The following is a 57,671-nucleotide window of genomic DNA, read 5'->3' on the forward strand; positions in this document are numbered from 1 at the left end:
ATGCTTCCTTTTCCGATAAAAGAAGCATGACATCACTGATCGAAAGTAGCTCCGGTAAGTCGTCCCGCTTCCCTGTAAAGATGACGTCTTCCAGAAGCCCGTGCTCTTTAACCAAGTCAAATATTGGTTTCCATTCAGGTCCTTCACCGACTAACAGGAGCTTTGCGTTTTCCTGTCGGCGTATCAACCGGAAGCTTTCAACAATATCTGGGATTCGCTTTACTTCTCTGAAGTTCGAAATATGGATAAGCACCTTGTCCTCTTTACCGATTCCAAGTTCCTCTTTTAGTCCAGGTGCATCTACCTGCTTGTATTTCTCTTCATCTATGAAATTATAAATTGTGATTATTTCACTCGTTGGCTGAATCAGTTCCAGCGTCTCCTGCCGCAATGACGCGGATACGGCTGTTGTCACATTGGATTTGTCGATGCCGTAGCGCACCGTATTACGCAGAGCAGGATCATGGCCAAGTACAGTTACGTCTGTGCCATGCAATGTTGTAATGACGCCGATATCCGAATTCGCCATATCCTTTGCTAGTGCAGCTGAAATCGCATGAGGCACCGCATAGTGCACGTGTAAAAGGTCCAGCTGTTCCGACTCGATTACTTGCGCAATCCGATTGGCAAGGGCAATGTCGTATGGTGGATACTTGAATACGGCGTAACCATCTATTTTTACTTCATGGAACTGGATATTCGGATGAATATCAAGCAATCTGAATGGCTTGCTCGAAGTAATATAATGCAATTCATGGCCTCGTTCCGCCATTTTCAAACCTAGCTCTGTTGCTACGACACCCGATCCACCAAGTGATGGATAACAGATGACTCCCACTTTTAATTTTCTCAAATGACAACACCCCTCTCAAAAGCAGCTGGAACGCTTGCTTTAGTCTAAAATCTCTTCTAAGCCATAAATTAAGCCGGTACTGCCGGCCACATGCCGGATGGCCATAATAATTCCCGGCATGAAACTATTCCGGTCAAATGAATCATGTCGAATGGTAAGCAATTCGCCTTCACCGCCAAGTAAAACTTGCTGATGAGCAAGCAGTCCAGGCAGCCGAACGCTATGGATTTTCATGCCTTCCACATCTCCGCCTCTTGCACCTGCCAAGTGCTCCTGTTCTTCCGGATGTCCCTGGATATGGCTTGGTCTGATGCTTTTTATCATGTTCGCTGTTTTTACCGCAGTTCCGGATGGCGCGTCCAATTTACGGTCATGATGCATTTCAATGATCTCAATATCACCTAAGTATCGCGCCGCTTGTGCGGCAAATTTCATCATCAAGACCGCGCCGATTGAAAAGTTAGGAGCGATGATGGCGCCAACGCCAGTTTCATTAACCAGCTCAGAAATGGAGTGAAGTTCCTCCTCACTTAAACCAGAGGTTCCAACTACGGGATGGATGCCAAGTGAAATAGCTTCTTTGACATTAGTAAAGACGGCGTCAGGATCCGTTACATCTAACAACACATCCGGTTGAACATCCTTTGCCAATTCTGCTAAAGAAGTATATATTGGAATTCCGGCCGGGCCATCTCCAATGGTAGCTCCATTGATGTATTTCCCACCATGTTTATAATCCAATGCCGCAACTACCTCCGCATCCATTGCTTCCTCAATCGCTTTTCTAGCTGTAGTTCCCATTCTTCCTCTCGCACCTGCGATTGCTACTTTGATTGTCAATCCAATTCCTCCTTCTTTGTCCAACGGTCCGCATCTCGATGTTTAAATTTATTTAAAACAGTTGTTAGTGAATCTTCCAGATCAATCCCTTGTGCGTTAGCAAAGCAGATGAGGACAAACAACAGATCGCCCGTCTCTTCAGCCAGAGATTTTACGGCTTCCGTCCCTTTTTTCTTTTTCATGCCATACACATGCTGCACTTCCCTGGAAAGTTCGCCTAATTCCTCTGACAGGCGTGCCAACAATTCCATTGGCGGAAAGTAACCTTCCTTGAAACCGCTTATGTATTGATCTACTTCATCCTGTAATTGTTTCATCGTTTTCAATTGTTCCATTTGCGTCTACTCCCTCCATTTGATATCGTATTCATTCAGGGGACTGTTGTCAAAATTCGAGGAATCATTGATAATAATATCGATAGTATTCAAAAGGAAAGGCGGGACAAGGGTTGTTGGCCGGCATAAAACTAAAAAATATCATTTTCATCATCCTCGGAGCTGCCATATTCAGCTTTGGACTGGTTCATTTCAACATTCAACATGAGTTGGCCGAGGGAGGATTTACGGGTATAACCCTCATTTTGCTCTTTGCATTTAAATGGGATCCCGCCATCATGAACCTCGTTTTGAACATTCCGATGTTCCTGCTCGGTTGGAAGCTGCTCGGCCGTCGATCTTTTATTTATACGGTGATTGGCACGGTGTCTGTCTCAGTATTTCTTAAGGTCTTTATGAAATATCAGTATGACATTCACCTGGAAGGAGATATGTTCCTTGTCGCCCTGTTTGCCGGTGTTTTTATCGGCATTGGCCTCGGTATCATCTTCCGTTTTGGCGGCACGACCGGTGGGGTGGATATCATCGCCCGGCTCGGCCATAAATACAGAGGATGGAGTATGGGACGCACGATGTTCATGTTTGACGCGGGTGTCATCCTTCTATCATGGATCGTTTATCTGGACCATCGTTCGGTCATGTACACACTCGTCGCTCTCTTTGTCGGGGCACGTGTAATCGATTTTGTACAGGAAGGTGCCTACGCAGCGCGGGGAGCTTTTATCATTTCAGATCATCAGGATGCCATTGCCACTAAAATCGCTGTCGATATGGAAAGAGGTGTCACGGTCTTTAGAGGATATGGGCATTTCACAAAGTCCGACCGTGAAATTTTATATTGTGTAATCGGAAAAAATGAATTGATGCGTTTGAAAAATATCGTCAACTCTGTCGATCCTCATGCATTTGTTTCCGTAACGGAAGTCCATGATGTATTAGGGGAAGGATTTACACTCGACGATCAGAAGCAACCATTGGAAAAGTAGTCAAAAAAAACCGTCTTTACGATTCGTAAGGACGGTTTTTCTGCGATTAATCGTTCCGGTTCGTGAAAATCAACACTAGACGGAGCAATTCAAGCACAGCTACTGCAGTTGCCGCAACATATGTCATCGCCGCTGCACTTAGCACTTTCTTAGCATGCGGTTCTTCTTCATTCCGAATAATGCCCAGTTCAACGATTTGATTCATCGCACGGCTGGAAGCATTGAACTCAACCGGCAATGTGACGATTTGAAACAGCACACCGACAGCCATCAAAAGAATCCCGATACCTAGTAAAGAGTTTAAGCTCCCTACAAACAAACCGATCATGATGAAAATCCAGGACGCATTTGATGTAATATTAGCGACCGGTGCCAACCGATGGCGGAATCGAAGGAATGCATACGCTTCCTTGTCCTGGATCGCATGGCCAACTTCGTGGGCTGCTACAGCAGTTCCCGCTACAGAAGCGTCACGATAGTTTTGTGGAGAAAGTGCGACAATTTTAGTGATCGGGTTGTAATGATCACTTAGGAATCCTTGGCTTTCAACCACTTTTACGTCATGTAGACCATTATGATCCAGTATCATGCGTGCCACTTCCGCTCCCGTCATACCGGAAGTTGAACGGATTCTTGCATATTTATTATACGTACTTTTCACTTTGAACTGAGCATAAAGCGGCAGCAAAATGATGATGCCCAGATAAACCAAAAACATCTTCGTTCCCTCCCCTTTCTCTATACTACTATTTTATATGGCACAAAGGCGGTCCGCAACTATTACGTCTATCCATTTACAAGGTTGGTTCTTTTCTTCCAAACATAATATGCTATGGATATACAGCCAATGGACAACCAAAAGGTGAAGTAGCCGATTCGGTCCATATGACGCATTAAATCGTGATAAATCGGCATTTGCTCGAAAACATAGTCGATGACATCATTATGCAATGTCCAAATAGCCGCAATCACCACATGCTTAAATTGAAAGCGATAAAACGGGATATAGAGGATTGCCTGCAGCGCCATGGCAGAGTGGGATACAACCAACATCCAGCCTGCCCAACCAATTGATCCGGTTTCGACTAAAGTCAGTAAATTCATTACGACAGCCCAAACTCCATATTTCACAAGCGTAATTAATGCCAGCGCTTCAATCAGTTTAAAATTTTTGCCGATCAGCCAAGCAAAAAGAGCAATGCAAAAGAACAAGCTGGCGGTTGGACTATCGGGCACGAAGATCCAAAAGATCGGCTTTGTTATTTCCAGCTGCCACATGTACCAGTCGTATCCGTAGACCGTCCCAAGTATATTGACGAAAAGCAAAATCCATAAAAACGATCTATTTGACAATATGAGCCACAGCATATCTTTAAGCGTAGTCAATGACATCTCTCCAAACCGTCATTCTATGTATATAGAGCAATTGTTTACGCGATCCTGCTCATTTAATCAACATCAGATAATAAAAAAAGAGTCAGTTTCCTGACTCTTTTAAATTATTCTTTGTTTAAGCCTTCGATGAATTCAGCAAGGACTTTCAAGTCTTCATCAGATCCTGTCCATTGTCCTGCAGGCATGGTTTTAATACCATTGTGAGCAATGTCAGCAATCTCATCAGCAGTTAAGCCCGTATTGACCAACGAAGGACCAACGCCACCTTGGAACGCATCCCCGTGACAACCAATACACGACGATCCCGCATAAATTTGGTATCCTTCGGAGTTCTCGTCAAATTCAACCTCTTCTACGATCGCACCTTGTGCTTTCGCTTTTTCCCAGTCATGGTTCACAACGGATTCCCAAGTCAAATAGAAAATAGCTGCGAAAGCTAGAAGCATGAATCCAGTAGGAAGCGGACGCTTGAACGGACGACGCTCTTTTGAAGTATCCATAAATGGAACTAACATCAATGCTCCAACTGCAAGACCTGGTATGATAATAGCTCCGATAACGTTGTATGGTCCGGAAGCAAATTCATACTTCAGTAACTGGTACATGAATAGGAAATACCAGTCAGGAACAGGGATGTACGTTGTATCCGTCGGATCGGCTTGACGCTCAAGCGGAGACGGATGGGCAACCGTTACAATAAGATATCCGATAAGGAAAACAGCTCCAACCATCCACTCCTTCAAAAGGAAGTTTGGCCAGAAAGCTTCTGTTTTACCAGGATATTCTGAGTAGTCTTTTGGGACATTGGGTTTCCGATTTGCAGAAATCCGGGAATCCCCAACAAATTTCATACCTTTTCCGCGATGCATTTTGTCCCCTCCTTATTCTAAATATAAGACAAACAACATCTAAATCTTATAGTGGTCCAGAAATACCTTGTCTTCTGATCATGATAAAGTGCGCCGCAAGCAACCCAAGCAAAGCAGCTGGCAAGAAGAATACATGAATCGCGAAGAAACGTGTCAAAGTTTGTGCACCTAGGATTGTTGAATCACCCGCAAGCAGGATCTTGATCTGCTCCCCAATGAATGGCACGGATGCTGCGATTTCGATACCTACTTTAGTAGCGAATAACGCTTTCATATCCCATGGCAATAAGTAACCTGTGAAACCAAGACCTAACATGACGACGAAAATAAGCACGCCGACAATCCAGTTAAGTTCACGAGGTTTCTTATAAGAACCTGTAAAGAATACACGCAGCGTATGTAGGAACATCATAACGATAACAAGCGACGCTCCCCAGTGGTGCATCCCACGCACAATTTCACCGAATGCAACTTCATTTTGAAGGTAGTAGACGGATTTCCATGCATTTTCGATATCCGGAGTGTAGTACATTGTAAGGAACATACCGGATAAGATCTGAATGACCGTTACGAAAAATGTCAAACCTCCGAAACAATAAATGAATGCAGAAAAATGATGTGCAGGGTTTACGTGCTCAGGTACTTCATGGTCAGCAATATCACGCCATATAGGGGTGATATCCAACCGTTCATCAACCCAATCATAAATTTTATTTAGCACTTCGGTCGTACCCCCTTACATTTTAAACTAATGTGTTTGGAACAGTTTTTCCAAGATAAACGAAGCCATCCACTTCTTGGACTTGAAATTCATCAAGCGGACCTAGCGGTGGAGTTCCAGCTACGTTCTTTCCATTTTTCTCGTAACGTCCAGCGTGGCAAGGGCAGAAGAATTCGTTCTTATGATTGTCCCCTTCCCAGTTCACTGTGCATCCAAGATGCTTACAGACAGGAGAAAGCGCGATGACTGTATCGCCTTCTTTATAGACCCAAGCGGTATTCGAGACGTCGGATTTGTACCATGCATCTTTCCGATCTTTGATCGTGAAATCCACACGTACTGGCACATCAGTCAATTCATCCACTTTTTGCGAGGTTGCAATAAAATCCCCGTCAGTTTTCGCTTGCAATACCGGATCGATCGCAAAGCGGACCATCGGCATCACTGCTGCCGAAACCATGAATCCACCGACGCCCATCAAGGAATAGCTTAGGAATTGGCGTCTTGACACTTTGCTGCTCATCAGTTTCCCTCCTCTAACTCCAAAATCAGTCCAACGGACATACTATTGCTAATTGTAATACTAGGACATATCTATGATATATCAATATTGCCGTAAATTCAATCATGCATTCGACAGGAAAAACAGTTTGTGAACAAATGATGAATTTTGAAAAATGGCAAGACTGAAATGTCATCAAACAATCAATAACGCAATTCTACAACTGCTTGAAATTCAAGTTGAATTCACTTTTTTCAAGCATATCACAACTTGATCGGAAAACGTTAAGCAGAAGCCCATTTTTCAGTGAACTTCGGCAAAACTTGCCGCAATTGGTCCTCCAAGATCGTTTGGCGAAGCTGGACATCCATACTTTCCAGAGGAATCGAAGGCAGCCAGATGACTTGTCCATTGTCATCAGAAGAAACCCATGCAGGATCGGTTGTCAGAAAGAATATATGTTTAAATGGCGACTCCTTAAAAGAATTCAGTAACTCAGTCTTCAATTCAGAAATGCCTGTCGATGCGGTATAGGAAAACGGAGGGGCGAACATCATCCGTCCCTTAAATTGAGTCTCAATCATAGAAGACAGTAGCATGGTGAACTCTGCAGCGGATGCACTCATCTTCATCTTTTCCAATGCCGGTTCGACCTTAATCAGAGGAATAACAAGTGTATCGATGTATTCTTTTTGAAGCAAATATGTATCCATATCTTTTCCGGTCCAATTCATAGACTATCTCTCCCTCATATCAATCGTTCATGCCCATCATAACATGTACAGGATATTACCGTCCTTCACTAAGTATCCAAGGATTGCTAATGGTTCCATCAAGTCAAATGACCCCATCAGTGGATGGGGTCATTATTGTTTGGAAGTTTTCATTTCATTCAACATAGAAGAAAGGACGAGGAAACGTTCCCGGTCGTTCTCATCGAGTGCTTCATCCACTCTTCTCATTAACATTTCCAATGACATGGTTGCAGCGCTTTCTTCCAGGAGCTGTTCCGCAATTTTACGGTCTCGTTCACTGACCTGCAAATCATCAGGAAGGTACGGGTTCTCTTCCCGCACCATCGCATATTGAGGGCACGCATGACTGTTTGGAAAGTTTAATTGAATATACATTTTTTCTTCCGGATGGAGACGTAAATCATGAAACGACTTCTCGGCATCGGCCGTCATCAAGTTCCCTTTATAGAAACGAAACGGAATACTTTCTGAATTGGTCGTGGAGATCACCATTGCTCTTGGACAATAATGTGCTTCATCCGTAAAGTGGACGTTTTGAAGAAGCTGTTCATGGCTTAGAAGATAATTCAAAATCCAAACACATTCCCGGCGCTTTAATTTGTAGCGCTTTAGAAACCACCGTACAAAATCCTTTTTGGCAGCGACAGGAATCATGGCTGTCATATCACACCTCCTCGTCATTTGACAATTCAAGAAATGCGTCCCATTCATCATGGTGTTCGATTGCTACTAGTTGCTTTACTATTTCGATGGCTTCGCTCCGTTTTCCTTCTTCTAAAAGGAAATGTGCGTACCGATCAAGAAAAATCGGATCATCCTTCATTCCAACATATGCCTCACTATAAGATACGTATGCATCATCGAATTGTTCCACCCGCTCCAAAGCATATGCTTTAAAAGCTGTTAACATCGGCAGATCCATTTGTGCTTCATCCGTTTCGGCCAATAGTGAAAGAAGTTCTTCATCTTTTTCTTGTTCATTGAATAACGAGGCTAATGCGATAAGCGCATCGATATATTCCGGGTCTAACGCTAAAGCTTCACTCAGGTGCTCTTCCGCTTCATCAGTCTTCCCAAGTTTTAAGGCGGATTTTCCTGCTGCCAATCTCAGTTCTTTATCATATTCATCTCTAGTGATACCACGTACAAATAATTCATACGCCTTCTGGTCGTCACCTAACCTGGCAAAAGATTGGCCCGCCAGCATATAGGCAGAGAAATAGTCTGGATCGAGATCAAGTAATTGTTCCATCAATTGAGTGGACCTCTTTGGCTGATCTGCTTGGAAATAAGCAAAGGCAGCTCCGAATAGATCATCAGGTGCCGATGATTCTTTTAGCAGCTGTTCATAAAAAGGAATCGCTTCTTCATATGCAGCACCGGCACTATAGGTTTCAGCCAATCTGGAAATGATTCTGATTCCTCCGATATCGTTAATCCCTTCGTCATTCAGTCCTGAATAAAGGGATGCCGCCTCGACATATTTACCGGCGTCCAATAATAATTCAGCGTAGGCAAAACGAAGCACCGGTTCCTCTGGCATAAGGGCTAATGCTTCTTTCACTTTCATTACCGCCGCTTCGGACATGCCAGACATTTGATAGTAATCCGCTAGAGACAATAAGGCTTGGACATATACATCTTCTTCAGGAGTGATGGAAGTTAAAAGTAACAAGGCCTCATCTTCCTCTCCCATTTCCAAGAGTGTTTCTGCCCGGTCGATTTTCAATTGCCCTTCTTCCGGCATCAGTTGAAGCAATTCTTCGTATAATGTATCAGCTAATTCCACATATCCATAGTCCATCATCATCCCAGCCAAATCATAGAGACTTTCCGGTTCTTCGGTTCCTTGCTGAAACTTATAGATTTTCTGTTCAATCTGCAGCCGCAGATCTTCTAGATTTCCCTCTCTGGCTGCCTGCAATAAATTCTCTAACTGACCCATATTTTCACCTGTTCTTTCACTTTGTATACATGCGGAACATCGCACTTTTTAGGAACGGCCGGTCAATCGGTATAAGTCATCAAAGAAGTTTGGATAAGAGACCGCGATGCAAGAAGGATCCTCTATTTGAACCGGTCCATCCGAAACAAGAGCAGCAATAGCCGACATCATGCCAATGCGGTGATCGCCATAGGATTGAAGTGTTGCCCCAGACAACTTGCTCGGTCCTGTAATGATCATGCCATCTTCCGTTTCCTCGACTGTTGCTCCTAGCTTCTTCAGTTCGGAGGTGACAGCTGCAATCCGATCCGTTTCTTTTACACGCAATTCTTCTGCATCTTTGATAATTGTCTTGCCAGTTGCCTGTGTTGCCATTAAAGCAATAATCGGCAATTCATCGATTAATCGAGGAATCATGTCTCCTCCAATTTCTGTGCCATGAAGTTTGGCGCTTTTCACAGTGACCGTTCCGTACGGTTCACCATTTTCCCCTTTTTGGTCAACAATTTCAACTGTCACGCCCATCTCTCTCATCACATCTATCATTCCTGTACGGGATGGATTTAAACCGACGTTGATGAAGGATATCTCACTTTCCGGCACAATCGCAGCCGCCGCCATGAAAAATGCGGCAGATGAAATATCTCCAGGAACGATAACATCACAGCTTTTCAATGCTTGCTGGCCTTTTAAACAGATTTCATTGTCATTCGTTTCAATCTCCGCCCCAAACTGGCGGAGCATCCGTTCTGTATGATCCCGTGAACCTGTCTTTTCTATTACGGATGTTTCCCCTTCAGCTTGCAGCGCTCCAAATAAAATCCCTGACTTCACTTGAGCGCTAGCAATTGGCATTTCATACTGAATGCTGTTTAACTGCTGGCCTATAATGGTTAAAGGTAAATAATTCGCGTCTCCTTCACCGGTAATGCTTGCCCCCATTTTTTCGAGGGGTGCAATAACTCTTTTCATCGGACGCTTTGACAAATAGGCATCCCCCGTTAAAGTCGACTGCACCTTTGATCCAGCCAATATTCCAAGCATAAGACGGGCCGTCGTTCCTGAATTCCCTGCATAGAGCGGAACGTCCGGTGTTTTCCAGCCGTCAATGCCTGGGCTGTCGATGGAGACCTGGTCCCCTTCCCTTTCGATCGTTACCCCTAATTTACGGAAAATATCAATTGTGCAAAGACAATCTTCCCCTGGGAGAAAACCAGAGATTGTTGTTTTGCCAGCTGCAATTGACCCTAACATAACAGCACGATGGGAAATCGATTTATCTCCCGGTACCTTCAGCTCTCCACGTAATGTTGGATTCGTGAACTTCACTGTTTTCGTCTCCATTATGACGACCCCTCTTCTTAAATGATATGCATACTATAATCTGTTGCTTTTGATAGAACTTGTCTCGCTTTCTTTCGATCTTCCGCCGTTTGGAAACTGACGACTAATATACCGTACACATCCGTCCGGGTCTCGACAATCCGAATATTCGTCAAACTGATCCGCTCGTCTGCAAGGATTTTTGTGATCTCCGAAATCACACCTGGATGATCAGGCACATCGATATGCAGATCGAACGGCATGTATAGGGCACCTTGAACGGCACCTTCTTTTGTAGAAGGCAAATGATCCCGATACTGTTTTGCTTCTGCAAAAAAATCAAAAATTTTATCGGGTTCGTTTGAAGCAAGCATGGACCGGACTTCTTCCATTTCTTTCATCCAGCCATCAAGCTGATTCAAAAGCTCGTCTCTGTTCTGTATCGTGATATCTCTCCACATAATTGGATCTGCGGAGGCAATTCTCGTTAAATCCCTGAAGCCGCCTGCTGCCAAGTTTTTCACAAAAGGCTGTCCTGCTTCCTGTTTTGCAAGCAATCCAACCATCGAAGATGCAACAATATGAGGGAAATGACTGACAATAGCCGTCATCCGATCATGCTGTTCCGCTTCGAGAACAACGACTTTTCCTTTGGTCGATGCTAAGAGATCCTTTAAGGAATCCACTTTGGTTGAATCCGTTGTCTTACCCGGAGTCAGTATATAATAAGCATTTTCAAATAAATGCGGTTTCGCTGCACTTACTCCACTTTTATGCGATCCTGCCATCGGGTGCCCGCCGATGACTACAATGCCTCTACCCTCTAATTCTTTTGCCGCTTCCATGATCGGAAATTTTGTGCTTCCTGTATCGGTAATGATGGCATTTTCTTTAAATGTCCAATCTACCGCTTCCTTCATCATGGAAACAGTAGTATTTACTGGCGTTGCGAAAAAGACAAAATCCGCTTGTTCGCAAGCGGACTCGGCTGATGGAGCGATCATATCAATAATACCTCGACGATAGGCTTCATCTGCGGTTTTATACGAACGGTCGAATCCAGTAATATAAATATCCGGATTCCTTTTCAAGGCCAATCCCAGTGATCCTCCGATCAGCCCTAAACCAATAATTGCAACGTTACGCTTCATTAGAACCACCTTTTTTCAGGAGCTCGTCGAATGCCTCAAAAAACCCGTCATTTTGCTGTTCGGTGCCAATCGTCACCCTAATATATCCAGGCGTGCCAAGTGCATTGCCACTCCGCACAATATACCCTTGCCGCAAAAGGAATTCGGATGCTTCATCTGCATCTCCCGGCACTTGCATTAACACGAAGTTGGTTTGGGAATCAAACATGTGAAGTCCATGTTGTTCTGCAAATTTTGCAAAGCGGTTCCTCTGTTGATCATTTAGTGATCTGCATTTATTAATAAATTCTTCATCCAGGACCGCCACCTCAGCTACTGCTACTGCAAGTGAGTTATTGTTGAATGGGTTCCTCACTTTATTTAACGGTGTTACAATAGCCGGATCTGCGATTCCATAACCCAGACGCATGGAAGCCAGCCCATATGCTTTTGAAAAAGTGCGCAGCACAATAATATTTTTAAATTGCGCTAGCAGTGAGATCGAATCGACATGTTGCTCATCTGTAATATATTCAAAGTAGGCTTCATCCAAAACGACGAGCACATCTTCCGGCACTTTCTTCAAGAAACCTTCAATTTTGTCAGCAGGCATTAGATTTCCTGTCGGATTGTTTGGATTACAAATCCAGATGACAGCCGTGTCCTTCGTTACAGCCTCCAAAAAAGCATCCAAATCATGTGAGCCATCTTGTAACGGAATTTCGGTTATGGCCGCTCCTTCGATTTTCGCGTTATGCGCATACTGAGGAAAAGTCGGTGTTGCCATAATCGTATGTTTACCCTTATCCAATAAAGCTCTACAAATAATTGTTATGATTTCATCCGAACCATTTCCGAAAAGAATGGACTCTTCTGATACACCATGTTTTTCCGCCAACGTCTTACGAAGACGGCTGGAATGGCCGTCAGGATAGATTTCATATTGAAGCGGATTTTGGTCTAAGTAATCCAAAACTTGCTGAGACGTGCCATAAGGGTTTTCATTGGACGCCAGTTTCACAATATTGGTCAGTCCATACGCACGTTTCACTTCATCAATCGATCTTCCCGGTTTATACGGTCTCATCTCTTCCAATACGGTTTTCCACTTCATATGTATCCCTCCAGTTAATTCGGCTGTAAATCCGGACGAAGCTTAATTGCATCATTATGATAAATATGCCGGATTTCTTTTTGAGGTGTTTCTAAATTGACATGCATTAATATTCTGATACATTGTGGCATAGAGCCTGGCACGTCCATTTCATGCGTACACATTACAGGGACGTATTTCCATCCATCAATGGATCGTATCGCCTTTGCCGGGAATACGGATTTAATATCTGGCGTCGTGGAAACAATGACGGATACAATGTCTTCCGGTGGGAACTGATTCGCATTCGCCATTTCTAGAGCAAGGGCTTCTGTCTCTTTCAATATCGCATCTATATCATCGCAATGAACTGTTGTCGCTCCTCTGACTCCTCTAACTGTCATTCCTGCCTGCCTCCGTTCTATTTTTTAACTCTTCAAATACCGATTCGCATTCTTCTGCTGTAACAGGTTTTACATACGGATTGCCGATGTCCTGCAGTAAGACAAAATTCAACTGGCCGTAGGTTGCTTTTTTATCTTTCGCCATATAGTCCATGAAATGTGTAAAAGGATGCTGATGGATTGGTTCGAACGTGTACCCATTGCGTTGTGCAAATTCGATTAGACGATCCGCTATGCCAGCTGGCTGTAGTCCATGACGCTCGCTAAGGATCAGACTGTACGCCATCCCAATCATGACACATTCACCGTGGCTGAGCCCGCCGAAGCCGCAAACTGCCTCCACGCCATGGCCAAATGTATGACCGAAGTTCAAAAACTTTCTCGTTGAATGCTCAAACTGGTCTTCTTCCACAATGTTTGCTTTCACTTCGATTCCTTTCAGCAATTCTACAGATAGCCATTCTGCAGAAGGGGAAATAAACTGTTGGTTGTTCAGAAGCTCTTCCGACCATGAAACATCGGAAATGAGTGCGTGCTTGAGCAATTCCGCCATGCCCGAACGGATTTCCCTTGCAGGCAATGTTTGCAAAATCGGTGTGTGGAATAAGACGGCTGCCGGCTGGTGGAATGACCCAACCATGTTCTTCCCTTCCGGCATATTAATGGCCGTCTTTCCGCCAACCGCACTGTCATGCGCCAAAATGGTTGTTGGACATTGGATATAAGCAATGCCACGCATGAAAGTGGCAGCGACAAAACCTGTCAAATCCCCACAAGCCCCTCCGCCAAAAGCAATTAGCAAAGAATTCCGGGTAAAGCGATGTTGGAGCAAAAAGCTATGACAATCAAGAAAGACAGCCGGCGTCTTACTTGCCTCCCCTGCCGGAACAATCTTGACAACGGGGGCCACACCTAATGATTGAATGGAGGTTGTTAATTTCTCCAAGTGAAGGTCCGCCACTTTTTCATCTGCAATGATGCCGATCTGATCAGCTTTTTTCAGTTGATCGGCATATGTCGTACCTAATAGATCATAGGCTTGCTCACTAATATGGACGTCATATAGATGTCCAGGAATTTTAACTGTTAATTTCGCCATATTAAAACCCCTTTACATATTCTCTGTACTCGTCCAGCTCTTTCTTGAGCCCTTCCATTGTAAATGAACGGAATTCTTCCATAATCGCTTTCGCCAATTCCGTTGCAATCACATGCTCCGCCACCACGGATGCAGCGGGAACTGCACAAGGATCAGAACGCTCAATTGTCGCAACAAATGGCTCCTTCGTTTCAATATCGACACTTTCCAACGGTTTATATAAAGTTGGAATCGGCTTCATCACGCCGCGAATGACGATCGGCATGCCAGTGGACATTCCGCCTTCCAAGCCACCAAGACGATTGGATTTTCGGTAATATCCCTCTTCCTCACTCCAAGCGATTTCATCATGCACTTCACTGCCAGGAATTTTCGCCATTTCAAACCCGAGGCCGATTTCTACTCCTTTGAACGCATTAATGCTCATCATGGCGCCAGCTAGCTTGCCATCCAGCTTTCTGTCGAATTGGACATAGCTTCCGATTCCAGGAGGACAGCCTTCGATGATGACCTCGACGACGCCGCCTAGTGTATCTCCGCGCTCTTTAATGGAATCGATCGCTTCAACCATCTTGGCAGAAGCCGCAGGGTCCGCGCAGTAAACAGGATCATTTTCAACGATGTCCCGGAGTTTATCTGCTGAAAGGCCGGCATAAGCAGCGGGATCAGTTGTAACACCGCCAATTTCAGTCACATGCGAAACGGTATGTATGCCGAGTTCTCTTAAAAATTGTTTCGCGACTGCTCCGACAGCTACGCGCATCGTTGTTTCACGGGCAGAAGAACGTTCCAGGACATTTCGCAAATCCCGATGGCCGTATTTCATGCCGCCTACGAGATCCGCATGGCCGGGCCGTGGCCGGGTGATACGGCGTTTTATATCGCGCGGGTCTATATCTTCAGGCAAAGGCTCGATGCCCATAATGCCTGTCCAATGCTTCCAGTCATCGTTCACGACCGTTAATGTAACAGGGGAACCAAGCGTCTTCCCATGACGCACACCTGAAGAAATGACGACTTTATCTTTTTCTATTTGCATTCTGCGGCCGCGGCCATGCCCGCCTTGCCGCCTCTTCAATTCTTTATTGATCATCTCTTCTTGCAATTCCATTTGGGCAGGAAGCCCTTCAATGATGGCCGTCAATTGCGGACCATGTGATTCACCAGCAGTAAAAAATCTCATTTCCAAATTCCTCCTCAGCTAATCTAATCTCTAGATGATGCAGTATCCGTTTATAGCACTTTACCAAAGGAAAGGTTTTTTGACTATAGGCTATTATAAAAAAATATCCGGAAGGATCCGGATAGGATGTTATTTATCGAAGAAACTGAGCCATTTCGACATTTTATATTTTTTTGTAGAAAAAAGTATCTTCCGATTCAAAATGATATTTTGCAGGGTTGAATATTTGCTCTGTACTTCCTACAAAGAGGATGCCTCCTGGCCGCAATGCCTTAGAAAAGTTCATATAGATTTGATCTTTTGCCTCTTCCGTAAAGTAAATCATTACATTTCGGCAGACAATCAAATCAAAATCAGAGCCGTATGTATCATTCAATAAATTATGTTGTTTGAAGGTGACCGTTCGTTTGATTTCATCTTTCACTTGATAATACTGGCCTTCGTTTACAAAATAATTTTGCAGCACCGATTTAGGAACCTCTTTCAGCGAACGATCCGAGTACAAGCCAACTTTTGCCCGTTCCAACACACCTTTATCCAAATCCGTTGCGAGAATGGAAATATCAGACCGTGGAACATGGCCGGACATGACCATTGCCAAGGAATACGGTTCTTCACCTGTAGAACAAGCAGCACTCCAAATCTTCAATTTCTTTTTGTCTTTCAGAAGCATTGGAATGATTTTCTTATCCAACACGTCCCATCTCTGCCCATTCCGATAAAACTCGGAAACATTGATGGTCATGCGATCCAGAAATTCATCCAACAGCACATGATCCGTATGTATAGCTTGGTAATAATCGGAGAAATTCCGAAAACCTTTCTTCTCATATAGCGAGGTGAGCCTTCTCTTCATCTGCGCCTCTTTATATAACGACAGATCAATGCCTGTCTTTCGTTTGATGTTCTTGATGAACTCATCATAATCCGCCAACTGAGACCCTCCGTTCATAAGTTGTACCTATTATATCGAAAAAGACGCTCGATATGTAGCAAATATTATTTATTTTATTGAAATCTTAACGCATGTGTCTAAACTTTTAACAGGTTTTACGTGTGGTGGGGCTGAGCTGGATGCAGGAGTTTGTCGTAAGATACTCCGGGTTACCGGGGGGTACGCCAAATAAAGGGGATGGGGCGTCAAATAGTGTTGGCAAAGCGCCAAAATAACCTGCCTAGACGCCAAATAGTGTTGGCTTTACGCCAAATTAAACTGGATAGGCGCCAAATAGTGTCAGCGATGCGCCAAAAAAATCTGGGATCTCTCCGCATGGGATTCAATTATGATGATTAATTAACTGAGTCGGTTGGCGGTAAGTGGTTGATTTGAATGACAGTATTTCTCGCTGAACGCCAGTAAAGCGAAACGTACGCCAGTTTATCTCGCTGAACGCCAGTAACGTGAAACGAAAGCCAGATTATCCCGCTGAACGCCAGTAAAGCGAAACGAACGCCAGATTATCTCGCTGAACGCCAGTAAAGTGAAATGAACGCCATATTATCTCGCTGAACGCCAGTAAAGTGAAATGAACGCCAGATTATCTCGCTGAACGCCAGTAAAGTGAAATGAACGCCAGATTATCTCGCTGAACGCCAGTAAAGTGAAATGAACGCCAGATTATCTCGTTGAACGCCAGTAAAGCGAAACGAACGCCAGATTATCACGCTGAACGCCAGTAAAGCGAAACGAACGTCAGATTCACGCACAACCGTCGGTCACCGCTATATCTCGCACCAACACTACATCCATAGCACGCCTGCAAATCATGAGCACTCCTCCACCTCGAAAAACCAGCCATCAAAAAAACAGCCATAGCGCAATTAGCGCAAGGCTGTTTCTGAAAAATAATTAGTTGATCCAGCTAGTCATGGATTTGTCGTAAGAAACTAGCTCTTCGTCTTTGAAGAACAAGCCGATTTCACGGACAGCAGATTCTGGTGAATCAGAACCGTGGATGATGTTTTTGCCGACTGTTACTGCGAAGTCGCCGCGAACTGTTCCTGGCGCAGATTCTTTCGGGTTTGTAGCACCCATCATAAGACGAGCTGTGGAGATAACGTTTTCGCCTTCCCATACCATTGCGAAAACTGGACCAGAAGTGATGAAGTCAACTAGTTCGCCGAAGAATGGGCGCTCTTTGTGTTCACCGTAATGTTGTTCAGCAAGCTCTTGTGAAATTTGCATAAGTTTACCGCCGACCAATGTGAAGCCTTTCTTTTCGAAACGGCTGACGATTTCACCGATTAGATTACGTTGTACGCCATCAGGCTTAACCATTAAAAATGTTCTTTCCATTGATAACACTCCTTTGTGTATGTATCGGATTTTCTCCTTACTGATCGTACCACCACGATCACAATCTTTCAACTGCCAGCATAATTGTCAATAATTTCTCTTTCCTATGAAGGAGGCGATTTGAAGCAGGGCTTTCTTGGCATCCCCATCTGGCAATGCTTTCAACTCAGCAACAGCCTTCGAAAGATACCTGTCGCTGATGGCTTGCGCTTTTTCGATTGCTCCGGAATTTCGGATATAAGAAAGCATTTCGCCTCGTTCTTTTTCGGTTAACGAGCCGTCGAACGATTTCAGCATGTATGGTTTGAAATCCGGATCATCTTTTATGTATAGGATTGGCAAGGTGACATGGCCGTTCATCAGGTCGCTTCCGGCCGGTTTGCCCAGCTGCTCGTCAGTAGCGGTGATGTCCAGTATGTCATCTACGATTTGATAGGCCATCCCGGCAAAGTAGCCGAAACGGCGCATTTTCCTTACGAGAGAAGAATCCGCACCGGATACAAGCGCCCCCAATTCACAACTTGAGGAGAGCAGCAGTGCTGTTTTCCTTTTGATGCGTCGCAAATAGTCACGCAATGATTGATCTAATTTTTGCTGGTAATCAATTTGAATGATTTCGCCTTTGCAAATTTCCAACATTGTTTCGGCCAACAGGCGATGTACGCCTGCATGCTCGATTTCACCGATGGAAATGAGCGCTTTTGAAAAGATGAAATCTCCCGTGTACATGGCGATCCGATTATTCCATTTAGATTTCACCGTCTCAAAACCGCGTCGCATGTCGGAATTATCAATAACATCGTCATGGACAAGCGAGGCCATATGAATCAATTCAAGTGAAACGGCTACTTTTGAGACGCGTTCCAATGAATAATCGCCGAATTTGGATGCAAGGATGACAAAAATCGGCCGGATTCGCTTGCCACCTGCCCGTAACAGGTGGAGGGACGCTTGCCTGATAATCGGCGAAGAGGAGTCGACGGATTTCTCAAGTTCCTTTTCTATATAAGCGAGATCCTTCCGGAAGTCTGCATAAAGCGATAATAACTTCAATTTCTCCAAAACGATTACCTTCCCTGCACTCATTATTTATAGGCGATATGTCCTGCAGCGGCACCACCGCTATATTTTTTATACGAGACTTCTCTAAATCCGGCATCCACAAACAGCTGTGCAAGCTCTTTAACGCCAGGGAAATCATCAGCCGACTCCTGCAGCCATGAGTATTCATTGTAGCTTTTAGCGAACAATTTGCCGAGCATCGGCATGATCGCTTTAAAATAAAAACGGAATACTTGACGGTAGACAGGAATTTCAGACTGTGACGTCTCCAGGCACGCAGCCATGCCGCCAGGTTTCAGCACACGTCTCATTTCGGCAAGCACCGTCGGATAATCAGGCACATTACGCAAACCAAATCCAATTGTCACATAATCGAAAGTATTGTCGGGAAATGGGAGCTTCATTGCATTCCCATGCAGCAATTGGATTGTTGGATAATGATCTACTTTTGGTTGGGCATTTGCCAGCATGCCTTCGCTGAAATCCAAACCGATGACTTGTCCGTTCGGACCCGCCGCCTCTGCTAAAGCAATGGTCCAGTCAGCCGTACCACAGCAAACATCCAAAGCCGCAGAGCCTGGTTCAACATTCATGCGTGCCATGATGTCCTGCCGCCATTTTTTATGTTGGTTGAAACTAATGACCGAATTCATCTTGTCATATTCGCCCGAAATTTTTTCAAATACATGATGCACTTTTTGTTCCTTTGATGTCGTCACTCGTCATTCATCTCCTATTCGAATCGGCATGCTCAGCGAAAGGAATTATCATTTCGGTTATTTTGTTTTTTAAAGATATGGAGAGGAACGATGCATTTTCCAGCGCTAGCTCTGCCCGGTGCCTCAAGTCATTATAGGCACTCTCCATATCCGTCTCATGTATATTTTTGCCGATTACCCGTTCCTGTACACCGACAGTTCCGCTTAATCGCTCGCCAATCCATACTAGCGGCAAGACCAAATTTACGATTTCCTTATATGCAGTAAAACCATATCGTTGATAAAAATCAATTATACAGCCCGCTTCAATGATTGCGATCTTGTGGATTACTTGATCCGATCCGACGAGCGGTTTTTTCATCATATTCGTCTTCGTTTCATTAATCAGGCCGATTGTACCAGACAACGATCTAATAAACGGAAAATCCGGAAGTGACGCAAGTAAACGGTAATAGATGCCGCTAAAATGATCTCCGGAAAGCACGAGCAGCTGCTGGCTTTTCGGCGTCGCATCCATAACATCAATCCGATCGTGTACATCAAATGCGGCATGGACCGCTCCTACCGCAATTGCCGATGTTTGGAGATGACTGGACCATGCCTCTCCGTTCAACAGAGGGAGCAACAGGAAAAATGCTTTTTTTTCATCTACTATCGTTCCAGAAAAATGTCGATAGACAGTCGGTTCGTAGATGGATTGTTCCACTTCGTTAACATATTCTTTTACATATTGCATGTCTGCTCTTTCCATCTTCGAATCTCCATTCATAGACGGTCGTGCGAATCAGTCAAGTCTAATTCACTCTTTCCCCTCACTGGATACAACTCCGTGTGCTGAATGAATTTCGGCTTTCCCGCGAATTTTCATTGCCGACGTATGTTCGGTGAATTGTGCAATCATCACTTCACCTTTGTCGAGTTTCTCCGTATGGTGAAACTTCGTATCGTTCCCCCTCGTCAGACCAATGACGTTCACACCGTCCTCTTTCGCTTTTATGATAATAAAGTCAGGCTGCGTCATATTACCACTCCCCATTCATGTAAGGTATATCATATCATACAAACAAAGTGTACCGCAAAGGCGTCAAACCGATTTGATCAGCGACAGAATTTCGGCTCTTTTCACATCATCATGTTCGTAAATACCCTTTGCCACGGTCGTAACCGTCTTTGCACCCGGCTTTTTAATTCCACGCATCGTCATGCACATATGTTCCGCTTCGATAATGACGTACACTCCGATTGGATTTAGCATTTCCATCATAGCGTTTGCCACAGTCGATGTAATTCTTTCCTGGAGCTGTGGTCTTCTAGCTGTCGTCTCTACGGCGCGGGCCAGTTTGCTTAACCCTGCGACAACTCCATTTCTTGGTATGTATGCGATATGGGCATGTCCGAAAAACGGAACAAGATGATGCTCGCACATCGAGTGAAAAGGAATATCTTTCACTAACACGACTTCATCGTGGTTTTCATGAAATACAGTTTCAAAATATTGTCTCGGATCTTTATTCAGACCTTCAAAAACTTCGGCATACATTTTGGCTACCCGTTTAGGCGTCTCCAGCAGCCCTTCGCGAGAAGGATCTTCACCGATTGCTTCCAGGATCATCGTCACAGCATTTTCTATTTTTTCGTGATCCACTTCCTTCATATTACGCATCCTCCTCAACACAAACTAATACTTCCCTTAAAAGATAGTAGCATACTACCTCATTTCCGTACAGTTCAGGGTTTCATCGAAAATCCGCAGACAGACACATAAAAGGAGCCCGTCCTTTTTGCTCGCTAAACGAGCAGAAGGAACGGACTCCTATGTAAACTAAAAGATCACTTTACAGCGTCTTTAAGTGCTTTACCTGCTTTGAATGCAGGAACTTTGCTTGCTGCGATTTCGATTTCTTCACCAGATTGTGGGTTACGGCCTTTACGAGCTGCACGCTCACGCACTTCGAAGTTACCAAAACCGATCAATTGTACTTTATCACCTTTTGCAAGTGCCGATTGGATTGTATCGAATACAGCTTCCACTGCCTTAGTAGCATCCTTTTTCGTCAAACCTGCAGTTTCAGCAACTGAGTTGATCAATTCTGTCTTATTCACACTATTCACCTCCTCTCAAAGGAAATGTAATTGCTTGTCCAGCTCCGGGTGACACAGCTGCAAAGGTCCGTACACAATAAATATCGGGAATAAAGCGCCTTCAATCCATTGAACGCCTGCCACAGCCAAAACGCCGCCCTCCGCTGTTCTTTCAACACTGTAAAAAGAGTAACATACTAAAAACCGCGGTGCAACAATATTCTTAGCCTTATCCCGCTACTTTCGGTTAAATTGTCCAAAATAGCAAAAAGACCCGTGAGAAACGGATCTTTTTACGTAGTTTTGTATGTTATTACCATTTAAAAACGTTATAATTCAGCCTTTTCCTTCATGTTAGACGATAAATGTAATCATGCCCTTGTTTCCATTATTGACCATCTGCTCAATGGTTTCCCGCAATCTTTTTCGGGCATTAGGCGGCACAGAGGAAGTTTTGAATCGAATGCTTTCCTTCATTACTTCATGGAGAGGCGTTCCGAACAACTGTGTTTGCCACAAGGCATCCCGGTCATGCAAATAGGCGTTCTTCAGTTCCTTAAGCAAATGATGACTATGGAACTCCGATCCAATCAACGGGGAGAACTCAGCGTCCATATCGATACGGATAATATGAAGCGAAGGCGCGGATGCTTTCATCCGTACCCCGTAGAAATTATCCTGTTTAATCAATTCCGGCGGAGACGGTTGGAAATCAGCAATGGTTGGGAGCGCAACGCCATATCCTGTCTGTTTGGCTGTCTCGATTGCCTCAGCATACATATCGTAGGACTTTTTCGCTTTTACTGCATCCTGCACGAAGACAAGCCAATCCTTTTTCGTTCTCATCTCTCGCTGCATAATCGATTCGCAAACTTCTTGGAATGCCTGTTCGTCCATTTCAATGTTAACAGTGGCCCGCCCTTTGCCTGCGTCGACTTCAACCACTTCTGCATGCCGCACATATTTTTCATCTTTTAATCGTTCCGCCAGTTCTTGTACTTTACGAATCTTCGATACTTCCAGAAACCCTTCGTTGATTACATTATCAATAGAGGAGTTCAGTTCATGATCTGCACCGAGCACATCCATCCAATCCGGTTTCTGCAAGTCGATATGCGTAATCGGGAACTCGAATAGAGCTTCCTTCAAAATCAGTTGAATCTCCTGGGCATTTAGCTGATCAGCACTGATTGCAATGACGGGTACGCCATGACGTTCAATCAATTGTTCTTTCAGGGCGACCGTCCGGTCATGTGCAGGCATTTTCGAATTCAATACGATGACAAATGGTTTCCCGATATCCTTCAGCTTCGCGACAATTTCTTCTTCTGCAACCTCAGCTGCAGCTCTGGGAATATTATTGACTGTCCCATCCGTTGTCACCAAAATACCGATTGTTGAGTGATCACGTATTACTTTATCCGTTCCGATCCGCGCAGCTTCCTCGAATGGAATCGGCTCATTGTGCCACGGGGTATGGACGTATTTCGGCCCATCCTCATCCTCATACCCTCTTACGCCATCAATGACATAGCCGACACAATCGGCTAATCTTACTTGGAATGTCAGCTCCCCATCGCCGATGGACACTGCCGTTCCCTGGGCAGGAACGAATTTCGGCTCGGATGTCATAATAATAGGGCCAGGAGAGCTTTGTGGCAACTCATCCTGCGCTCTCGCACGATCCCCCGCATCGAGCATGTTAGGAATGACGACTTCTTCCATCACCCTTTTCACAAATGTCGATTTCCCCACACGAACAGGGCCGACCACTCCTATATAGATATCCCCATCCGTACGTCTAGCCAGATTTTCATACAACTCCTCTTTCATACGTAGCCCTCCTTTTTTTGCGCATTCTAGTTTATGTAAAAGAAAAACGTTTCATGCTAAAAGCACGAAACGTTTTATCAACCTATTTTTTTTTGCGCAAAAAGATGACTTGATTCTCTTCATTCACAGTATATGGAAGCGAGTAGGCAGGCAATATTGGATAATGGTCGGATAACAAATGGCGAATATCGTCGCCTGGTTTGACATCCGGCTTTTCATTTTCAATAATACGTCCTAAGTCGATGGAATAGTCGATATAAAAATTGCCATCCCCTCCAACAACTAGAGGTAATTGCGCATCGGAGTATGGGCTTGGAATCTGAATCGGCTCATCGTAGCCCATCTTTTCGTAATCGATTTCGAAAACAAATTCTCCTACTTCATCCTTGAAATATATTTTACCTAGGATCTGTTTTCGCAAATTTAATTCACGGATTCGTTCAGCCACCCGTAAATCGACCAACTTCACTGTAGGGTTCTCCTCCACATCCGTCAGCACATATTGATAAATGCCTCCAACCTCATAGGCATTAGATGGGATTTTCTCCATATAAGCGGGAGCCAGCTTCGAAAATTCAACAGGATACTTGATGTAGAGATCCGTTTCTTGCTCACGCGTCTTTATCGGCAATAATCCACCATTATTATTCTGATAGGATTCTACTGCTTTTTGGACAGACTGAAGCTGCTCCTCATACGGATTCTCCTTGGCGGCCTTTTCATCTCCAGGATACATACAGCCTGATAATAGTACAGTTATTGTAACAATTATGGTCAATAGAATCCCTTTTGATAAATTCTTCATCGCGCACCTCCGGTAGGACCGCTGAATACGAGATAAACCATTGCAAAAAATGAGAAGATCAGTAAAGCATACGCTATAATTGCAAACAAAAACTTTAGCAGCCGATTGGAAAGCTTATGCCGGCTTACAAAAATGAGACCCATGGAAATAGCCATGAAACCCATTGCATAGAACGACAGCCACATTTTATCCAGTGAGGACAAGGTGATTCATCCTTTCATCCAGTAAAATCTATTTCCCCAATTATTGTGACACCCGAGTTTCACCCGAAAATGTCTTCAATTTCTTGTTTTTTCATCCGGTTCATCAGTTTATCAACCGCTTCTTTAGCCGGAGTATTTTCAAACAACACAGTATATAAGGCTTCTGTCAACGGCATGGAAACGTCCATTTGCTGCGCAAGCTGATGTGCAGCTTTCGTCGTGCGCACTCCTTCGATTACCATTCCCATACCAGAAGTGACTTCTTCAAGCGTCTTGCCTTCGCCGAGCATATGACCGGCCTTCCAATTTCGGGAATGCACGCTCGTACAGGTGACAATTAAATCTCCTAGCCCTGTTAAGCCGGAGAACGTCAAAGGATTGGCTCCCATTTTGACACCAAGGCGTGTGATTTCTGCGAGCCCTCTTGTTATGAGCGCAGCTTTTGCGTTATCCCCATAGCCTAAGCCATCAGTGATTCCTGCAGCCAAAGCGATGACATTTTTCAAAGCGGCTCCAAGCTCGACACCGAGCACATCATTGTTTGTATAGACCCTGAAATGATGATTCATGAAAAGGTCTTGCACTTTTTCTGCAGCTTCCAGATTATCAGAGGCGGCAGTGACCGTCGTCGGATGGCGCAAGACCACTTCTTCCGCATGGCTTGGTCCGGATAATACAACAATCGCCTGCCGATTCTCAGGATTGATTTCTTCTTCAAGCATCTCAGAAATACGTTTTAATGAGTTTGGCTCAATGCCTTTTGAAACATGGACAAACAATTTAGGTTGTTCCACCATGCCATTAATTTCCTCACAAATTCCGCGTATCCCTTTTGTCGGCACTGCAATGATCAGAATTTCTGCATGGCAGACCGCTTTCTTCAAATCTGAAGTCGCCTGCAATGCTGTGGGCAAAGAAATACCAGGCACATAGCGCTCATTTGTGTGGCGCTCATTAATTTCAGATGCCTGCTCCTCTCTTCGAGCCCAAATTAAACAATCATGTCCATTATCGGCTAAGACAAAAGCGAGCGCAGTTCCCCAGCTGCCCGCGCCGATTACAGAAACTTTTTCCATTCAAACCATCCTCTCAACCATATGAACTATCAGCTTCGTGCTCTTGTAATCAACCGGATCGGAGTACCCTCGAATCCGAAAGCTTCACGAAGTCTATTTTGTAAAAATCGTTCATATGAAAAATGCATCAATTCGGGTTCGTTAACAAAAACGACAAAGACAGGAGGCTTAACCGCTACTTGTGTCACATAGTAAATACGCAGTCTGCGGCCTTTGTCGGATGGTGCAGGATTCCTGGCAACAGCATCTTCTATTACCTCATTGAGTACGCTGGATTGGATACGAAGTGCATGATTTTCACTTATCAATTTGATCGTATCGAACAAAGTGCGTACACGTTGCTTCGTTTTGGCTGATACATAGGCAACTGGCGCGTACTCAAGGAATTGGAACTCTTTTCGGATATCCTCTGTGAATCGGTTCATTGTCTTTTCGTCTTTCTCGACCGCATCCCATTTGTTTATAACAAACATCACACCTTTGCCTGCTTCTTCGGCATAGCCTGCAATACGCTTGTCCTGTTCACGCAATCCTTCCTCGCCATTCAAGACGATAAGGACGACATCCGATCGGTCAATTGCCTTCAAAGCACGCAATACACTGTATTTCTCTGTACTCTCGTATACTTTTCCTTTTTTACGCATGCCTGCCGTATCGATAATCTTATACTTTTGCCCCTCGTATTCATATGATGTATCGATGGCATCGCGAGTTGTTCCTGCCACGTCACTGACGATGACCCGTTCTTCTCCGAGCAATGCATTGACAAGGGAGGATTTGCCGACATTCGGCCGTCCGATCAGCGAGAAGCGAATGACATCATCGTCCTCCTGCTCTTCTGATGGGTCTGGGAAGCTGGCTGCAACAGCGTCAAGCAAATCCCCAAGACCGATCCCATGAGAACCTGAAATCGGATACGGATCACCAAACCCTAATGAATAGAAGTCATAAATCATTTCCCTCATATCTGGGTTGTCGATTTTATTGACTGCCAATACAACAGGTTTTTTCGTCTTATATAACATTTTAGCAACTTGTTCGTCCGCATCTGTCACGCCATCCCGACCGTTTGTAAGGAAAATGATGACATCTGCCTCATCAATCGCAATTTCCGCTTGTAGGCGAATTTGCTCTAAGAACGGTTCATCGCCGATATCAATGCCGCCTGTATCAATTAAATTAAATTCATGTGCCAACCAGTCTGCAGAGCTGTAGATACGGTCGCGCGTCACGCCAGACACGTCTTCCACGATTGATATCCGCTCTCCCACTATCCGATTGAAGATTGTCGATTTCCCGACATTTGGTCTGCCGACAATCGCCACTGTTGGTTTCGTCATAATTAAAACATCCTTCCGACTCTATCTCTAGACATTATACAGAAAAAAGATGATGATGCCTATAAAAGCATCATCATCATCCAGAATGTTATTCACATTTTGTGTCCAAATGGGATTTCCATTCGTTATTCCGAGAATTTCTTCAGTTGATCACCAATTACATCACTTAAGGAGAAGCCTGTTTCCTCTTTCATTTCGTAATCGCCATATGATTCTTCCTCTTCCTTTTCAATCAAATCTTTAATGCTTAAGGAGAGGCGTTTCTCATCTGCGTTTACATCAAGGACTTTTACTTTCACCTGTTGACCTTCTTCGAGCACTTCATGCGGTGTACCGATATGCTCATGTGAAATACGGGAAATATGGACAAGGCCTTCGACGCCAGGCAACACTTCAACAAATGCACCATAGGAAACGAGCCGCTTCACAGTGCCTTCGAATACGGAGCCAACTGGAGCCTTCTCCTCTATATCTTCCCACGGGCCAGGCAGTGTGTCTTTAATGGACAAGGAAATCCGCTCCGAATCGCGGTCCACAGAAAGGACCTTAACCTTCACCTTGTCTCCCTCTTTCAATACATCGGATACTTTTTCAATATGCTCATGCGATAATTGTGAGATGTGGACCAATCCATCCACACCGCCGATATCGACGAATGCTCCGAAAGAAGCGATTCGCTGAACAGTTCCTTCCAGCACGTCTCCTTCTTTCAGGTCATCGAGCACTTCCTCTTTTTTCTGAGACTTTTCTTCTTGAAGAACTGCGCGATGGGAAAGGATCAGACGATTCTTTTCCTTATCCATTTCAACAATTTTAAATGTCATAGTGCGCCCTTTATAATCGTCAAATGTCTCAACGAAGTGATCCTCCACCAAGGAAGCAGGAATGAACCCTCTGACACCTAGATCAACAACCAAGCCGCCTTTGACGACATCCTTCACTTCTGTTTCGATTGTTTCATTGTTGTTGAATTTTTCCTCAAGGTCTCCCCATGCATCTTCCGCATCAACTTTACGCTTGGAAAGTACATAGTTATCCTCTTCCACTTTTGTGACAATGAGTTCAAGTTCATCCCCAACCGAAACAGCATCTCCCGCTTTTTCGATATGAAGACTGGACAACTCGCTGATCGGAATGACGCCATCAAATGGAGCGCCTGAAATTTCTACAGTTACGGATTTATCTTCGATCTTTGTCACCTTGCCAGTGACACGGTCACCCTCTTTGTATCCGTTCATTGCATCCAAATTCATCTCTTCAGTCATATGTAGTCCTCCTCCATAATGAATCCTACTTCTATATTATTCGAATCGGTGAGTAAAAACAAAAAATTACCCTTGCCATTTTATTTATTTTTTTCGATCAATTGTCGAATCGCATCCATGATCACTTCTGTCACTTCATCGGCAGACGCTTTTCGTTCCCGGTATTCGGTCATATCGAGCGGCTTTCCATATATGACCTTCAAACGTTTGAATGGCTTGTACGATCCTACGATAGCGCAAGGGACGACCACTGCATTTCCTTTTAATGCAAAGAAACCGGCACCCGCTAGCCCCTTACCAAGTTCACCCGTCTTGCTCCTCGTGCCTTCCGGAAATAGACCGACGACATTCCCTTCTTTCAATAACTTTAATGTCGTCCGAAACGCTTCCCGATCACTCATCCCTCTTTTGACGGGATAAGCATTGACACTAGGAAGAATACTTTTTAAGACTGGTACCTTAAATAACTCTTCCTTTGCCATAAAGTGAACGGTGCGAGGGCAAGTGATGCCCACAACCGGCGGATCAAAATTATCTATGTGATTCGCACAAAGCAACACCCCGCCCTCGTCAGGAAAATTTTCTTTACCGATCACTTGGATTCGGTATAAAGGGAAAAAGATCGTGCTAACAAGAAATTTGCCTAAAGGATATAAGTTCATTTCTTCATCCTCTTTTCAGCAAGCCCGATGATCTCTTCTACAACTTCATCTATAGTCATAGAAGTCGTATCAATTACGACGGCGTCTTCTGCCTTTTTGAGCGGCGAGACAATTCGCTCGCTGTCAGCCCTGTCCCGCTCGGCAATCTGCGCCTTTAATTGTTCAACAGGTGTATGGATTCCACGTTTCTCATCTTCCAGATGGCGCCGTATTGCACGTTCTTCTACAGAAGCTGTCATGAATACTTTCAGTTCGGCATCAGGTAAGACAGCTGTTCCGATATCCCGTCCATCCATAACGACACCTGTTGCAAGGGCGAGCTTCCGTTGTTTATCAACCATCAGATGGCGGACATTTTCGTGTGCTGCTACCTCCGAAACATTCGCTGTGACCTGCGGGGAACGAATTTCCTCTGTGCAATCCAAACCGTCGATAAAAACGATTTGGCCAGTAGGAGATGGCTGAAGGCGTAGTTCCGTCTGCTCCAAAAGTGATGTCAGTTCATGATCACTAGTAATATTTATGTCATTGACAAGTGCTTTATGTGTTAATGCACGGTACATGGCACCAGTGTCGATGTACGTGAAATCCAATTTTTCTGCTATGCGTTTGGCAATTGTGCTCTTCCCCGCAGCTGCAGGTCCATCAATTGCAATCTTTATCCCTTTTGACATATCTTCTACCCCCGAATTCAATTCGAAAACATTGTAACATAAGGAAGTGGGAAAAGTCCCTTCAAAAAGGACTTTTCCCACCGTTTCTTCCAACTCTATAAAGGTTATAATGCTTCTTTCCGACTTTGCAGTTGCCGTTCAAAACAAAAACGGATAATATGCTGCCGATCCGCATCCATCGTATCAATAAATTGCAAAGAAGCAAGCCTTCTGCCGTCTTTTTCCCAAGTCCGTACAGCTAGTGCATCCGTACGCACATAATAGATGTCGTCATTGAGAAATGGTAGTGCAATAAACAAAGACAACCGTTGATTTTCCTCAAATTCTTCCTTTTGTCCAAGATGTAGCGCAATTCCTCCGGCACTGATATCCTCCGCTACATACTGATCAAAACCGCGGCCGTCGTTAACCGCTACATCAATTGGCGTCTCCACCCTGACGTATTCTCTGCGCTGAATTTTGACCAACTCCTGGTCTCCTGGATAGGACAGTTGTAACATGGGGATGCCCCGATTCACCCTGCCTTTTACTTCAGTTCGAAAGGCATATGACATTTTAAGTTGATCTACAAATGTCACTAAGAGCTGGGTCCCATCCATGAAAAAAGCGGTACGGTCCGTCTCCATGTGAATCGGATAATCAATCATGAAATGATCCTGTCCTAAATCAACTACCTTGCTTTTATACTTATCACTATTCTCCGTAAGATCTTTATCGATAATAATCGACGAACCGATCGAAAGTCTCATTTTCATCAACACCTACCATTTACTCATGCTTCTTTTATTATGTCACGGTATGGTGCATTTTCCAATGATCAATTGACGAAAATTAGAAAAGTTTTTCTGTCTTGAGTACTTCTTTCGTTTCTGTATCTACGAGAACTTGGTAAGTGCCGATGCCTTTTTCGTCTTCCTTCGTGACAGTTAAGAAATATGCCAGCCTTTGCTTTAGTTGCTCATTTTCAACATACGCCAGTTCTTCTTTCTCTACTTTGACCCCATTATGGAAGAAGGTTTTCCAATTAATTTTTACGATTGGCTGATCCTCTAGTTTTTCCTTTCGGATATACTCCGCTGCGTTTAAACCAACGATTTCGCCAGTATCTTTAGCCGCTTTGATGTGGATGACATCTGAGAATACTTTCGCCTTGTGCAGAGGCTCGACTCTTACATAGACAAAGTGCCAGGCATTTGAATTTTCTCTGGCTTCCTCAAATACGACATCCCGGTAGCCCGCTTTTTCAAGAAATTCTTCGGTCCTCTGTTTAATATCATCAAATGAAACAGCAGGTTCACCAAATGGACGATCTGCCAAGTAGGATAGCACATGTCCGCCTTTTTCTGTTATATCGATATATCCGACAGTTTGATTTGAAGCAAAACGGATATGGTAAAATGGATACGGTGCTCCGGGCTGGCTTTTCTCCACTCCGATCACATCGTTTGTAACCTGCGGAAACACTTGTTTGAATATCGAAACCGCTTCATCTTTTGAAACTTCTGGATCCGTAATGTTTTGTAAGTCCTTTTTCTTCATGGCATCCGATTCGCTTGCTGTTAATGGGAAATCACTCTCTGTATATTGCTTCACCGAATTCCCTTTTTGCGACCAATCCACGTCTGAACTCTTCGCATCTAACCGCTCTACCCACTCGTTCATGGAATAACGGCCATCCACCAGCCCTGCTGTGGCGACTTGCCAATCCGTAGACATAAGCTGCAGATTTTTCGATGCTTTGCTCATCACTTTTTCAAAATCACCTGAATTGGACAAACGGTCGGCCTCTTTTGCGTAACTGCCGACTCTACTTAAATAATTACTCCATGCTGTGGAAAAACTCGCATCCAACGGAAGGGAATCAATAGAACCCCGAATATCAGAAGTGAGTCGCCAAATATCCTCACGTGCTTTTTTTGAGCCATCGGATTCATTGAAAAGCAACGACTTTTCTATCGCTATATTCAATTCATCCAGTTTTTCCGAAGCATCCGCCATCCGCTTTGCGTACTGTCCGCTTAAAGCGAGAGCGAGTTTGTCATTCTCTTTTGCCTTATCATACGAAAAGACAGCCAAAGCGACGAGCGCAAAAGATAATACAAATATTATTTTTTTCATATACAATGCAATTCGCCGAAACACTTGATCTCAGCAATATGCCAAACCTCCTTTAATATGAAGTGCAATCAGTGACAGAATATATGCAGGCCGATTTTCTTGACTTGCGGCCTGGACCATATCCACTTACTCGTTGCTGTAATTGGGTTGAAGTAATAGATCGAGTTCTCACTTGGATCCCAGCCGTTTAACGCATCCAGCACAGCTTCCTTAGCCCGTTCATTCGGTTCCAGCCAAATTTGTCCATCTGAGACTGCCGTAAAGGCTCCTGGCTGGAAGATCACTCCACCAACAGTGTTCGGGAAATCGGGATGCTCGACTCGGTTTAGGATGACTGCCGCCACTGCAACCTGGCCTTCATATGGTTCGCCTCTGGCCTCTCCATACACCGCGTTAGCCATCAGCTTTAAATCTTGCTCTGAGTATTTAGACGGAAGATGGGCTTGTTCGGTTTTGCCTCCCCCTTGCTTGACTTGTGCGGAAAGCGGGGTTCCTCCATAATGCGTAAATTGATTACCTTTTGCTAAATTGTCCATTACAAATTTCTCGTTGTACTCCGAAACAGAAGTAAGTTTCTTCTTCGTATTTGCTCCTGCAATTCCGTCGGTAGGCAGTCCATAACTATCTTGGAAATTACGGAGCGCCCAATAAGTGCCATAACCAAACTTCCCGTCTATCGTTCCTTTATAAAAGCCGATATATTGAAGCCTGGCTTGCAACTCAATTACATCGTCACCCGTTGAGCCCCTCCCCAAGTCCCGTGCTGTAAACGCGCGGGATGTGTCCATTGATGAACCACAGAGAGCCATAATCAGCATGAAGAGAGCAATAGTTTTTAAAATGCTTTTTTTCACTGGTGATTCCTCCTTTCTGTCAGTGTGGTCCAAAATTAAACAAATTATGAGGGAATAAAAAAAGACCTGATTGTCTGAAGACAACCAGGTTCATTACTATAGTTGAGCTTTTTTACGGAACTGCTGCATAGCAAACGTATGAGCATATTTTACTCTCGTTAAACCAAACCACCAGAGGAACAGCATAAACGGAATAATTAAGTATAAGGAGAAATCGTTAACGGCTAGTATGCCATTGTATATGAAGTGAAGCATGAACGGAGCAAACAGTGCAAAGAGCAGCATGCCATTTTTATTGGAACGCGTTGTAAATTTGGCTCTTCCAAAATAATAGCCCATTACGACACCGAATAACGCATGGCTTGATACAGGCAGCAATGCACGCAAAAAGGCAGTATCCAGACCGAATGTGAGCAAATATAAAATGTTCTCGACAGTCGCAAACCCTAAGGAAACACTCGCCCCATATAAAATGCCGTCATATGCATCTTCAAATTCAACATGTCTAAAGATAGCGATTAGTAAAATTAACCATTTGAAGAATTCCTCAAGCCAGCTTGTGAACACCGCATTTCGAATAAATTCATTAGAAAATACATGTTCTTCCTCAAAAACATGCTGCATAAACAGGATCGGGAAAGTCATGACGGCGCCGTATATGAATGTGTGAAATAACGTCTTGGATGGCTCTGTAGCGATCTGTTTACGTAAATAAAGATAACTGAAAAGCGCCAAGCCAGGCGCTATTGCCACAGTTAGCAAAATAATCATGACCGGGCCCCCTTTCCCGCCATTATATCATGTTTCCATTGGCACAAGATGTGTGTTTACAATTATTTTACTAATCCATCCTTAGATGCAGATGATATATTGCCTGCATCTCTTTTTGCCTGTATATCTCTGGCTATGAGGCCGCCATGTTCTTTGCCGTTCTCAATGAAAATCTCATTGGCATTGTTGCCAGCTGCGATGACGCCTGCAATATATAACCCAGCAACAGTCGTTTCCATGGTGGCCGGGTCAAAAAGAGGCCGACCGCTTGCATCTTCTATCTGAATGCCCGCGTTTCGCAAGAAATCATGATCTGGATGATACCCGATCATTGCGAATACATATTCATTATCAATGACAAATTGCTCTCCCTCTTTTTCGATTGTGACCGTATCCTCGGTAATCTCCATTACCGCAGAATTAAAGTGCATTTGTATTAATTCATTCCTTACAAGGCTATCAAAACCAGGTAAAATCCACGGTTTCACGCTAGGCGAATATGTGTCGCCCCGATAAACAACTGTGACTTCTGCACCTGCCCTTTGGAGCTCAAGCGCGGCATCTACGGCTGAATTTTTGCCGCCAATGACGACCACTTTCTTACGAAAATATGGGTGACCCTCTTTAAAGTAATGAAAGACATTCGGGAGTTCTTCTCCGGGTATTCCCAACTGATTTGGATTATCATAATAGCCTGTCGCGACGACAACATAATCGGAAGCATACTCGCCACAGGTCGTAGAAACATGGAATCCATCCCCGGCCTTCTGAATGCATTCGACTGTCTCATTACTGTGAATCGGCAAATTCATTAATTCAGCAACCGTCCGATAGTATACAAGTGCATCCAATCGTTTCGGCTTCTCTTTTGCTGTAATAAACGGAATATCCCCAATCGACAACTTAATACTCGAACTGAAGAAAGTTTGATGTGTAGGATACCGGTAGATAGATTCTACAATATTCCCTTTTTCAATAATGAGGATATCTAATCCAATTTTTTGCAACTCAATAGCCGCAGATAATCCACATGGACCTCCACCGACAATAATTGCATCTTTTTTTATAACCAACTTTGTCAACTCCTTCAGTTACCATCATTCAATCCATAATGGATGTGTAATATATGACATTCGGGAGGTGCGCCAAATCGAAGCGGAAGCATGGACGTGCCATATCCATTGCTAATAAGCTGGGCTGTTTGGCCATCTATTGTAAAAGCTCCCTTATCATGCAATCCGAAAGGCCCCAGACGAATTTGCCCGCCATGTGTATGTCCTGCCAGCAGGACAGTTGGATTCGTCTGTTCCCTGACTTTACGGAACAATGAGGGAGTATGCGTGACCCATAAGGAATACTTGTCTTGTTCAAGTCCTTTCAACGCTGCATGTATATCGACATTTTTGCTAGAAGGGTCGTCTGTTCCGGCAATGATCCAATCTGGATGTCCTGGAATCGGAACATTCTCATTGTCTAAGATATGGCCATGGCATGCCTGGAAAATTTGACGTATGGCCACTTCTCCAACTTCCCTGTCATTGTTGCCCCAAATATAATAGACTGCCTTGCCTAAGGCGGCCAATTTTTCGACATTCTGTTGCACACGTTTGATGGGGACCCCATTTTCGGCCAAGTCCCCTCCAATGATAACAACATCCATGTCTCCATGTTTTTTAATTTTCTTAATTAAACGGTTATCGATCACCCGCCGATGAATATCAGAAATAAAAAAAACAGATAATTTTTTCTGTCGATGGGTTCCCCCGGCAATATCCATTTTGTGAAGCCTTACATTTCTCTGGCGGGCCGTCATGAACATCCAAAAGACCATGCCGCTCACCGCCAGTGTAAAAATGCCGGTTCCTTTCAATAATCGCTTCATTTCACACCTGCCATAAGAAAGAGGCAAAGCGGTTTCGACTTTGCCCCTTTCGAGTTTTCACTTCACGCTGCTTACAACTAGTAAATGCAACGGCATTACGGAATGATCAGTTTTTGCCCGACCCGTATTTCATTAGAAGAAAGTCCATTTGCCTGCTTGATTTTTTCAACACCGATATCCGAGCCATAATAATTGACCGAAATTCTATATAGAGTCTCGTCTTTCTTTACAATATGAACTTTGCCGGATTGTTGACTTGCAACTTGGGTATTTTCCTGTTTTTTCTCTGGTTTTTTCTCAGGCTTCTTTTCAGGCTTTTGTTCCGGCTGTTTTTCCGGTTTCGACGTTTCCTGTTTCACAGGCTTTTCGGCAGTCTGATCTTTAGAAGCTTGGTTTTGTCCAGATTCCTTATCGTCATCTGTTTGACCTTTAGTATCAGTATTGCCATCATCTTTGTCCTCATCCTCTGCTCCAGCTGTCTGAGACGAATCACCGCTTCCAGGAGACGGGGAATGCACATCATACTGAACACCATTATCTTCAATTTGGGCAGTATTGGATTTATCATCTTGATTGTAGAAGTTATAAATAACATAGCCAAAAATGACAATTGGAATTAGTGTAAATACACCTAAGATCGTATTGATCAAGGTAAAATTGGACTTCTTTTTAGAACGCCTGCCTCTTCCATGAACTTCTGAACGTGACGGTAGTTCGGAAATCGATTCCTTGTCCATTTCAATTTCTTTTCTATGCTCTTCAAATTCATATTCATAATCATTATTTTTCATCGACAATTTCTCCTATCGCCTCATGCTCTTCTTTATATTATGACGAATCATGTAGTAAATGTAAATGTACAAGAGTCTTATATTCCTAGAAGAACGTCAATTCTTTCTTCCCACGCATAGGTCATTTTACGTTGTGGTTCTGTTGAAGCCACCTTCCACAGCCAATCCATTTCAGTCAAGCCGCATATGGAGCAACACTGCTTTCGGCTGTCGTCATATCTTTCTCCAAAGGCATTTAATATCTTTTTTCTAATACATACTTGGGAGTGGACAATCTCTAGCATCTTTTGTAAATCTATCTCTTTATTCTTCCTTAATTCGTCCAAACTAGTGCATACTTCCTCAACTGGCATCTGTGAAAGATAAAAGTCGACGACCCGTTGTGCCGTTTCTGACATACCTGCCATTGCAGCGGCATCAGTAAGACTTTTTCCCGCTTGAAGCCACTCGGTATAATGTAGGACACTGTTCCGGTCGGGCATATCATTCTGAATAATGAATCTCGTGATGTTTTCATCTTCCGGTGCATATAGAAGAACAGCACATGCAGGCTTCCCATCCCGTCCTGCCCTTCCAACTTCTTGAATGTATGAAGCCATCGTATTAGGAAGGTGTTCATGTATTATTTGGCGGATATTATCTTTGTGGATTCCCATGCCAAATGCATTGGTTGCACAAATCCATTCCACCTCACCTCTAATATATTGCTCTTGAATAAGCGACCGGTCCACCTGCTCCTTGCCTGCGTGATACGCAGCTGCTGAAAACCCTTTTCTGGATAGAATAGATGCCAACTCATCCGCTCTTTTTCTCGAAGCAACATAGATAATGCCGGGTCCGGCGGTTTGTTCCAATCGACTTTCAATCCAAGCGGTTTTCTCATCAGATGCCATCTGCTCTACGACATAAGTAATATTGGGCCTATCAAGGGAATGCCTCTCCATAACCGGCATTTCCATATGTAAATACTTCGTAATGTCATCTATAACCTTTAGATCTGCTGTTGCTGTCAGTGCCAAAACTGGTGGCCGATTTCTGCCGAGAATCTCTCCAATCCGCAAGTAATCTGGACGGAAATCAAACCCCCATTGAGAAATGCAATGAGCTTCGTCCACAACTATCAAGGACAACTTCAGCTGTTTCAGTCGCTCTTCGACTTTTCTCTGCAACAACATCTCAGGTGAAACGAAGATGAACTTATACAAATGGATTTGGGAGAGGATCCGGTTCTTGTCTTGAAATGATAAAAATGAGTTCAAGGCCGCGACTCTCTTCTCACCATTCCTTCTCATGGAAGACGATTGATCCTCCATCAAGGAAACTAGCGGAGAGATAACGATTGTGATGCCATTCAACAAATAAGAAGGTAATTGGTAACAAAGCGACTTGCCAGTTCCGGTTGGCAAGATAGCGATTGTATCCTTACCTTGCAATACCGATCGGATAACGTTCTCCTGCCCTGGCCGAAAATTCCGGTAGCCAAATTTCTCATACAGCAAGTTTTGCAGGTCTGTCATTTTCCGCCTCCCAACTTGGAGCCTAGTATAAGGCGAAGCTGAAAATAACTCAATTCGCCAAACTCTTGTTTTAACATTCGTAATCTTCTAGTCCCCAATTCCTCTACTTTTAAAACTACCTCATTTACCTGTTTGGATAAAACAAAGTCTGTTAATGGGAAAGTCTTATCATTAATGGCCATTTCCACAAAATGATCCTCTATCGTACTCAATTTCAGCCTCCGGACTGTTGCAATCTCCTCAACGTTCATCCCTTTCGCAAAGAGCCGTCTCGTTTGATCAGCCGAGTCGGTCAAGTATAATGAACTTTTTACACCTTCCGCAGCTTGTAATAAAAATGGATAGTCACGTTCCTCATGGATGACATCCAGCAGTCTATGCAAACCCTCGATAAACTCCAAATAGACAGATAGAGGTGACATCTGTAATTCCTCCGCTAACTGATCCCATGTCCTTCCTGTGATAGAAAAGCCGGATAGCCTGCTCACTATAATGAGTTTTTGCCTATCTTTCATCCCACTTGCCTGAAGCGCATTCTTTAACTCGCCTCCAATCTTTCGTGGAAACTCTTTATTCTCAAGCGGTAGATGCCGCGCCATTCCTTTGACGAAAAGTTGCACTTCCCGATCTGTCTGAATGGGCATAAACGACTTGATCCCTTCCTTGAAATATGAAATCGTTTGAATGGCGAGTGCCAGCCGATGAAAGAAGACGATTTCATTTCCACGATAGTCCCATCCATTAAAATAGCAAGAATCCAGTTCTTTCACCTTTTGCAAGCCTGTTTTGCTAACATATAGCCTTCCGTCAGCTTCCTTCACATAGCCGTCTGCAAGCAACCTATAAAGATGAGTTTCATATGTTTCCGCATCCAATTTAGAAAGTACGGAAAAGAACGGCTTTAAATTAAAATATTGGACGTCCTGTAATGTTTGACTCGATTTTTTTCCACGAAAGATATGCAAACATGCATTTTTCGAGCGTTCGCCATTCATTTTTGACACCATGAACAAGATGAGTGAAGATAACTCCATGCCCATTTCCCCTTTTAAGATGTTTTATTGTTGAAAACTACCCGAAACAGATTTAGAATGGTATGGGAGCAATGATAGTTAGCGCGGAGAAAAGAGGAGAGAACATCAATGTCTACTTGCAAAAAATATACAATTGTTGATCAAGATACATGTATTGCATGTGGTGCATGCGGCGCAGCAGCACCAGACATCTATGACTACGATGATGAAGGTATCGCATACGTTATTCTTGATGATAACATGGGGAATACAGAAGTTCCAGAAGAACTGCTGGAGGATATGGAAGATGCATTTGACGGATGCCCGACCGATTCCATTAAAGTGGCGGACGCACCGTTTGAAGGAGATCCTTTGAAATACGAGGACTGATCAGACATTCGAGAGCTTCTAGGAGCTTTCGAATTTTTTTTGAAACAAACAAACCGGCAAACTGATATGATTCAGTTCGCCGGTTTGTTTGTTTTTACGCCATTAATTGATGCTGCTGCTTGAAAATCCATTTATGCAGGCTCTTATACAAGAGCAAGAAAACAACCATTAACAAAGCGCCTTTTATAAGATTGAATGGTAAAATGCCTTTGACGATGACATCGAACATGGCATCTCCCACGTATGGTGGCATATTCAAGAAATACGAATACATTGGCAAAAAGACAGCATAATTCAATACACTCATGCCGACAGCCATGGAAACCGTTCCGATAATTAATCCGGCTGTCAAACCTTTTGTCGATTGTACTCTTTTAAAGATATAGTATATTGGCATAATGAACAGGACGCCTGTTGTAAAGTTGGCAATTTCACCAACTGGAACTCCCGTGGGACTTCCGGACATAAACCAATACAATACATTTTTCAATAACTCTACCGAAATACCCGCTATCGGCCCCATTGTCATGATCGCCAATACAGCTGGAATTTCACTGAAATCGACCTTCAAGAATGGTGGTAATGCTGGCAATGGGAAATTCAACTGCATCAATACAGTCGAGATGCTCCCAAGCATTGCGATGAGAATCATCTTTCGCAACTTTTTGTTGCTCATTTGTTCCTCTCTCCTTTTGCGATTCACTTCAAAAAGAGGAAAGGCTGTACCGAATGTTGTGTTGTCATGAAAAATCCCCTAAAGCGTTTGCTTCAGGGGAAGGCAAGTTTAAATAAAGGTATCCAAAAATCAACATGATTTGGACCCATACTTAAATAACCTCTCTTTTTGCGGACAACACAAAAAGACGGCCATACCTTCACCTTCTCCCATCCAGACTATACTGTCGGCTCCGGAATCTCACCGGAATCAGCTGTTACGCTCGCGGGCTAGGAAGTGACCTTCCATTTCCGCCGGTCGGGAATTGCACCCTGCCCCGAAGATGAATCAATATTTTATTACATCACTATTGTATACAAAAAAAATGATCTTGTAAACATTCCAGTTTACAAGATCAACTTGAGCTGTTACTCGGGCAGTACTATTGGGTTGGCACCGACCGGTATCGGCAGCGGTTTTGTTAGATCATACTTGCCAAATTGGGTCTGAACTATATTCTTCAGTTGAATGGAATTATTGAAATTGCTTGCAGTCAGCATGAACCCCTCAATCATTTCATTTACTACTGCTTGATCGATTGAGTCTAAATCAAGTTCTTTCGAGAACGAAATAACAGCAACGCCTTTTTCTACTGAGACATTATAGTCCAATTGAGCAGGTATAACACTCTCAACAATATCATTTTGTGGAGCTTTCATGGCGAGCAGCGCATCGGATACTGTACTCGTGTCACCATTTTCATATGGAATCAAATATATTTCGCCTGATGGCATCATGTACTTGTAATACGGCAATTCCCTGTCGAGCGGCACTGGAGCTGCCCTTCCAACCGGACCGAGTTCAGCCGGCTTGCCTGATTCATCCACGACTTGAAAGAACTTTTTATCAGTAAATGTCTCCTTCGCTGAATCGAAATAAGAAGTTATCGTCCCCGCAGAAAGATCATAGCCGTGATCAGCAGGCACTTCATTTTGTACCGTATCACCGGACTCATAGATTTTTCCCTTGTATGGATGATATTCATCAAATCCAAGATCACTTTCAGGCACTTTCGTTGCGTACTGATTGTATAAAGCAACACTGTCGAGTTCTTTTTCCTGTATATCGTTCTCCACTTGTTCTTTCGGCAGTAGAACGGTTACCGGAACTACATTAGCAGAATGGATAAGACCAATATGGAACGGATACTGGTTTACTGTTTCATCTGGCAGCACAATATGGCTATCCATCGCTGAGGCCATAGTATATAGCGCACCAGTTTCCCCCTCACTATCCATAGCCGCTTCACTAGTTTGCCCTTTATCATCTGACATATCCATCGAACGTTTCTGGTTGAAGAGCTCGACTTCCGCCTCCTCCGTTTTACTGTCCATTGCTCCTTCATTCTGCTTGAGTAAGGAAGGGATCAACAGACTGACGACAAGCATGGCAGCAATGGCAATGAATGCAGGCACCCATTTACGTACTTTACGTTTCCGTGAGCTGGGTTCAATCAGTCGCTCATCTTTCTTTAGCCGGGCTAAAATATCTTCTGCAGATCGATGGTCTTCCATTTTCGGCATGGAGTGAAGGAGTTTTTCTAGTTTGTCGTCGTTCCAATTATTATTCGCCATTCATCTTCCCCCTTCTGCCGAAAGAGCTTGTAACTTCTTCTGCAAAGTTTTAATCGCCCTATGCTGTGTCGTTTTTACTTTTCCTTCTGTCCATCCAAGCGCCTCCGCCGTTTCTGCGATCGAGAAATCTTGAAAGTATCTCATGACAATAACCATCTTTTGATCTCCCGTACACGTGTCCAAAGCGTTAAGCATTTGTTTCATTTCCTCATTCAACTCGGCAATTTCCACTGGGGACCGGGCTGAAGACATCAATTCGCTCTTTTCCCAATCAAACGTATCAAAAACATGTTTCTGTCGGACAGTTTTCTTGCGAAAATGGTCGATCGCGACGTTTTTGGCAATGGAAAAGAGCCAGGTTTTTTCTGTACTCTTCCCTTCAAAGCCTGCGTACGCTTTCAATACACGAATATATACCTCATGCATTAAGTCCTCTGATTGGGATCGGTCACCGGTTAAGTAGATTAAAAAATTAAAGACGTCTTGATGGTATTGATCATATAGCCTGTGGAAAACGGAGTCATCCACAAAATCCCCCCGTTCAATACATTAGTCGTAATTCAAGATGAAAAGTTTCAACCGTTTCATCTTTGAATAAAACATTACACTTCTTCCGGATCAATCGGTATTACACATCGGAAGATCGTCCCGTGGGTCGGTCCGAGTTCAGCACTAATTTCCCCACCGTGCGAGTCGATAATATTCTTCGCAATCGCTAGGCCAAGGCCGGTACCACCCTTCCCTCTAGTACGGGCTTTATCCGCCTTATAGAATCGTTCGAATATATAAGGCAGGTCTTCCTTTGGAATGCCGCTTCCTGTATCGGAAACCGCAATTTCGATAACATCCTTCCCTTTTTCGACACGGATCGTCACTTCTCCTCCATCCGGCGTGTGGCGAATGGCATTATCAATTAAATTGGTGAAAACTTGTTCCAACCGATCCTCGTCTGCGACAATTTCCATTTCCTCCACAGGTTGGAGTATGAGCGACACGTTCGCATCCCTCGCCACCTGCATGAACTTGTTCACGATCCGTTCCAAGAAATGGACAACATCGACAGGAGATTTGTAGAGCCGCATATGCCCTGATTCCATCCTTGCCAAATCGAGCAGATCCGTTACCAGTCTGCTCATCCGCTTGGACTCGTCGTGGATGATCTGCATAATTTCATTCCGTTCCTCATCACTGGAAGTGACTCCATCCAGAATCGCTTCACTATAGCCTTGCAGCATCGAAATTGGTGTTCTCAGTTCGTGCGAAACATTGGCGATAAAATCGGAACGGAGTTTATCAAGCTTATGCTGGTCGGTCATATCCCGGAACACAGCGACAGCTCCCCGAATACTATTTTCACTATAGAGCGGGCTAATCGAAACACCGTAGAACTGGCCTTTCAACTCCAATTCTTCTTCTACTTCCTCAGCAAACGTGATGACATGTTCCAGCATATGAACTATTTCAGGCGGTAAGATCTTGGTGGAATCATCGGCGGCCTGATACCATTTCTGCAAAATACGTTCTGCTTGCGGGTTATGGAGCAGAATCGAATAATCGCTATTGAACGAAATAACAGCGTCCGTCATGGATGTCAAAATACTGGAAAGTTGGCCTTTCTCCTGTTTAATCAATTCTACTTGGAATTTTAATTGTTTCCCCATCTGGTTGAAAGCGGTTGCCAATTGTCCAATCTCATCGTTTTGCAGAACCGGCAGCCGAGTGTCAAAGTTCCCTTTGGATAATTCAAACGCAGCCTGTTTCATACCTCTTAACGGGGAAGTAATCCGGGTAGATAAGAAAAAAGCGAAGAATGTCGTTAAAATAAAAGCGATAAAAGCTGATAAGAAGACAATATGGGTTGTGCTCTTTGTCGTTCGGTGAACGGCATCCAAGCTTTGATAAAGAACGATTGATTGTTTAACATTTCCCGTTTCATAATAGGGATATGTCAATACAAGAAATTTCTCCATCACATCTTGCTCCCGTAAGGAGGGCAGAATCATTTCTTTAACGGACTTCCCATCCTTTTGTCCCGAATGAAATAAATTCGGCTCATCTAGAATCTTTCTTTCAATGCGCTCCTCATTCAAGCCGTTATGGAATGAATAGAGAACGTCCTTGTTGGAATCAACGATCAACGCATTCGTTTCATCTCCGAGCACATCCTGTATGATCAGCCGCATCGCAGTTTCATCATCATGATCTACAATGATTTTCCCGATAGTGGCGGCTTCCCTTCTTAGCGAATCCTCCGCCTGCTTTGTATGGAAGTTATCAAGGAATTCAAGAAGCAGAACGGTTACAATGAATAATACAAATGAAACGAGAAGCAATATGGTTGCCCATAGCTTCCCGACGATTGAATTCCATATCCTAATCATTTGGTACCTCGAATTTATAGCCGACGCCCCAAACGGTCACAATCATTTTTGCGGCACGCTCAGATACCCTGCTCAGTTTTTCGCGCAGGCGTTTCACATGCGTATCGACCGTACGAAGATCACCAAAAAATTCATAATGCCATACTTCTTTCAGTAACTGCTCCCGATCAAAGACTTTATCAGGCGCCTTCGCTAGAAAATAAAGAAGCTCATACTCTTTCGGCGTCAAGTTCACTTCATTTCCTTCTGCTGTTACCCGATGTGCATCATGGTCGATTGTCAGCTGAGGGAAAACGACAAGATCCTTGGAAGCGCTCGAAGAAGAAGTTGCATTTTGGAAATTCGATCTGCGCAAAATGGCTTTGACTCGAAGCACCACTTCTCTAGGACTAAACGGTTTGACAATATAGTCATCGGCCCCCGTTTCAAATCCAGTTACCCTGTCGGACTCTTCCCCTTTCGCTGTCAATAAGATGATTGGAGTCTGGTCCTTTTTTTCACGAATTTCCTGCAATACTTCAAAGCCATCCTTTTCAGGCATCATCACATCTAGCAATAGGCAGTCATATTGATTCTCTTCGAATTTTTCAAGAGCTTCCGCCCCATCCATCGCTTCATCGATTTGAAAGCCTTCTCTCGATAGATACATATTTAAAAGACGGCGAATTCTTTCCTCGTCATCGACGACTAATAACCTAACGTTTTCTTCCACTGGCTAAAACCCCTTTCATCTTGCTGCTATATCCATTGTACAAGTCAGGAAGGAAAAAGAAAAGCTTCGGACAACCGTTGTGCTGCAAGGTGTGAACAAGATTTGATAGTGTTCCTTTCTAACGGCGGACATTCGGTATAAAACCCTTTTTTGATTACTGCCTATCAAGCAGGGGTGTAAACTTTGTGCTATGTCTGCTTTTTACAGTAAAGGCTGTAGTTAAAATCCGGGTTTTCTTCTACAGAGGAATTAATCCCGGGAGTTGCTCATTTCGACTGCTGATAGACGGTTATATTTATAGATAGCTATTTTTTCAATACTGAGGATACGTACAGGCTGTTGCTTTCCATTTCGGCGCTCGCTTTCCGCTGGCCTGGCTTGAGTCTCCTCGTCCACTTCGCTTCCTGCGGGGTCTCAATGCTCATGCTATTCCCGCAGGAGTCGAGCGCCTCCACTCCAAGCAACAAGTGCTTTTGAATAACTAAATATACCTCGCAATTTTTTTGAATTGCCAGATGTACTGTTAGTAGGATATCCATTCAACTTTGCTATTGGTTCTTCCATAATAAAAAGGACTGTGCAGCTTTTACACTGCACAGTCCTTTTACTCATTTCGCGTAGGAATGCAATCCGGCGAGAATGAAGTTTACGAAAATCAGGTTGAACATAATGATGATGAAACCGATTACTGCCAGCCAAGCTGAATTTTTCCCTTCCCACCCGCGGGATAGCCGCAGATGAAGGAATGCTGCGTAAAACAGCCAAGTAATAAGGGCCCATACTTCTTTCGGGTCCCAACCCCAGAATCTTGACCAAGCTTCATGTGCCCAGATCATCGCAAAGATTAACGCTCCCAAAGTAAACACTGGGAAGCCGATTAAAACAGAACGATAACCGATTTCATCCATGAGCTGTGAGTTAGCTCTCTTCGCAAGCGGCTGGACGAACTCGGCAAGCCGTTTCCTGACAATTAACCGGAGCAGCACATACAGGATAGATCCAATGAACAGAGACCAAACGAATGTTGTTAAGGTTTTACCATTCAAAATAGCCGGCAATTCCACCCAAGGTTTCATTGTATCTGGCGATTTGGCTACCGATTCATTCATTCCGAAAAGCGGCGGATAATTATACGTGATGGAAGCAGGTTTGTCGTTTTTATCGATGTAATCAAATTCCGCTTCATATCCGGCCAATTTGAATGTACTGGAAGATAAGACAAATCCAATAACCAACATGATGACAAACATGACAAACTCAATCCAGAAACGTTGTCTGGACTTCTTAGACATATCTATGTTCTTCAACAAGTAAATCAAACCTGCAACGGCACTAATGGCTAAGATAGATTCACCAAGCGCTGCCGTGATAACGTGAATTGTCAGCCAATGACTTTGCAATGCAGGAATTAAAGGCGTTACTTCTTTTGGGAACATGCTTGCATAAGCAATGATTAAAATCGCGATCGGCAAAGCAAACAATCCAAGCGATGGTGTCCGGTATAAGAAAAAGATAAGGATGAAAGCACCGACTAACATCATCCCGAACGCCGTTGTAAACTCGAACATATTACTGACCGGGGCATGCCCCCCCGCAATCCATCTTGTAATGAAATAGCCGACATGCGTCAGGAATCCAATGATCGTTATGGAGATTCCGATGGTCCCCCATTTGTTATTTCTATAGGTAGCCTCCGATTTAGCTCCCTTGACCGCTCCCCCAAAGAAAGCGGTCGCAACTAAATATGCAATAAAGGAAATTTCAAGCAAAGTCGCACTAATATTAGCTAATCCCATTATGATTCAGCTCCTTCCTGTCGCTCATCTTTCGACTCTTTGTCTTGTCGATCCATATAAGCAGGCAACTCCGATGCATCTTTTACTGCGTTTAATTCCTTTTTCAGAGAAAACCAGTTTTTATTCGTATGGGCTGCGACCAAAAGTTGCTGATCTGCCCCTTTTTGAATCCAAATTCTTCGATGGTTCCAATAAGAACCCATAATGACGCCAATCATAAAGATGATGCCGCCCAACAGCAGGATATATAATGTCTTGTCCTTGCGTATTGTAAAGCCCGAAATATCGCGAGTATCCGCGCTCACAAATTTTACTTTATACGCATTTTCTTCCGTCTCCAATGTTTGCTGGATGGCTACAAAGCTTTTTTCACCTTTCGGCTTTTCGGGTGTTGTCATTTTAAAGATAAAAGCCGGGTTATTTGGAATTGGTGATTTGGAAACCGGTTCACCGTCTTTAATGCCGTCGTAATCAGCGTAATATTCCAGTAATTCTACTTTTGCACCATTGTCTAACTCGTACGTTCCTTTTGGATCATCCAATTCGATTGTGAACTCTCCAAACGACTTATCCGTTGATTTTTCAATCAATTGCATCGTCATGGATTTCAATTCACTTAACCGATAATCCATTTGGAATACATTATAGCCATCAAACTTAAGCGGTTTATTTACAACAATCGAATAATCCTTAACATACTCCAAGTCCTCAGAACCAGGCAAGGATCCTTCTTTTTCTTTATAAAGAGTGACGTCCGTTTGAAAGTTCTTCACGATAGGGCCATTGCGATCCAGGGCTTCCCCGAAGACAGCATTGGCATCCTCTTTCGTATACGTTTCTAGTTTAAAATCCTTACTTTTCAAGAAATAGCCTGGCGCACCGGTAACATTGCGAAGCTCCCCTTCACGAATCCACATTGTTTCATCCACATAGAAACCTGGAATCCCCCGCAATAATACGCCAAACAAGAAAATAATAAGTCCGGTATGATTTACATATGGGCCCCAACGTGAAAAACGGTTCTTCTCAGCGAGAATCGCTCCGTCTTCCATCTTGACGTTATATTTCATTTCCTTCAGGGCAGCTTCTGCTTTCATCAACGATTCATCCGGATCGGCTGCTTTTCCTTCACCAAAGATCCGTTGGCGTTTCATAAAGGACACATGGCGTTTCGTCCTTTGCTTCTTTAAAGATTTATAAAGCGGAACGACACGGTCAACGCTTGCGATGATAATGGATGTTCCCAGCATGCCGATAAGGATTTTGAACCACCAGCTGTTGTACATATCATAAAATCCAAGCTTGTAATAGAGCGTCCCAAAGAAACTATATGTTTTTTCATAATAAGCCAGGTATTCAGCGTCTGTCGCGTTGACTGAAGTGACTGGGGCATATAGCTTCTGAGGAAAGATGGTACCGATTGCAGAAGTTACTAATACCGCAACAATAATACTGACCCCAACTTTGACGCTCGAGAAAAAATTCCAGATTTTATCAATGATCGACTTGTTATACGTCTGAGATCTCCTGGCCGATCCTTCATATCTCATATCGACAACTTGACTTTTTTCTGCCTCTTCGGTCAATGGCCGGCCACAAGCCTCACATAAGACAGTGCCGAAAGGGTTTTCATGACCGCATTGACATTTGATTTTGCTCATAGCTAACGTACTCCTTATCAGGGTTGAATACTTTCCATATACGACTTGATTTCCTCCTTGGACATTTCACTCTTTAGAATTTTGACGATCTTGCCATTTTTATCAATCAAGAAAGTCGTTGGAAGCGGCTGGATATTGTATGCTTCCTTCACATCTTTTGTCTTGTCAATCAAGACCGGGAATGTCAAATCGTATTGATTACGGAAGGATTCCACCTTCAGTTTTGGCTCTCCGACATTAACGGATAACACGTGAACTCCCTTGTCCGTAAATTCCTTGTAATAATCTTCAATATACGGCATTTCTTTTTTACAAGGAGGACACCAAGTTCCCCAAAAATTCAGGAACACTCCTTGTCCTTCATAATCAGACAGGCGGTGTTTATTGCCTTCCAAGTCAACGAGCTCAAAGTCTGGAGCTTTGTCCCCTACTTCCAGCACTTTCACTTTATCCTTTGAAACGATGGAAAAAATAATTGCCAATGCCAGCAATATGAGGACGACAGCTCTGATGATCAAGCGTTTCGTTTTTTTATTCGCCTTGGCCACTGTTCAGCCTCCTAACGATAAATGAGTTCTAAATTCGATTATAACAAATGTAACCTGTTAAAAAAGTTGAAGTCGTGATAGCTTTGTGAACATTTCGGGAAACTCAGTGACCGATTTTGCCTGTTTCCGCAAGCACCCGCAGCTGTTTCACTTCATGGGTCGTCAATTCCCGTGCTTCTCCCGCATTCATGCCATATGTCGTCAAGGTGCCAAATGACTCCCTTTTCAACTTCAAAACAGGGCAGCCGATTGCATCGAACATGCGGCGCACTTGCCTGTTTCTTCCTTCATGAATGGTAATTTCAACAATGGCAGTACCTGTTTTTTTATCTACCGATTGCATCTTCACCTTCGCTGGAGCTGTCATTCCGTCTTCTAGTTCAATGCCGCGTTCCAATTTTTTTAGCAGTTCCCGGTTTGGAATGCCTTTTACCTTCGCCACGTATGTTTTATGGATTTTAAATTTCGGATGCGTCATCAAGTACGAGAACTCCCCATCATTGGTCAACAAAATGACCCCAGATGTATCATAATCCAGTCTTCCGACAGGGAAAATACGTTCCTCAACATGAGGAAGCAAGTCCAGTACAGTCTTTCTTCCTTTGTCATCCTCTACCGTCGAGATATAACCGCGAGGTTTATAAAGCAAATAATAAACATTCCGTTCTTTAACTAACTCCACGCCTTCCACTTCAACAGAATCGGATTTGGAAACCTTCGTTCCGAGTTCCCTAATAACAACTCCGTTCACTTTCACTTTACCTTCCAGTATGAGTGTTTCCGCTTTTCTGCGAGAAGCAACTCCTGCCTGTGCCAATACTTTTTGTAGTCTTTCCAAACTTCGTCACCTTCCTTCTTTCCTCAAAAAATTATGTCACACTTCCATGAAAATGAAAAGAAGACTGACCTAAAGAAGGCAGTCTTACGGAATTTGTCATAATTACGACGTATTTACGTATGTTGGTTTGCGTAGCTGTCGTGCGATTTATTATTGATGAATAGTAATATCAGTTGTGATAATCGGCTGATTATCAAACGAAACTGTCCATGAGCCGGTGCTGATTTTCTCTTTCCCTCGAGGGATCCTGACAAAATGGGTAATCCGTTCTTTTTCATCCGGCGACAGAAGCACTTTGATCGGCTCATCCAATTCTCCCTCAACGCCAGGCAGTATGGAATATTTCCCTTTCTTCGCGACTGTCACTAAATCATAATCTTTGAATGTCTGATTGGCAAGATCCGTATGATCTTTCCAATCATCCCCATCATTCAAAGTTACGATAATAATTTTCTTTCCATCCCTTTCGAAGTAAGTGGCCAATGTTCGGCCTGCCACTTTCGTAAAGCCGGTCTTTCCTGCTTTAACATCGGGATTAGTATGAATGAGACGATGTTTATTGCTCCAACTCCGAACATCCCCATCCTTCCCTTTGTAAATATAGGACTTGGAAGAAGCGATTTTTCTGAATTCATCATTTTGCATGGCGAAATAAAGCATTTTTGCTGTGTCATAAGCTGTTGATAGATGTTCATCATGGTGAAGACCCGATGGATTCATGAATTTCGTATCCTTCAGTCCATAATAAAGGGCTTTTTCATTCATCATATCGACAAAGCCCTCCAACGAGCCCCCCGCATGTTCTGCAAGGGCATAGGCCGCATCATTGCCAGACCTTAACATAAGGCCGTGCAGCAATGCTTCACTTGGCATCTTCGCCCCTTGCACTGTATAGATGGACGATCCCTCGGCAGAAGCTGCTTCCGGGGAAATGGTAATATCGCCCGAAGCCCCGCTTTCTACAAACGTGAACGCCGTCCAAATTTTTGTCAAACTCGCAATCGGCAATCTCGCATTCTCGTTGTGGCCTTGCAATAGTCTTCCCGTCTCTGCGTCAATTACCGCCCACGCCTGCCCTGAGGCCGCTTCCTTCGGTGTTGCAGCAAAAAGAACAACTAGAAAAAGCACGACAGCAAATGCTCGCCTCAATCAATGATTCCCCCTTCATCTTCTTGCATATTAAATGCTTCTTGGAACTTCGTCATGAATAAATCGGTATCTTCCTGCTCCCCTTCCTCTACTTCGGTCAGTGGCGGCAGGCCGTCGATCGACTCCAGTCCGAAACGGTCCAAAAACAGCTCAGTCGTACCATAGAGAATTGGTCGGCCACTCCCTTCCAGTCTCCCTTTTTCCATAATGAATCCTTTGGCCACCAGTGTCTGTAACGGGCCTTCTGACTTGACCCCGCGCAAATCATCTATTTCCACACGAGTGACCGGCTGCTTATATGCAATGATGGCCAGCACTTCCATTGATGCTTGTGTCATGGATTTTGGAGAAGGGTTTTCAAGCATCTTCGTGATGTCGCCTGCAAATTCACCTTTTGTGACTAATCTGTACCTCCCTCCATACTTCCGCAGAGTGATACCAGCATCTTGGCGATTTTCATATCGTTCCTGCAATTGATCGAGCAGCGTTTCTGCGTTCGCTTTCGTCGAATCAATAATTGCTGCTATTTGTTCGGGTGCTAGCCCATCATCACCGGCGACAAATAGTAAACTTTCAATTCTTCCATGCATTACTTCGTCTTCATTCATTTCAGCTGCCCTCCTGTCCAAAAGAAATTGTTAATTGCTGAAAGTTTTCATTCTGCCAAACTAGCACGTCCATTCGCTTCATCAGCTCGAGCAAGGATAGAAAAGAAACGACTAGATCCGTCAGATCCCCTTCAACAAATAGTTCATCAAAATAGCAAGTCCCGCCTTTTTTCTTCAGTATGGCGACAATGTCATCCATTTTCTCATCTACCGATAACTCCGCCTTGGTGATACTGGCAGTAAGCGGCACTCGCAGCCGTTTCCGTTGAAGCATTTTCTGAAACGCGCCAATCAAATCAAACACATTGAGCTGTTCATCTGGTGGAGGGGCAGCCACTTCCCCATAATGAGATAAATCTTCGGGCATTTTTGTAAAATGGATGGCCCGTTCGTCAGCAGACTCCTTCAATTGATTTGCCGCTTCCTTATATTTCTTATACTCCATCAGCCGGGCAACCAATTCTTCCCGCGGATCTTCTTCATATTCGAAATCCTGATGTTCGTCCAATCCATCTTCCTCGTGGACCGGCAATAGCATTTTACTCTTAATTTCAATCAATGTTGCTGCCAATACTAGGTATTCACTTAATTCATCCAGTTGAAGGACTCGCATCGTATGTATGTGTTCAATGTATTGATTCGTCAATTCCGCCATCGGGATATCATAGATATCTATTTCAAGTCGATTGATTAAATGCAATAATAGATCAAGAGGCCCTTCAAAAACCTCCAGCTTTACTTTGTAGGCCATATGCCCATCCCACCCTAATTACGAAATTGATAGATGTACCGGAAGGGAGAAGAACAATGCACCCATACCATCATCCACTGTTTATACATTTTATTGTTTATTTCAACCGGAATCAAGATTACTTTGAATGCCATGAAGTGCTTGAGGAATATTGGAAATCCATTCCTGGAGCTGATAAAGAGCATCCTCTCACCGCTTTCATCCTGCTGGCAACCGGTTTATATCATTGGCGTCGGGGCAATTTCAAGGGAGCTATCCGCACACTCGTCAAAGCAGAAAGACGAATGCTTGCATTCCCTCCTCTATTCCGCCAAGAAATTGATTTTGAACAGCTTTTGAACGATCTGAAGCATTCTCTCGAGTCGGTACGCGAGGAAAAGCCATTCAGCGCATTCCCACTCCATTTGCACTCCGGCATGCTTCTCAAAAGCACTACGCTGGAAGTAACTCAAATGGATCTGTTGCCAGCAAACAGCAATGCTATCATTCATAAACATATGCTGAGAGACAGGACTGATATTCTTATAAGCAGACAAAAAAAGAAAAGGGGCAGAAATTAATCTGCTCCTTCCTTTTCCATACACTTTTTCATAAATCGTTCTGTCTGCTCTGTGCTTTTGCATTCCAAATCCGGAAAAAGTTCATGCAGCTTAGACACCATCGCAGTGCCTATTCCTTCTCCCCGGTAGGATGGATTGACAGAAAGATGTTTGACCGTGTAGGCGTCATCTTCCAATTCAATCCCTATCACACCTATATAATCGTCATGATCTTTCAATAAAAATAACTGGGATTGTTCATCCGATTCATATTGCTGTACTGTTTCCTGCAATTTTTTCACGGATTTCTCACCTGGCATATAGGACAGTAATCCCATGGCGATTTTCTCATGTGCTTTTTTATACCGTAAAAGTATCAATTGAATCCCTTCTTTTCAAAAATCCTTTGTCTTTCTACAGATAAAAATAAACCCCGGTCAGCAATCGGGGGGACAACAGCAATGACCGAAAGCGAATTATACCCACCCACACGCCATATGGCAGAAAGAGTGCTGCAAATTCCGCTTCGTTTCATGCAACCCCTTTCTTAGATGTTTTACAGGATGCCTACAAACAGATTATGGAATTTATTAAGTTCATTTTATCGTACAAGAATGGCAAAGGTTTTTCAATGAGCGAGAACGTTCATTTATTCGGACCGGCAAAAGGGGCAATAAAGTACCAGTAAACGACACCCCAAATGGCCGCTGCCAAAATGATGAAAAAAAATAGCATGACATTACGGCGTCTCATATTCTCTCCTCACGCCCGACCTTCTGAAGCGGAATATCCAAACGAATGATATCTTCATAAGTCTCCCGGCGCACGACGAGTTGATGCTCCCCATTCTCACAGAAGATAATTGCCGGCCGTTGAAGACGATTATAATTGCTTGCCATCGAATATGTGTAGGCGCCTGTACAAAAAACCGCTACAAGATCGCCTTCCTCCAGCTCAGCAAGAAATGCATCCTCAATCAGCTTATCTCCTGATTCACAACATTTTCCGGCAATCGTCACCTTATCGGTGTGCGGTTCCAGCATTTTATTTGCCGTTGCAGCTGAATACTTCGCTCCGTACAACGCAGGCCGGATATTGTCGGACATGCCGCCATCCACTGCCACATAAGTGCGGACATTCGGTACTTCTTTTCGGCTTCCCGCCGTATAGAGTGTTGTGCCTGCATCCCCAACTAAAGAGCGTCCCGGTTCAATCCAGACTTCAGGAAGCGGGTATTGATGCTTCCTTGTCATAGAAAGAATGACGGATTCCATCTCTTCAACATATTGAGAAGGATGTAATGGTGCATCTTCCTCCGTATACCGGATGCCGAAACCGCCGCCGAGGTTTAATACGGGACAAATGAACTTAAAACGCTCCCGCCACTCGACCATCTTATTCATCAATGCTTCCGCCGCTAGACGAAATGCATCGGTTTCAAAAATTTGAGAACCAATGTGGCAGTGCATGCCTAACATCGTAAGATAAGGATGCTTATATAACTGCAGAAATGCATCCTCTGCCTGTCCATTATTTAAATCAAAACCAAATTTAGAGTCTTCTTGCCCAGTCGTAATATAGTCATGGGTGGAAGCATGGATGCCAGGTGTTACACGCAACAGAACATTCATGTTTTGTTGTCTGGACTCCGATATTTCCTTTAGCAATTCAATTTCTGAAAAATTATCGACGACAATGCAGCCGATCTTTTCGTCAAATGCAAATTGCAGTTCTGTGTAGCTTTTGTTGTTCCCATGAAAATGAATCCGTTGCCGCGGAAAATCGGCCGCCACTGCAGTATACAGTTCTCCACCCGATACCACGTCGAGTGAGAGGCCGAGCTCAGCAGCAATTTCATATATCGCGATAGACGAAAATGCTTTACTTGCATAAGCAACTTGAGCAGGAATACCCATTTTCTTGAATGAATCAATGAATGCGGCTGCCCGTTCTTTAAACAATTCAATATCATAGATGACGAGCGGGGTACCATACGTATGAGCTGCGTCGACTGTATCGACCCCGCCAATTGTCAAATGTCCTTTTTCATTAACAGATTGTGTACCATAAAGATGCATATCACATTCCTCCCGTCTTTTCGTTTCTCCTTACTAAACCATAGAGAAACTTTACCATAACAGAGAGGGAAGAAGCAATCTACGATAGCCTATTTCGATTCGGAGAATCCGTAATGAACGGCCTTGGAGCATCGTTCGTCATCGGATATCGAATCAACACCCGTTTCATCGCATTCGGGAAGAATGGGACTAGCGGCCACATGTATGGCATACGCATTGGATGCAATGAACATAAATAATAAAAGACAACCGCGACACCAAGGAAGAATCCTGGAGCGCCAAAAATGGCAGTGCATATTAAGAGGAACAGCCGGAATATTTTTGTCGTAATACTCAATTCATAAGAAGGAATCGCAAATGTCAGTATGGCACAGACAGCCACATAGAGAACGACTTCTGCCGTAAATAGACCGACATCGATTGCCACCTGTCCTATAACGATTGCTGCAACCAATCCCATGGCTGTTGTCATAGGAGAAGGAGTATGAATGGCTGCCATCCGCAATATTTCGATTCCTACATCAGCAATTAGAATTTGTACGAACAGGGGGATTTCCCCTGCATCATTCGGGCCAATATAATTTAAGGCGGCAGGCAAGTAATGCTGTCTGCTGGCCAGTAAGTACCAAAAAGGCAATAGGAACAGACTGGCTGCCGTCCCGATAAGCCGCAGCCATCTGACGAATGTTCCAATGAACGGCGCCTGCCGGTACTCCTCCGCATGCTGTAGATGATGGAACAATGTGATCGGTACCAAAATGACCGAGGGAGATGTATCCACAATAATGGCAATATGACCTTCCAGCAAATGGGCGGAACAAATATCCGGACGTTCTGTATACCTGACGAATGGCATTGGGTGAAATCTTTGCTTAAACAAAAACTCCTCCAATTCCTTATCCGTCATGGTCAACCCATCATGCTTCACTTTGTCAAGCCGTTCCCGTACATAATTTAAATGCTCTTCACTCACCGCCCCTTTAATGAAAGCGATGGCGATATCCGTTTTGCCATTAGCAGAAGTGTGATGCATTTCGAAACGGAGATCTTCCGTTCGAAGCCTTCTTCGGATCAAAGCTGTATTTAATACGATGTTTTCTGTAAATCCATCTCTCGATCCACGAATTACTTTTTCGGTATCCGGCTCTTCTGGCTGCCGTCCGGGATAGCTGCGGATATCTCCAATGAATGCGAATCCATCCGGCATGACAAAGCCCACTTGCCCACTTAAAACAGCAGTCAGAAATTCATCCCGGTCTTTGGCATCTGTCAATGCATGATACGGAAAATAAGTTAAAAATCCTTTTGGATCGTCCCTATGGGCTTCTCCCGTCTCATAATTTTGCTGCATCTCGGTTAAAAGAGTGGTAATAATCGAACCGTCAACAAGGCCATTAATATAAAATATTAACGTTTTCATTCCCCAAAGATGAACCGTTTTTGCTGTCGCGTCATATGTCTCTTCTACGCCAAACAATTCCTGGAACCACTGCTCGCCTTCTTTTGTCGATTCGAATAATTTTGACATTCGTTAGTCTGCCCTCACTTTTAATTCCTGCTCCTCCGACTGAGAAAGTACGGGGCCCATCCAATTTTTCAACTGGGCCAGGATTTTCTTCTCCAGTCGGGATACTTGCACTTGTGAAATCCCGATCCGTTCAGCAATATCACTTTGGGTATAATCCAAGTAATAACGCATATAAATGATCGTCTGATCCCGCTTGCTCAATTTGGACACGACATCTCGAAGTGGAATATGATCAAAGACCCGCTCAGACCGGTCATCCCGCAATTGATCCATCAACGTGAGACTGTCCCCTTCATTTTCATATAATTGTTCATGCAATGATGCCGGATCACGAAGTGCATCTGAAGCCAGTATGACTTCATCAACTGTAACATCAAGCACTTCCGCTATATCGGAAATGGATGGTGATTTTCCATGGTTCTTAATGAAGTTATCCGTCGCATGCCGTATTTTAAAACTGAGTTCCCTGATGGATCGGCTCACCTTCACCATTCCATCATCACGAAGAAAACGCTGGATCTCCCCAACAATCATCGGCACAGCATACGTAGAAAACTTGACATCATACGAGAGATCAAATTTATCAATTGATTTCATGAGTCCGATACAGCCAATTTGGAACAAGTCCTCCAAATCTGCCCCTCTGGAGGCAAAACGCTGGACAATCGACCAGACAAGCCTCGTATTACCTTCCACCATTAGCCGGCGCGCATCTTTATTGCCATTCTGTGATTCTTGGATGAGCAACCTCATTTTTTCCTGAGTCAGCAGCGTGTCTTGTTTTTCAAGGGAAACGTCCATAGGTCACCTCATACTGCTTGCTTCCGTCACCGGAGAAAATGTTTTTTCGAATTTCACGACAGTTCCATGCCCTACCGTAGACTCGACGGTTAATTGATCCGAAAAGCTTTCCATAATCGTAAAGCCCATTCCGGATCTTTCCATCATCGGCTTGGTTGTAAACATGGGTTCCATCGCCTGCTCCACATCAAATATTCCGTTCCCCTCATCTTGCACAGTCATTGTCACCTTGTTTTCATCCATAATGGCATGGATTGTCACTAAGCTTGTGCCATCGCATTCATACCCATGAATAATCGCATTGGTCACCGCTTCTGATACGATAGTCTTAAACTCTGAAATCTCTTCAAGAGTCGGATCGAGCGGCGTAATGAAACAAGTCATTGCCATTCGAGCCAGCGCCTCGTTTTCTTCAATTGCGACAAAAGATAATGTCATTTCATTTCTCATGTAAAACCCCTCCGATTTCACCTAGTGCAGTCTCCACCGTGCAATGTCTGATCATTGAACCTAAACCGGAAAAATTGAATATCTTCTCCATCGTGGCTGACGGATTCAGAATGACGGTCTCTCCGTTATACGGCACCAGGTCACGCATTCTCCCGAGAATCAGGCCGATTCCCGCGCTATCCATGAATGCTAACCTTTCCAAGTTCCAGATGATCGCTCTTACTTGTCCGGCATAAATCGAAGAGGAGATCGTCGAACGGATCCGGTTTGCTTCATGATTGTCCAACTCTCCAGATAATGTAACCACAACAATTCCATCAATAGTATTAATCTCAGCCATGCTGAATCCCTCCTTGTAGCGGAACATTCAACATCCGTCAGGCGAAATCCTTCCACGTGACAGAACTAGTCATACTACTTTCCAACCTTCTATATTTCGACACAGATCTGTTACGTATTCAAGCATGTCCATATCCTAAATCTTTTACACATGTTGGGAAAGAAATTGGAACTTATTGAATGTCTGCAGGCAGCAGCCGCTATATAGAAACAATAATACAGCTATGAAACAACATTCAGTTAAAGCAATTGCCAGTATTCAATAAAGAAATTGATGTCGAAGCCTGTGTTTTTGTACAAGAAAAAAACTGTGAAGCACACAATGTGTCTTCACAGTTTCCAATTACTTTTCAGTTCATTATCGTTTTATAAATTAATGTTGGTCTATCGACTTGCTCCTGGCCGATATGAATATGC

At 43.8% G+C, this 57,671-nt stretch carries 64 protein-coding genes and 1 riboswitch (1 of these 65 only partly in view); of the genes, 3 read left to right on the top strand and 61 right to left on the bottom strand.

Annotated elements, in window-relative coordinates:
- From bshA to NCCP2222_RS07040, 3 genes are all read right to left on the bottom strand, one after another.
- Positions 1 to 853, bottom strand: an 853-nt coding sequence (gene bshA, locus NCCP2222_RS07030) for an N-acetyl-alpha-D-glucosaminyl L-malate synthase BshA (RefSeq protein ID WP_248510994.1), incomplete at its 3' end; no start/stop codon positions are given.
- A gap of 39 nt (positions 854 to 892) precedes the next feature.
- Complete coding sequence (dapB, locus tag NCCP2222_RS07035) at positions 893 to 1,693, bottom strand: 4-hydroxy-tetrahydrodipicolinate reductase (protein WP_282570675.1); 801 nt, start codon at positions 1,691 to 1,693, stop codon at positions 893 to 895.
- Positions 1,690 to 2,028 carry a nucleotide pyrophosphohydrolase gene (locus NCCP2222_RS07040; protein WP_248510996.1) on the bottom strand — a complete coding sequence of 113 codons (339 nt, stop codon included), beginning with the start codon at positions 2,026 to 2,028 and terminating at the stop codon, positions 1,690 to 1,692. Before NCCP2222_RS07040 ends, dapB begins: the two co-directional genes overlap by 4 nt.
- A 113-nt stretch (positions 2,029 to 2,141) precedes the next feature.
- Here NCCP2222_RS07040 and NCCP2222_RS07045 point away from each other — a divergent pair, with 113 nt between their 5' ends.
- Positions 2,142 to 3,014, top strand: a complete 873-nt coding sequence (locus tag NCCP2222_RS07045; protein WP_248511006.1) for a YitT family protein — start codon at positions 2,142 to 2,144, stop codon at positions 3,012 to 3,014.
- Between the two features lie 46 nt (positions 3,015 to 3,060).
- Here the strand turns inward: NCCP2222_RS07045 and NCCP2222_RS07050 are convergent, their stop codons facing one another.
- From NCCP2222_RS07050 to NCCP2222_RS07240, 39 genes are all read right to left on the bottom strand, one after another.
- The gene (locus tag NCCP2222_RS07050) at positions 3,061 to 3,732 is read right to left on the bottom strand and encodes a zinc metallopeptidase (protein WP_248511007.1); all 672 of its coding nucleotides are present in this window, start codon (positions 3,730 to 3,732) and stop codon (positions 3,061 to 3,063) included.
- A 68-nt stretch (positions 3,733 to 3,800) separates the two neighbouring features.
- Positions 3,801 to 4,406 (bottom strand): lipoprotein heptaprenylglyceryl N-acetyltransferase LhaT, encoded by a 606-nt coding sequence (gene lhaT, locus NCCP2222_RS07055; RefSeq protein WP_248511008.1) that lies wholly within the window; start codon positions 4,404 to 4,406, stop codon positions 3,801 to 3,803.
- A gap of 107 nt (positions 4,407 to 4,513) precedes the next feature.
- Positions 4,514 to 5,278 (bottom strand): menaquinol-cytochrome c reductase cytochrome b/c subunit, encoded by a 765-nt coding sequence (locus NCCP2222_RS07060; RefSeq protein WP_248511013.1) that lies wholly within the window; start codon positions 5,276 to 5,278, stop codon positions 4,514 to 4,516.
- A gap of 46 nt (positions 5,279 to 5,324) precedes the next feature.
- Complete coding sequence (gene qcrB / locus NCCP2222_RS07065) at positions 5,325 to 5,999, bottom strand: menaquinol-cytochrome c reductase cytochrome b subunit (protein WP_184206442.1); 675 nt, start codon at positions 5,997 to 5,999, stop codon at positions 5,325 to 5,327.
- A gap of 22 nt (positions 6,000 to 6,021) precedes the next feature.
- Positions 6,022 to 6,525 carry a QcrA and Rieske domain-containing protein gene (locus tag NCCP2222_RS07070; RefSeq protein WP_282570690.1) on the bottom strand — a complete coding sequence of 168 codons (504 nt, stop codon included), beginning with the start codon at positions 6,523 to 6,525 and terminating at the stop codon, positions 6,022 to 6,024.
- A gap of 260 nt (positions 6,526 to 6,785) precedes the next feature.
- A complete protein-coding gene (locus NCCP2222_RS07075) occupies positions 6,786 to 7,235 on the bottom strand; it encodes a YpiF family protein (protein ID WP_248511019.1) in 450 nt (149 codons plus the stop codon).
- Positions 7,236 to 7,367: 132 nt separating this feature from the next.
- Positions 7,368 to 7,919, bottom strand: a complete 552-nt coding sequence (locus tag NCCP2222_RS07080; RefSeq protein WP_248511021.1) for a ReoY family proteolytic degradation factor — start codon at positions 7,917 to 7,919, stop codon at positions 7,368 to 7,370.
- A 1-nt stretch (position 7,920) separates the two neighbouring features.
- The gene (locus NCCP2222_RS07085) at positions 7,921 to 9,201 is read right to left on the bottom strand and encodes a tetratricopeptide repeat protein (RefSeq protein WP_248511024.1); all 1,281 of its coding nucleotides are present in this window, start codon (positions 9,199 to 9,201) and stop codon (positions 7,921 to 7,923) included.
- A 48-nt stretch (positions 9,202 to 9,249) separates the two neighbouring features.
- A complete protein-coding gene (gene aroA / locus NCCP2222_RS07090; RefSeq protein ID WP_248511034.1) occupies positions 9,250 to 10,545 on the bottom strand; it encodes a 3-phosphoshikimate 1-carboxyvinyltransferase in 1,296 nt (431 codons plus the stop codon).
- A 17-nt stretch (positions 10,546 to 10,562) separates the two neighbouring features.
- Positions 10,563 to 11,675 carry a prephenate dehydrogenase gene (locus NCCP2222_RS07095; protein ID WP_248511036.1) on the bottom strand — a complete coding sequence of 371 codons (1,113 nt, stop codon included), beginning with the start codon at positions 11,673 to 11,675 and terminating at the stop codon, positions 10,563 to 10,565.
- Positions 11,665 to 12,768 carry a histidinol-phosphate transaminase gene (hisC, locus tag NCCP2222_RS07100; RefSeq protein ID WP_248511038.1) on the bottom strand — a complete coding sequence of 368 codons (1,104 nt, stop codon included), beginning with the start codon at positions 12,766 to 12,768 and terminating at the stop codon, positions 11,665 to 11,667. The genes NCCP2222_RS07095 and hisC overlap by 11 nt, the downstream gene beginning before the upstream one ends.
- A gap of 14 nt (positions 12,769 to 12,782) precedes the next feature.
- Positions 12,783 to 13,151, bottom strand: a complete 369-nt coding sequence (gene aroH, locus NCCP2222_RS07105; protein WP_248511040.1) for a chorismate mutase — start codon at positions 13,149 to 13,151, stop codon at positions 12,783 to 12,785.
- Positions 13,141 to 14,250: a 3-dehydroquinate synthase gene (gene aroB / locus NCCP2222_RS07110; RefSeq protein ID WP_248511041.1), complete on the bottom strand. Its 1,110-nt coding sequence runs from the start codon at positions 14,248 to 14,250 to the stop codon at positions 13,141 to 13,143. The genes aroH and aroB overlap by 11 nt, the downstream gene beginning before the upstream one ends.
- A gap of 1 nt (position 14,251) precedes the next feature.
- Positions 14,252 to 15,433 carry a chorismate synthase gene (gene aroC / locus NCCP2222_RS07115; RefSeq protein ID WP_248511042.1) on the bottom strand — a complete coding sequence of 394 codons (1,182 nt, stop codon included), beginning with the start codon at positions 15,431 to 15,433 and terminating at the stop codon, positions 14,252 to 14,254.
- A gap of 163 nt (positions 15,434 to 15,596) precedes the next feature.
- On the bottom strand, positions 15,597 to 16,367 hold the full coding sequence (locus tag NCCP2222_RS07120) for a CheR family methyltransferase (protein ID WP_282570676.1): 771 nt from the start codon (positions 16,365 to 16,367) through the stop codon (positions 15,597 to 15,599).
- Positions 16,368 to 17,282: 915 nt separating this feature from the next.
- Positions 17,283 to 17,729 carry a nucleoside-diphosphate kinase gene (ndk, locus tag NCCP2222_RS07125; RefSeq protein ID WP_238083759.1) on the bottom strand — a complete coding sequence of 149 codons (447 nt, stop codon included), beginning with the start codon at positions 17,727 to 17,729 and terminating at the stop codon, positions 17,283 to 17,285.
- A gap of 87 nt (positions 17,730 to 17,816) precedes the next feature.
- Positions 17,817 to 18,791: a polyprenyl synthetase family protein gene (locus tag NCCP2222_RS07130; protein ID WP_248511046.1), complete on the bottom strand. Its 975-nt coding sequence runs from the start codon at positions 18,789 to 18,791 to the stop codon at positions 17,817 to 17,819.
- A 23-nt stretch (positions 18,792 to 18,814) separates the two neighbouring features.
- Positions 18,815 to 19,510, bottom strand: coding sequence for a demethylmenaquinone methyltransferase (locus NCCP2222_RS07135; RefSeq protein ID WP_248511049.1), 696 nt, complete (start codon positions 19,508 to 19,510; stop codon positions 18,815 to 18,817).
- Between the two features lie 7 nt (positions 19,511 to 19,517).
- A complete protein-coding gene (locus tag NCCP2222_RS07140; protein ID WP_248511051.1) occupies positions 19,518 to 20,261 on the bottom strand; it encodes a heptaprenyl diphosphate synthase component 1 in 744 nt (247 codons plus the stop codon).
- Positions 20,262 to 20,309: 48 nt separating this feature from the next.
- Complete coding sequence (gene mtrB / locus NCCP2222_RS07145; protein WP_238083768.1) at positions 20,310 to 20,531, bottom strand: trp RNA-binding attenuation protein MtrB; 222 nt, start codon at positions 20,529 to 20,531, stop codon at positions 20,310 to 20,312.
- 63 nt (positions 20,532 to 20,594) lie between these two features.
- On the bottom strand, positions 20,595 to 21,164 hold the full coding sequence (folE, locus tag NCCP2222_RS07150; RefSeq protein WP_248511053.1) for a GTP cyclohydrolase I FolE: 570 nt from the start codon (positions 21,162 to 21,164) through the stop codon (positions 20,595 to 20,597).
- A 176-nt stretch (positions 21,165 to 21,340) separates the two neighbouring features.
- Complete coding sequence (locus tag NCCP2222_RS07155) at positions 21,341 to 21,613, bottom strand: HU family DNA-binding protein (protein ID WP_184206482.1); 273 nt, start codon at positions 21,611 to 21,613, stop codon at positions 21,341 to 21,343.
- Between the two features lie 333 nt (positions 21,614 to 21,946).
- Positions 21,947 to 23,425, bottom strand: a complete 1,479-nt coding sequence (spoIVA, locus tag NCCP2222_RS07160; protein WP_248511055.1) for a stage IV sporulation protein A — start codon at positions 23,423 to 23,425, stop codon at positions 21,947 to 21,949.
- Between the two features lie 82 nt (positions 23,426 to 23,507).
- On the bottom strand, positions 23,508 to 24,230 hold the full coding sequence (locus NCCP2222_RS07165) for a hypothetical protein (RefSeq protein WP_248511057.1): 723 nt from the start codon (positions 24,228 to 24,230) through the stop codon (positions 23,508 to 23,510).
- A complete protein-coding gene (locus NCCP2222_RS07170) occupies positions 24,227 to 24,415 on the bottom strand; it encodes a DUF2768 domain-containing protein (protein ID WP_375709171.1) in 189 nt (62 codons plus the stop codon). Before NCCP2222_RS07170 ends, NCCP2222_RS07165 begins: the two co-directional genes overlap by 4 nt.
- A gap of 77 nt (positions 24,416 to 24,492) precedes the next feature.
- Entirely contained in the window at positions 24,493 to 25,509 is a 1,017-nt protein-coding gene (locus NCCP2222_RS07175) for an NAD(P)H-dependent glycerol-3-phosphate dehydrogenase (RefSeq protein ID WP_248511063.1), read from the bottom strand.
- Between the two features lie 29 nt (positions 25,510 to 25,538).
- Complete coding sequence (der, locus tag NCCP2222_RS07180) at positions 25,539 to 26,849, bottom strand: ribosome biogenesis GTPase Der (protein WP_248511065.1); 1,311 nt, start codon at positions 26,847 to 26,849, stop codon at positions 25,539 to 25,541.
- Between the two features lie 125 nt (positions 26,850 to 26,974).
- Positions 26,975 to 28,114: a 30S ribosomal protein S1 gene (rpsA, locus tag NCCP2222_RS07185; protein ID WP_248511067.1), complete on the bottom strand. Its 1,140-nt coding sequence runs from the start codon at positions 28,112 to 28,114 to the stop codon at positions 26,975 to 26,977.
- A gap of 80 nt (positions 28,115 to 28,194) precedes the next feature.
- The gene (locus NCCP2222_RS07190; protein ID WP_248511069.1) at positions 28,195 to 28,776 is read right to left on the bottom strand and encodes a lysophospholipid acyltransferase family protein; all 582 of its coding nucleotides are present in this window, start codon (positions 28,774 to 28,776) and stop codon (positions 28,195 to 28,197) included.
- Complete coding sequence (cmk, locus tag NCCP2222_RS07195) at positions 28,773 to 29,450, bottom strand: (d)CMP kinase (RefSeq protein ID WP_248511071.1); 678 nt, start codon at positions 29,448 to 29,450, stop codon at positions 28,773 to 28,775. Before cmk ends, NCCP2222_RS07190 begins: the two co-directional genes overlap by 4 nt.
- Positions 29,451 to 29,554: 104 nt before the next feature.
- Positions 29,555 to 30,199, bottom strand: coding sequence for a flagellar brake protein (locus NCCP2222_RS07200; RefSeq protein WP_248511073.1), 645 nt, complete (start codon positions 30,197 to 30,199; stop codon positions 29,555 to 29,557).
- A gap of 82 nt (positions 30,200 to 30,281) precedes the next feature.
- Positions 30,282 to 31,568 carry a PepSY1/2 domain-containing protein gene (locus NCCP2222_RS07205; protein WP_248511075.1) on the bottom strand — a complete coding sequence of 429 codons (1,287 nt, stop codon included), beginning with the start codon at positions 31,566 to 31,568 and terminating at the stop codon, positions 30,282 to 30,284.
- Positions 31,569 to 31,636: 68 nt separating this feature from the next.
- Positions 31,637 to 32,377, bottom strand: a complete 741-nt coding sequence (gene sleB / locus NCCP2222_RS07210) for a spore cortex-lytic enzyme (RefSeq protein ID WP_375709172.1) — start codon at positions 32,375 to 32,377, stop codon at positions 31,637 to 31,639.
- 141 nt (positions 32,378 to 32,518) lie between these two features.
- The gene (gene prsW, locus NCCP2222_RS07215) at positions 32,519 to 33,193 is read right to left on the bottom strand and encodes a glutamic-type intramembrane protease PrsW (RefSeq protein ID WP_238083794.1); all 675 of its coding nucleotides are present in this window, start codon (positions 33,191 to 33,193) and stop codon (positions 32,519 to 32,521) included.
- Positions 33,194 to 33,255: 62 nt separating this feature from the next.
- Positions 33,256 to 34,260, bottom strand: a complete 1,005-nt coding sequence (locus NCCP2222_RS07220) for a YpdA family putative bacillithiol disulfide reductase (protein ID WP_375709173.1) — start codon at positions 34,258 to 34,260, stop codon at positions 33,256 to 33,258.
- 20 nt (positions 34,261 to 34,280) lie between these two features.
- The gene (locus NCCP2222_RS07225; protein WP_248511079.1) at positions 34,281 to 35,075 is read right to left on the bottom strand and encodes a metallophosphoesterase; all 795 of its coding nucleotides are present in this window, start codon (positions 35,073 to 35,075) and stop codon (positions 34,281 to 34,283) included.
- Positions 35,076 to 35,170: 95 nt separating this feature from the next.
- Complete coding sequence (locus tag NCCP2222_RS07230; RefSeq protein ID WP_248511081.1) at positions 35,171 to 35,866, bottom strand: LysM peptidoglycan-binding domain-containing protein; 696 nt, start codon at positions 35,864 to 35,866, stop codon at positions 35,171 to 35,173.
- A gap of 77 nt (positions 35,867 to 35,943) precedes the next feature.
- Positions 35,944 to 37,383: a RecQ family ATP-dependent DNA helicase gene (locus tag NCCP2222_RS07235; RefSeq protein WP_248511083.1), complete on the bottom strand. Its 1,440-nt coding sequence runs from the start codon at positions 37,381 to 37,383 to the stop codon at positions 35,944 to 35,946.
- The gene (locus NCCP2222_RS07240) at positions 37,380 to 38,417 is read right to left on the bottom strand and encodes a YpbB family protein (RefSeq protein WP_248511085.1); all 1,038 of its coding nucleotides are present in this window, start codon (positions 38,415 to 38,417) and stop codon (positions 37,380 to 37,382) included. Before NCCP2222_RS07240 ends, NCCP2222_RS07235 begins: the two co-directional genes overlap by 4 nt.
- A gap of 108 nt (positions 38,418 to 38,525) precedes the next feature.
- On the opposite strand from NCCP2222_RS07240, the gene NCCP2222_RS07245 reads away from it, so the two are divergent.
- Positions 38,526 to 38,786 carry a ferredoxin gene (locus NCCP2222_RS07245; RefSeq protein WP_238083827.1) on the top strand — a complete coding sequence of 87 codons (261 nt, stop codon included), beginning with the start codon at positions 38,526 to 38,528 and terminating at the stop codon, positions 38,784 to 38,786.
- Between the two features lie 94 nt (positions 38,787 to 38,880).
- On the opposite strand, the gene NCCP2222_RS07250 is transcribed toward NCCP2222_RS07245, so the two are convergent.
- The 12 genes from NCCP2222_RS07250 to NCCP2222_RS07305 all read right to left on the bottom strand — a co-directional run bounded on the left by NCCP2222_RS07250 (position 38,881) and on the right by NCCP2222_RS07305 (position 51,519).
- Positions 38,881 to 39,462, bottom strand: a complete 582-nt coding sequence (locus tag NCCP2222_RS07250) for an ECF transporter S component (protein ID WP_248511087.1) — start codon at positions 39,460 to 39,462, stop codon at positions 38,881 to 38,883.
- A gap of 197 nt (positions 39,463 to 39,659) precedes the next feature.
- Positions 39,660 to 39,790: riboswitch (FMN riboswitch) on the bottom strand.
- A 79-nt stretch (positions 39,791 to 39,869) separates the two neighbouring features.
- A complete protein-coding gene (locus NCCP2222_RS07255) occupies positions 39,870 to 41,075 on the bottom strand; it encodes a hypothetical protein (RefSeq protein WP_248511089.1) in 1,206 nt (401 codons plus the stop codon).
- The gene (locus tag NCCP2222_RS07260) at positions 41,076 to 41,603 is read right to left on the bottom strand and encodes an RNA polymerase sigma factor SigX (protein ID WP_248511091.1); all 528 of its coding nucleotides are present in this window, start codon (positions 41,601 to 41,603) and stop codon (positions 41,076 to 41,078) included.
- Positions 41,604 to 41,677: 74 nt separating this feature from the next.
- Positions 41,678 to 43,456 (bottom strand): ATP-binding protein, encoded by a 1,779-nt coding sequence (locus tag NCCP2222_RS07265; RefSeq protein ID WP_282570677.1) that lies wholly within the window; start codon positions 43,454 to 43,456, stop codon positions 41,678 to 41,680.
- Positions 43,449 to 44,168 carry a response regulator transcription factor gene (locus NCCP2222_RS07270; protein WP_248511093.1) on the bottom strand — a complete coding sequence of 240 codons (720 nt, stop codon included), beginning with the start codon at positions 44,166 to 44,168 and terminating at the stop codon, positions 43,449 to 43,451. The genes NCCP2222_RS07265 and NCCP2222_RS07270 overlap by 8 nt, the downstream gene beginning before the upstream one ends.
- A gap of 608 nt (positions 44,169 to 44,776) precedes the next feature.
- Positions 44,777 to 45,964, bottom strand: a complete 1,188-nt coding sequence (ccsB, locus tag NCCP2222_RS07275) for a c-type cytochrome biogenesis protein CcsB (protein WP_248511094.1) — start codon at positions 45,962 to 45,964, stop codon at positions 44,777 to 44,779.
- A complete protein-coding gene (gene resB / locus NCCP2222_RS07280; protein WP_248511102.1) occupies positions 45,964 to 47,625 on the bottom strand; it encodes a cytochrome c biogenesis protein ResB in 1,662 nt (553 codons plus the stop codon). The genes ccsB and resB overlap by 1 nt, the downstream gene beginning before the upstream one ends.
- Positions 47,626 to 47,642: 17 nt before the next feature.
- Positions 47,643 to 48,173 carry a thiol-disulfide oxidoreductase ResA gene (resA, locus tag NCCP2222_RS07285; protein ID WP_248511105.1) on the bottom strand — a complete coding sequence of 177 codons (531 nt, stop codon included), beginning with the start codon at positions 48,171 to 48,173 and terminating at the stop codon, positions 47,643 to 47,645.
- Between the two features lie 103 nt (positions 48,174 to 48,276).
- A complete protein-coding gene (locus NCCP2222_RS07290; RefSeq protein WP_248511107.1) occupies positions 48,277 to 49,011 on the bottom strand; it encodes a pseudouridine synthase in 735 nt (244 codons plus the stop codon).
- 150 nt (positions 49,012 to 49,161) lie between these two features.
- Complete coding sequence (locus NCCP2222_RS07295; RefSeq protein WP_248511109.1) at positions 49,162 to 50,160, bottom strand: D-alanyl-D-alanine carboxypeptidase family protein; 999 nt, start codon at positions 50,158 to 50,160, stop codon at positions 49,162 to 49,164.
- Complete coding sequence (gene scpB / locus NCCP2222_RS07300) at positions 50,157 to 50,768, bottom strand: SMC-Scp complex subunit ScpB (protein WP_248511111.1); 612 nt, start codon at positions 50,766 to 50,768, stop codon at positions 50,157 to 50,159. The genes NCCP2222_RS07295 and scpB overlap by 4 nt, the downstream gene beginning before the upstream one ends.
- Before the next feature lies 1 nt (position 50,769).
- The gene (locus tag NCCP2222_RS07305; RefSeq protein WP_248511114.1) at positions 50,770 to 51,519 is read right to left on the bottom strand and encodes a segregation/condensation protein A; all 750 of its coding nucleotides are present in this window, start codon (positions 51,517 to 51,519) and stop codon (positions 50,770 to 50,772) included.
- Between the two features lie 56 nt (positions 51,520 to 51,575).
- Between NCCP2222_RS07305 and NCCP2222_RS07310 the strand changes: the two genes are divergently transcribed.
- Positions 51,576 to 52,079, top strand: a complete 504-nt coding sequence (locus NCCP2222_RS07310) for a DUF309 domain-containing protein (protein WP_248511116.1) — start codon at positions 51,576 to 51,578, stop codon at positions 52,077 to 52,079.
- Here NCCP2222_RS07310 and NCCP2222_RS07315 read toward each other — a convergent pair.
- From NCCP2222_RS07315 to NCCP2222_RS07345, 7 genes are all read right to left on the bottom strand, one after another.
- On the bottom strand, positions 52,076 to 52,438 hold the full coding sequence (locus NCCP2222_RS07315; protein WP_309295947.1) for a GNAT family N-acetyltransferase: 363 nt from the start codon (positions 52,436 to 52,438) through the stop codon (positions 52,076 to 52,078). The two genes, NCCP2222_RS07310 and NCCP2222_RS07315, sit on opposite strands and share 4 nt — an antisense overlap.
- Before the next feature lie 369 nt (positions 52,439 to 52,807).
- Positions 52,808 to 54,136: a diaminopimelate decarboxylase gene (gene lysA, locus NCCP2222_RS07320; RefSeq protein ID WP_248511118.1), complete on the bottom strand. Its 1,329-nt coding sequence runs from the start codon at positions 54,134 to 54,136 to the stop codon at positions 52,808 to 52,810.
- Between the two features lie 79 nt (positions 54,137 to 54,215).
- A complete protein-coding gene (locus NCCP2222_RS07325; protein WP_248511120.1) occupies positions 54,216 to 55,664 on the bottom strand; it encodes a spore germination protein in 1,449 nt (482 codons plus the stop codon).
- Positions 55,665 to 55,667: 3 nt separating this feature from the next.
- Complete coding sequence (locus NCCP2222_RS07330) at positions 55,668 to 56,465, bottom strand: SigF/SigG family RNA polymerase sporulation sigma factor (protein ID WP_238083860.1); 798 nt, start codon at positions 56,463 to 56,465, stop codon at positions 55,668 to 55,670.
- Between the two features lie 3 nt (positions 56,466 to 56,468).
- The gene (gene spoIIAB / locus NCCP2222_RS07335) at positions 56,469 to 56,915 is read right to left on the bottom strand and encodes an anti-sigma F factor (RefSeq protein ID WP_238083862.1); all 447 of its coding nucleotides are present in this window, start codon (positions 56,913 to 56,915) and stop codon (positions 56,469 to 56,471) included.
- The gene (locus tag NCCP2222_RS07340; RefSeq protein ID WP_248511122.1) at positions 56,905 to 57,255 is read right to left on the bottom strand and encodes an STAS domain-containing protein; all 351 of its coding nucleotides are present in this window, start codon (positions 57,253 to 57,255) and stop codon (positions 56,905 to 56,907) included. The genes spoIIAB and NCCP2222_RS07340 overlap by 11 nt, the downstream gene beginning before the upstream one ends.
- A gap of 349 nt (positions 57,256 to 57,604) precedes the next feature.
- A protein-coding gene (locus NCCP2222_RS07345) for a pyrimidine-nucleoside phosphorylase (RefSeq protein ID WP_248511800.1) crosses the window boundary here: on the bottom strand, positions 57,605 to 57,671 show its 3' end. 1,232 nt of this gene lie beyond the right edge of the window; only the last 67 of its 1,299 coding nucleotides appear in the window; its start codon lies beyond the right edge, outside the window; it ends in the stop codon at positions 57,605 to 57,607.

The sequence above is a fragment of the Sporosarcina sp. NCCP-2222 genome (assembly GCF_023168145.1).
Classification (GTDB): Bacteria; Bacillota; Bacilli; order Bacillales_A; family Planococcaceae; genus Sporosarcina.

Bases quoted from the DNA above. Each gene is read 5' to 3' on its own strand.
- cmk (WP_248511071.1), bottom strand. From the start codon at position 29,450: ATGTCAAAAGGGATAAAGATTGCAATTGATGGACCTGCAGCTGCGGGG.
- NCCP2222_RS07050 (WP_248511007.1), bottom strand. From the start codon at position 3,732: ATGTTTTTGGTTTATCTGGGCATCATCATTTTGCTGCCGCTTTATGCT.
- NCCP2222_RS07080 (WP_248511021.1), bottom strand. From the start codon at position 7,919: ATGACAGCCATGATTCCTGTCGCTGCCAAAAAGGATTTTGTACGGTGG.
- NCCP2222_RS07265 (WP_282570677.1), bottom strand. From the start codon at position 43,456: ATGATTAGGATATGGAATTCAATCGTCGGGAAGCTATGGGCAACCATA.
- NCCP2222_RS07240 (WP_248511085.1), bottom strand. From the start codon at position 38,417: ATGGAGTTATCTTCACTCATCTTGTTCATGGTGTCAAAAATGAATGGC.
- ccsB (WP_248511094.1), bottom strand. From the start codon at position 45,964: ATGGGATTAGCTAATATTAGTGCGACTTTGCTTGAAATTTCCTTTATT.
- prsW (WP_238083794.1), bottom strand. From the start codon at position 33,193: ATGATTATTTTGCTAACTGTGGCAATAGCGCCTGGCTTGGCGCTTTTC.
- NCCP2222_RS07140 (WP_248511051.1), bottom strand. From the start codon at position 20,261: ATGGAAAGAGCAGACATGCAATATGTAAAAGAATATGTTAACGAAGTG.
- rpsA (WP_248511067.1), bottom strand. From the start codon at position 28,114: ATGACTGAAGAGATGAATTTGGATGCAATGAACGGATACAAAGAGGGT.
- resB (WP_248511102.1), bottom strand. From the start codon at position 47,625: ATGAGCAAAATCAAATGTCAATGCGGTCATGAAAACCCTTTCGGCACT.
- der (WP_248511065.1), bottom strand. From the start codon at position 26,849: ATGACGAAACCAACAGTGGCGATTGTCGGCAGACCAAATGTCGGGAAA.
- NCCP2222_RS07225 (WP_248511079.1), bottom strand. From the start codon at position 35,075: ATGAAGCGATTATTGAAAGGAACCGGCATTTTTACACTGGCGGTGAGC.
- NCCP2222_RS07200 (WP_248511073.1), bottom strand. From the start codon at position 30,199: ATGAGACTTTCGATCGGTTCGTCGATTATTATCGATAAAGATCTTACG.
- aroB (WP_248511041.1), bottom strand. From the start codon at position 14,250: ATGGCGAAATTAACAGTTAAAATTCCTGGACATCTATATGACGTCCAT.
- aroH (WP_248511040.1), bottom strand. From the start codon at position 13,151: ATGACAGTTAGAGGAGTCAGAGGAGCGACAACAGTTCATTGCGATGAT.
- lysA (WP_248511118.1), bottom strand. From the start codon at position 54,136: ATGCATCTTTATGGTACACAATCTGTTAATGAAAAAGGACATTTGACA.
- sleB (WP_375709172.1), bottom strand. From the start codon at position 32,377: ATGGCTCTCTGTGGTTCATCAATGGACACATCCCGCGCGTTTACAGCA.
- spoIIAB (WP_238083862.1), bottom strand. From the start codon at position 56,915: ATGAGAAATGAAATGACATTATCTTTTGTCGCAATTGAAGAAAACGAG.
- NCCP2222_RS07235 (WP_248511083.1), bottom strand. From the start codon at position 37,383: ATGACAGACCTGCAAAACTTGCTGTATGAGAAATTTGGCTACCGGAAT.
- NCCP2222_RS07325 (WP_248511120.1), bottom strand. From the start codon at position 55,664: ATGTCAAAATTATTCGAATCGACAAAAGAAGGCGAGCAGTGGTTCCAG.
- NCCP2222_RS07075 (WP_248511019.1), bottom strand. From the start codon at position 7,235: ATGAATTGGACCGGAAAAGATATGGATACATATTTGCTTCAAAAAGAA.
- NCCP2222_RS07255 (WP_248511089.1), bottom strand. From the start codon at position 41,075: ATGGCGAATAATAATTGGAACGACGACAAACTAGAAAAACTCCTTCAC.
- ndk (WP_238083759.1), bottom strand. From the start codon at position 17,729: ATGGAAAGAACATTTTTAATGGTTAAGCCTGATGGCGTACAACGTAAT.
- NCCP2222_RS07310 (WP_248511116.1), top strand. From the start codon at position 51,576: ATGCACCCATACCATCATCCACTGTTTATACATTTTATTGTTTATTTC.
- folE (WP_248511053.1), bottom strand. From the start codon at position 21,164: ATGAAGGAAGTGGATCACGAAAAAATAGAAAATGCTGTGACGATGATC.
- lhaT (WP_248511008.1), bottom strand. From the start codon at position 4,406: ATGTCATTGACTACGCTTAAAGATATGCTGTGGCTCATATTGTCAAAT.
- NCCP2222_RS07250 (WP_248511087.1), bottom strand. From the start codon at position 39,462: ATGAGCAACAAAAAGTTGCGAAAGATGATTCTCATCGCAATGCTTGGG.
- NCCP2222_RS07040 (WP_248510996.1), bottom strand. From the start codon at position 2,028: ATGGAACAATTGAAAACGATGAAACAATTACAGGATGAAGTAGATCAA.
- NCCP2222_RS07175 (WP_248511063.1), bottom strand. From the start codon at position 25,509: ATGGAAAAAGTTTCTGTAATCGGCGCGGGCAGCTGGGGAACTGCGCTC.
- NCCP2222_RS07205 (WP_248511075.1), bottom strand. From the start codon at position 31,568: ATGAAAAAAATAATATTTGTATTATCTTTTGCGCTCGTCGCTTTGGCT.
- NCCP2222_RS07245 (WP_238083827.1), top strand. From the start codon at position 38,526: ATGTCTACTTGCAAAAAATATACAATTGTTGATCAAGATACATGTATT.
- NCCP2222_RS07085 (WP_248511024.1), bottom strand. From the start codon at position 9,201: ATGGGTCAGTTAGAGAATTTATTGCAGGCAGCCAGAGAGGGAAATCTA.
- NCCP2222_RS07340 (WP_248511122.1), bottom strand. From the start codon at position 57,255: ATGGCTGAGATTAATACTATTGATGGAATTGTTGTGGTTACATTATCT.
- NCCP2222_RS07305 (WP_248511114.1), bottom strand. From the start codon at position 51,519: ATGGCCTACAAAGTAAAGCTGGAGGTTTTTGAAGGGCCTCTTGATCTA.
- NCCP2222_RS07165 (WP_248511057.1), bottom strand. From the start codon at position 24,230: ATGAAGAATTTATCAAAAGGGATTCTATTGACCATAATTGTTACAATA.
- NCCP2222_RS07095 (WP_248511036.1), bottom strand. From the start codon at position 11,675: ATGAAGCGTAACGTTGCAATTATTGGTTTAGGGCTGATCGGAGGATCA.
- mtrB (WP_238083768.1), bottom strand. From the start codon at position 20,531: ATGACGCAGCCTGACTTTATTATCATAAAAGCGAAAGAGGACGGTGTG.
- NCCP2222_RS07230 (WP_248511081.1), bottom strand. From the start codon at position 35,866: ATGAAAAATAATGATTATGAATATGAATTTGAAGAGCATAGAAAAGAA.
- hisC (WP_248511038.1), bottom strand. From the start codon at position 12,768: ATGAAGTGGAAAACCGTATTGGAAGAGATGAGACCGTATAAACCGGGA.
- NCCP2222_RS07170 (WP_375709171.1), bottom strand. From the start codon at position 24,415: ATGTGGCTGTCGTTCTATGCAATGGGTTTCATGGCTATTTCCATGGGT.
- aroA (WP_248511034.1), bottom strand. From the start codon at position 10,545: ATGGAGACGAAAACAGTGAAGTTCACGAATCCAACATTACGTGGAGAG.
- NCCP2222_RS07190 (WP_248511069.1), bottom strand. From the start codon at position 28,776: ATGAACTTATATCCTTTAGGCAAATTTCTTGTTAGCACGATCTTTTTC.
- scpB (WP_248511111.1), bottom strand. From the start codon at position 50,768: ATGAATGAAGACGAAGTAATGCATGGAAGAATTGAAAGTTTACTATTT.
- aroC (WP_248511042.1), bottom strand. From the start codon at position 15,433: ATGAGATTTTTTACTGCTGGTGAATCACATGGTCCGCAATTGACGGCC.
- NCCP2222_RS07330 (WP_238083860.1), bottom strand. From the start codon at position 56,465: ATGGACGTTTCCCTTGAAAAACAAGACACGCTGCTGACTCAGGAAAAA.
- NCCP2222_RS07060 (WP_248511013.1), bottom strand. From the start codon at position 5,278: ATGCATCGCGGAAAAGGTATGAAATTTGTTGGGGATTCCCGGATTTCT.
- spoIVA (WP_248511055.1), bottom strand. From the start codon at position 23,425: ATGAAAGAGGAGTTGTATGAAAATCTGGCTAGACGTACGGATGGGGAT.